Here is a 54,705-nt window from a genome sequence, read left to right as displayed (position 1 = left end):
CGGCACTGCTGGCGATCCTGCGGGCGAGGCAGGGCGGGTCACACAAATAAGGAGAGCCGGCGAGTTCTCAGTAGACTGGAACGGTGAGCATCCCTACGCCCTATGAAGACCTCCTGCGCGACGTCCTCGAGCACGGCACGCACAAATCGGACCGCACCGGCACCGGCACCCTGAGCGTTTTTGGCCGCCAGCTCCGCTTCGACCTGAGCAAGAGCTTCCCGCTGATCACCACCAAGCGGGTGCATTTCAAGTCCGTGGCGGTGGAGCTGCTCTGGTTCCTCCGCGGCGACACGAACGTCAAATGGATGCAGGACCAGGGCGTCACCATCTGGGACGAATGGGCCGACGCCGACGGCGAACTCGGTCCCGTTTACGGGGTCCAGTGGCGTTCCTGGCCCACGCCCGACGGCGGCCACATCGACCAGATCGCCGAACTCATCGAGAACCTGAAGTCCAACCCGGATTCGCGCCGGCACATCGTCTCGGCCTGGAACGTCTCCGAACTCAAGGACATGGCCCTGCCCCCATGCCACGCGTTCTTCCAGTTCTACGTGGCGGACGGCAAGCTTTCGTGCCAGCTGTACCAGCGGTCGGCGGACACCTTCCTGGGCGTGCCCTTCAACATCGCGTCCTACGCCTTGCTGACACGCATGATCGCGCAGCAGACCGGCCTGAAACCGGGCGAATTCGTCTGGACCGGCGGGGATGTCCACATCTACGACAACCACATGGACCAAGTCCTCAAGCAGCTCGCCCGCGAGCCCTACGACTACCCCCAGCTGAACATCACCCGCAAGCCGGACTCCATCTTCGACTTCACCCTCGAGGACTTCGAGGTGGTCGGCTACCAGCACCACCCGACGATTAAGGCCCCGATAGCCGTATGAGCAACGACAACACCGCGGGCGTGCAGCCCGGCGATTTCACGGAGCAACTCCGAGCGTCCACCACTGGCCTCGGGCTCGTCTGGGCCCAGACCAGCACCGGGGTGATCGGCAAGGCCGGCGACATGCCGTGGCACCTGCCCGAAGACATGTCGCACTTCAGCCGCCTCACCACCGGCCACCCGGTCATCATGGGACGCAAGACCTGGGAATCATTCCCGGACAAGTACCGTCCCCTGCCCGGCCGGACGAACATCGTCATCACCCGCCAGGCCGCCTGGCGGGACACCCAGGGCGCGGAAGGCGCCGTGGCGGTGGCGTCGCTCGATGACGCCTTGCTTGAATCCCAGTTCGTGGCCGGCCATGAGACCGTGTGGATCATCGGCGGCGGCGAAATCTTTGCCCAGTCCCTGGACCTTGCCGACGTCGCCGTCGTCACCACCATCGACACCAGCGCCGAAGGGGACACCTTCGCTCCGGAACTCGGCTACGACTGGACCGTCTCGGCCAGCCTCCCGGCCAACGGCTGGCTGACCTCCGCCAACGGCACCCGCTACCGGATCACGCTGTGGCGCCGGACGGAGGCCAAGTAATGCTGAGGAAGCCAGAAACACTCTTTGTCCTGGGGTACATGCTCCTGCCCCTGCTCGCACTGCTCTCCGCGGTCGTGGGGCTGACAATGATCCTGGGCGGCAACAAGATCCTCGGGGCGATCGTGCTGGTGGTGGTGACCCAGGTCTTCACGTTCGGGGCGGTTTTCGCGCTGCGCCGGCGCAAGGCGGCACTGTTGGAAGAGCCCCGCGGCGACTATAACGCGTGACGTAACCGACTGCGCCGGGCGGGCCGTGAAGTCTAAACTGGGCCCATGACTACAGCAGCTACCCCGTCCGTCGGCCTGGTTGGTTGGCGTGGCATGGTCGGTTCCGTCCTCATGCAGCGCATGCAGGATGAGGGCGACTTCGCCAACATCAACCCGGTCTTCTTCTCCACCTCGAACGCGGGCGGTGCCGCCCCGGCCCTGGCCGGTGCCGCTGCGGGCGCCGCCGGCAAGCTTGAGGACGCGTTCGACCTCGAGACGCTGGCGAAGCTGCCCATTATTGTCACCGCCCAGGGCGGGGACTACACCAAGCAGGTCCACGGCGAGCTCCGCAGCCGCGGCTGGGACGGCCTCTGGATCGATGCCGCCTCCACGCTGCGCATGAATGAGGATTCCATCATCGTGCTGGACCCCATCAACCGGGACGTCATCGACGCCGGCCTCTCCGGCGGGGTGAAGGACTTCGTCGGCGGCAACTGCACCGTGTCCTGCATGCTGATGGGCCTGGGCGGGCTCTTCAAGAACGACCTGGTCGAATGGGGCACGTCCATGACGTACCAGGCGGCCTCCGGCGGCGGGGCACGCCACATGCGTGAACTGCTGAACCAGTTCGGCAGCCTCAACGCCGAGGTCAGCTCCGAACTGGACGACCCGGCGTCGGCGATCCTCGAAATCGACCGCAAGGTCCTGGCACACCAGCGCGCCGGCATCGACGCCACACAGTTCGGCGTTCCGCTGGCCGGTTCGCTGATCCCCTGGATCGACGCGGACCTCGGCAACGGCCAGTCCAAGGAGGAATGGAAGGCCGGAGTGGAGACGAACAAGATCCTTGGCACCTCCGCCGCGAACCGCGTCGTCATGGACGGCCTGTGCATCCGGATCGGTGCGATGCGTTCCCACTCCCAGGCCCTGACACTGAAGCTGCGCGAGGACCTCCCGGTCGCCGAGATCGAGAAGCTCGTGGACGCGGACAACCAGTGGGCCCGCGTGGTGCCAAACACCAAGGAAGCCTCGATGGCCGAGCTCACGCCCGTGGCGGCCTCCGGCACCCTGGACATTCCGGTGGGCCGGATCCGCAAGCTCGAGATGGGTCCGCAGTACATCAGCGCGTTCACGGTGGGCGACCAGCTGCTGTGGGGCGCCGCGGAGCCGCTGCGGCGCATGCTCCGCATCGCCACCGGAAACCTCTAGGAGACCGTCCGGGACACGCATACAGGCGGACGTTCAGACACCCCTTCAGGCGGACGTTCAGGCACCTGATCCGGCACCTGTTCAGGCGCCAAGGAATCTGCGGTATTTCGCGGCCTGCAGCCCAAAAGACTTTTGGGCGGCAGGCCGCAGCCCGTTAACGGGGTCGAAGGGTTCGGGCACGACGCCGGCTCCCCTGCCGCCCGGCGGCCCGGCCCAGGTGCCGATCACGCCGCCGCCGGCCACGATGGTCTTCTTGAACACGCCGTTGCCGCCGGGGACGATCTTGTCGGCGTGCTCCGGCGGCAGCACGAGGGAGCGGTCCGCGTAGCCGAGCAGGAACTCATCGAACCCCGGCAGCGCCAGCACCGTGCGCTGACCGGGGACGCCGTCGTCGAGCAGCGCGGCTGTCTCTGCGGAGAGCCAGTAGCTGGTCCCCTCAAACTCCAGCTCCGCCAGCTGGTCCGACACCCGGGCCAGGGCCGCCCGGGTTTCCGTCAGCGGGATGCCGGCCCACCAGGCAAAATCACGTTCCGTGGCGGGGCCGTGACTGCGAAAGTAGCGCAGCAGCCACTCGGCGATGCCGTCGGAACGGTCCAGGGTCCGCGAATGGGTGATCCAGTCACCAAAGGCCACGACCAGCTGCTGGTTGCCGGCCAGCGGACCCTGCACCAGCAACCCCCGCTGGCACAGGATCCCGAGCAGATGGATGCCGCGCTGGCCCGCCGTTGACTGACCCGCCCGTTCGAAGGCCTGGAACAGCTCCGCCCGGCTGGCAGCTCCTCCGGAGACCAGCTGCAGGGCAGTTGCCGCGGCGGCGTCGACGTCCGCTGCCGTGATCTCGAGCTCCCGGTGGCGCCGGGCCAGGCCCTGGATCAGCCGGTCGGAGGTGATGGCCAGCATCCATTTCAAGTCCTCGGGTGCCAGCACGTGCAAGGTGCCGCGCATTGGCCAGGAACGGACGATCTCCGCCCGGTCCAGCGCCCCGCGGACGTCTTCGGCGCGGGAACCCGGCACGCGCTGGCCGACGGCCCAGAGCACGGCCTGCAGGTCCTGGGCCTGCATCGCCGTCATGCCGCGGACGGCGTCGGGGACGGACTGAAACCCCGGTCCCAGCAGTCCCTGGGCGGCCAGCCGCAGCCTGCCGATGATTCCGGGGCCAAGCCGGCGGATGCCCATCACTGCTGCCATGGAACCATGGTAAGCCGCCTGTGTTGCCTGTCGGGTTGTTGCCCGGCTGTTCCCAGCCGCCATCCAGCAGGCTTCCCTACCCTTGAATCATGACTATGAGTGAGGTGTGGCCGCTGCTGCGGCCCCTGTGCCGGAAGCTGGCCCTGCTGGGCTGGGCGTCCAGCGCCGCCGGCATGGCTGCCGGGCTCGCCGTCGCCATCGCCAGCGGTACCCGGCTCTCACCCATGATGAGCACCCTGCAGCTGGTGGCCGCCTTGTCCATGGCGGTGTCCGTGGCCAGCTTCGTCTTGGCCGCGGCGTTGCAGCCGCGGGCACGGTCTCAGGCACGGGTGCAGGCGGCCGTGAAGAGCGGCAGCATCGCCCCGCAGGGCCGGGAACTCCAGCTCGACTATGGCGGCGAATTTCCGGCCACCGTACAGGCCTTCCTGCTCGGCTCCCTGGCGTTCCTCGCCGGCGCCGTGGCGTTCGCGTGCGCCGGACTGGTGCTGCAAAGCGGGCCCAGCGTCCAGTCCGTGGCGTTCTGCCAGGTCTTCCTGCTCGGGGCCGCGGCCTCCGGTTTCACCTTCATGCTTTTCAGCAAGGTGGCACCCCGCCACACGGAACCGTAGCCGGGGAGCGGGGGCGCCCGGCCGGCGCTGTCCCGAGGAAAAGGGCCTTGCCCGGGCGGCGGCCCTTTTCCCGGGGCCGGACTTTCCCTAGAGATCGACGCCGATCAGCAGCGGCTCCGGGTGCAGTTCAATGCCGAAATGTTCGACGACGCCGTGGCGGACCTCGCGCGCGACGGCCAGCATGTCCGCCGCGCTCGCCCCTCCCCTGTTAGTGATGGCGAGGGTGTGCTTGGTGGACAGCGAGGCCCGGCCGCCCGAGACGCTGTCCGGGTCCAGGCCGAAGCCCTTGCCGAACCCGGCCTGGTCGATGAGCCACGCCGCCGAGAGCTTGGTCAGCCCGTCCGCACCGGCGGGGTACCGCGGGGCCTCCTGCGGCAGCCGTGCCGCGACGTCCTCGGTCACGATCGGGTTCGTGAAAAAGGATCCCGTGGAGTAGGTGTCACGGTCGTCCGCGTCCCAGACCATGCCCTTGGACGCCCGGAGCCGCAGCACCTCGCGCCGGACGTCGGTGGAGTAGGCCCGCTGGCCCTGTTCGACGCCGAGCACCCGGGCGAGTTCGGCGTAGCGGACCGGGGCGCTCTTCCGGCCGAGCGGGAGCTGGAATTCCACCGTGAGCACCACATAGCGCGGTGAGCCGTTGACGGTGGTCTGCTTCAGGATGGAGTCCCGGTAGCCGAACTTGAGTTCGGAATTCGTGAAGGTCTTCACCGCATTGCGTTCCCGGTCCCAGGTGCGCACGACGGCGATCGTCTGGGACACGTCGGCCCCGTAGGCGCCGACGTTCTGCACGGGGGTGGCGCCCGTGGCACCGGGGATCCCGGAGAGGGCTTCGACGCCGGACCAGGCATGCTTCACGGCGTGTTCAACGAAGGCGTCCCAGTTGTGGCCGGCCTGGACCACCACCGCCACGCCGCCGCAGGAGTCCTCGGCGTCGACGGTGAACCCCTCGGAGGCGATCTTCAGCACCGTGCCGGGGAACCCGGCGTCGGACACCAGCAGGTTGGAGCCGCCGCCGATGATCAGCAGGGACTGGCCGGCGGCGTCCGCGGTGCGAACGGCGTCGATGATCGCGGCTTCGGTGCGGGCCTCGATGTAGCTGCCGGCGGGGCCGCCGACGGCGGAGGTGGTCAGGGCGGAGAGCTGAATCTGGGTCACCTGACCAGCCTAGCCGGGATCATCAGCCCGCCTAAGCCGGTGCCGGCCGCACCTGGCTAGCTGTTCTGTCCCGGCAAGGGCACGGGCGCGGGGAGTTTGCCGGTCACCGGGGAGAGCAGGAAACTGACGATCAGCATCACCATGACGGCCAGCAGCGAGTGGAGAATGCCGACGTGCTCGGCCAGCAGACCCAGCAGCGGCGGCCCGCACAGGAACGCTCCGTAGCCGATCGTGGACACCACGGACACCCGCGCGGCGGCCTTGACGGGATTGTCGGCCGCGGCGGACATGCCGACCGGGAAGCCCAGGGACGCGCCGAGTCCCCAGATGGCCAGGGCCACGTAGGCCAGCCACGGTACCGGTGCGAAGACGAACAGGCCGAGGCCCAGAACCGCCAGCGCGGCGCACCAGCGCATCACCGGGACCCGGCCGAAGCGGTCCAGGACCAGGGTGCCGGCGAAGCGGCCGATGGTCATGAAGGTGACGAACAGCCCGTACCCGGCGGCTCCGGCGGCGTCGGTCTGGCCGTGGCCGTCGGCCAGCGCCAGCGCCACCCAGTCCCCCGCCGCTCCTTCGGCCAGGGCCAGCCCGAGGACCAGCACGCCCAGCAGCAGGGTGCGCCTGTCACGCCAGGCCTGGGCGATGAGGCGTTTGTTGTCCAAGGGCGGCTCCTGGACCGCGTCCGTCTGCCGGACGATCGGGATGGGCCCGGTGGAAGGATCCTCGAAGGTATCTGTCCCGGACGCTTTGAAGGGCTGCTCCGCCTCGAGGGGCGTGATGTCCGCCCGGAACCAGGCCGCCGCGGTGGTCACCGAGCCGGCCACCAGCAGGCCCACCACGGCCAGGTGCAGGAAGACGGGGATCCCGGCGGCGGCAGCCCAGGCGCCCAGCCCGGCGCCCGCCACAGTGCCCAGGCTGAAGGAGCCGTGCAGCCGGGGCATGATGTGCCGCCGGACGGCGCGTTCCACCGCCGCCCCTTCTACGTTGGACGCCGTGTTCCAGCTGGCGGTGCCCAGCCCGATGATTGCCAGACCCGCGGCAACCGCCACCGGGCTGGCGAGCACCGAGGTGCCGAAGCCTGCCAGCGCCAGCCCGAATCCGACCATGATGCTGCCGATCCGGATGGTGCGCTTGGAGCCAAGGCGAAGAACAATCAGGCCCGAGGCGGACACGGACACGAAGGATCCCGCCGTCATGCAGAGCAGGAGCAGCCCGATCGTGCCCGGGGTCAGGTCCAGGCCGTCGCGGATGGCCGGCAGCCGGGACACCCAGGTGGAAAAAGCGATTCCGCTCGCGGCGTAGGCCACCACCACGGCGTTTCGCCAGTGCGTGATCTCGGCGGGCGGGACGAAGACTTCCTTGGTCACAGCAGCCAGATTCACAGCAACGCCATGGGCTAGGCCACCCTGACGACGGCCTGGGCCTTGACGAGGACCTTCTGGGCGGCCGAGACGACCGTGAGGTCGACGCGGGCGGTGCCGGCGTCGGCGTCGAGGGCCCCGATGGCCCCGCTGACCTCGATCACGGCACCGGACTCCGGTGTCCCCGTCGTGTCGGCGACCGGAACCGGCTTGGTGAAGCGGGTCTGGAAGTCGACGACGGCGGCGGGATCGCCGGCCCAGTCGGTCACGAGCTGGACGGCCGCACCCATGGTGAACATGCCGTGGGCGATCACGCCCGGCAGGCCGACGCCGGTGGCGAAGGCCTCGTTCCAGTGGATCGGGTTGAAGTCACCGGATGCGCCGGCGTACTTGACGAGGTCGGTGCGGGTGACGGTAATGCTGCGGCTGCCAATGTCCTGGCCGACCGTGAGTGCTGCGATGTCGATGCTCATGGCTACTGTCCCTCTCCGCGGACCAGGATGGACGAGGTGGTGGTGGCGACCGGCTCCCGGACACCGGTGGCATCGCCGGGGGCCAGGGCGAAGATTTCCGAGCGGGTGGTGATCATGGCTCCGCCGCCCATGGCGCGGACGCCGTCGACGTGCAGTTCGGCGACCAACCGGTCCCCCGCGACGATCGGGCGGTGGTGCGTGAACCGCTGGTCGGCGTGGACCACGCGGGAGAAGTCGATCCCGGATTCCGGATCCTCGATCAGCTGCGCGTCGGCGCGCTGCGCGACGATAATGGCGAAGGTCGGCGGCGCCACGAGGTCGCTGTGACCCAGCGCCTCGGCGGCGGCAACATCGAAGTGGGCAGGGTGGGTGGCTTTGACCGCGCGCGCGAACTCGCGGATCTTCTCGCGGCCGACGTCATACACCTCTGCGGCAGGGTAGCTGCGCCCCTGCAGGTCCGGATTGATAGTCATGGTTCCAGCCTATCGCCACGCCCCGAGCCGTCCGGCTTCGTGACAGGGTGCGCGCCGGGGACCGGACGGGCACTGACGGGCGCCCCGCCGGGTCTTGACCGGCGCGGTATGATGAAAACATCAATCCATCAATCCGAATCACCGAGGCGCCGCCGGACCGCGCCGCGAACGGATGCGAGAAAGTGTTTCCCCGCCATGATCTCCGCCGCGCAGACCCCTTTGTATGAAATCAAGGCCAACCTTTTCAAAGCCCTGGCGCACCCGGCCCGAATCCGGATCCTCGAGCTTCTGGCGGCCGCGCCGGATAATACGGCGCCGGTCAGTTACCTGCTCGCCGAGACGGGGCTGGAGCCCTCGCACCTGTCCCAGCACCTGGGCACGCTGCGCCGGCACGGTGTGGTGACGTCGGTCCGGACGGCGAATGCCGTGACCTACCGGCTCGCTCATCCCAAGATCAAGGAGCTGCTCGCGATCGCCCGGGTCTTCCTGCTGGACACCCTGGCCGGTTCCAGCGAACAGCTCCGGCTAGCGCAGGAGCTGCCGGCAGGCCACCTCGACCGCGCGGGCGACGCCGACAGTACCGGCCACCTCGACGCCACGGCAACGTGAGCGCGGCCCAGGCAGCAGACCCGGCGACGACATCTGCCACGGCACGGGGACGCTTCGCCCGGTTTGTGCCGTCCCGCCGCGACTACGAGCTCTTGAGGTCCGCCTGGAAGACGGACCTGTTCGCCGGCATCACGGTGGGCATTGTGGCGCTCCCCCTGGCCCTGGCCTTCGGGGTCAGTTCCGGGGTCGGGGCGGAGGCCGGACTCATCACCGCGGTGGTGGCAGGACTTGTCGCCGCCGTCATGGGCGGATCCAACGTCCAGGTCTCCGGCCCGACCGGCGCCATGGTGGTGGTCCTGGCCCCGGTGGTCGCCGTCCACGGCGTCGGCAGCATTGCCCTGGTCTCTGTATTGGCCGGGCTGCTGGTCGTGGTCCTGGGCGCCAGCGGGCTGGGCCGGGCCGTCGCGTTCATCCCGTGGCCGGTCGTGGAGGGTTTCACACTCGGCATCGCCGCCATCATTTTCCTCCAGCAGGTTCCCTTGGCCACGGGCACCGAGGGAACGCCGGGCCACAACACCCTCCTGGCCGCCGTCGAGAGCGCGTCGCAGGCCACCATGCCGACCGTGCTGGAAACGCTCGCGGTGGTGGCCTGCGTCGCGGCCGTGATGTACCTGCTGCCCAGGCTGAACAAGGCCCTGCCCGCGAGCCTGATCGCGGTGCTGCTCACCACTGCGGCGTCGGAGATGCTGGCGCTGGACATACCGCGGATCGGCGCGCTTCCGCACTCCCTGCCGGCGCCCTCGATGCCCTCTGTCGATCCGGCCGCGCTGGGAGGCCTGCTGATGCCGGCCGTGTCCATCGCGACGCTCGCCGCCATCGAATCCCTGCTCTCGGCCCGGGTGGCCGCCGGCATGGTCGGCCCCGACGGCCGTCCGTCCGGCGCGTACAGCCCGGACCGGGAGCTCACCGGCCAGGGGCTGGCCTCGATCGCTGCCGGATTCTTCGGCGGCATGCCCGCCACGGGTGCGATCGCCCGGACCGCAGTGAACGTCCGTTCCGGGGCCAAGACCCGGCTCTCCGCGGTGGTGCACGCCCTGGTGCTGCTGGCCATCATTTACCTGGCGGCGGGGCTCGTCGGCAGGATCCCGCTGGCGGCGCTGGCCGGCATCCTCATGGTCACGGCCGTCCGCATGGTCTCGCGGCACACCGTGACGGCGATTTTGCGCTCCACCCGGGCCGACGCCGCGGTCTTCGTGGTCACCGCCCTCATTACCGTCGCCTTCGACCTCATTGTGGCCATCCAGATCGGACTCGCCGCGGCCGCCGTGTTCACGCTGCGGACATTCGCTTCCCTGAGCGGGGTCCGGCGCGAGGACATCCCGGGGCCGCCGGTTCCGGGCGACGAGCACATCGCCATCTTCCGGCTGGACGGGGCCATGTTTTTCGGTGCAGCGGAGCGGGTCCTGCAGGAGATCAGCCAGGTCCGGGACATCCAGGTGGCCGTCATCCGGCTGTCCCAGCTGCGGATGCTGGACGCCACGGGCGCCCACATGCTCGTTGAGGTGGTCTCCGCGCTGGAGCTGCGCGGGGTCACGGTCCTGCTGAAGGGGGTCCAGCCGCAGCATCTGGAGCTCGTGACCAATGTGGGGGTCATCCGCTCACTGCGGCATCACAAGCACCTGTTCACATCCCTCCCGGACGCGGTGGAGCATGCCCGGAGCCATGTGGCGCGGAACGCGGCCGCTAGCGCTTGAGGTTTTTCCGGATCGCCTGGCCGCGGACCACAAGCCCGGCAATGTGCAGGAGCAGGCCGAGCCCAATCACGGCCAGCGAGGCGAGGGCAAGGGGCTGGTTGCCGGTGCTGTTGCCCACCACGCTGAGGATGATACCGAGGGCGATCAGGCCCATGGCGCTGAAGACGAGCACCTTGTAGGTGGTTGACGCGGTGGCCCAGAATTCATTCAGCACCGTGCCAGTCTACCGGGGCGGCCGGACGACGCCGCGAGCCGCAAAATTCCTGGCGACACTCACAGCGCCTGCCGGCGAGCGAGTACGTGCGCGCCCGGTAATTTGCGCGTCGCGGGGCAATTCCAGCGTCAGAACAAGGCTTCCTGCACGGCCGGGACGTCCGAGCCGTGGTCACCGAGTTCGATCACCCGGGCCTTGAGCTGGCCCAGGTTCACCACGAATTCAAGTCCGCTGCCATCCAGCGCCGCGAGGGCAATGCTGCCGCTCAGCGCGTCGATCCGGAACCCGTGCGCTCCGGCCGCCAGGTCGTACGGATAGGCATGCCGGGCACCCGGGGCGCAGGCCTTCGCGGAGAGCTCCGGCCGGGCCCACCGTTCATCCACCACCGCGAAGCCCTCCCCGCCGGCACCGGCGATCAGGGTCCGGGCCTCCCCTGCCAGCCGTCCGTTCAGGGCGTCGAGGTCGACGGCGGCTGCCGGGGCGAGCAGCGCAGCGGCCTTGGCGGCAGCGCGGACCTGCTGCGGCAGCCCGGCCTCGCGCGTGATCATGTCCTCGAGGAGGCGGACCACGCGGCCGTCCTCGGCACGGGCGACGTACCGGGCGACGACGGCGCCCTGTTCGGCGAGCCGGTTCCATTTGCGCGGGTGGGACGCGGTGCCGACCTTGCTGGCCCCGTTGGCGAAGGTGGCGACGTAGAGCCAGTGCGGCTGCATCAGGTACGCGCGCAGGCCCGGCGGGACCCGGCCGCCGCGGTGGAAGTCATGGATCAGCCGGGAGTCGTCCAGAACGAAGCACCGCTCGCACTGGCTGCCCCTGGCGGCGGGAGCCCGGTCCGGGCACAGGACGTGGTCCCGGTCCGCGGGTCCGTGCACCAGGTGGTGCCCGAGGCACTGCTTGCCCGCGGCGGCGAACCGGAAACCGAGGCGGGTGCCGGGGTCGAGCGTCAGTGCGGTGAGGGCGCCGCCAGGGTCCTGCAGGCGCATCGCCGGTGGCCTGCCGCCGAACGCTGCGGCGGGTCCCGGCGCCGGACCATCCCAAAAGACCCCGTGCACCAGATAGCGGGTATCGGTCACGGGGTCTCCTGCGGTGGTGATGTGGCTACAGGGCCGGCTGCACGCCAAAGGCGATGGCGAGCTTCATGATCTTCTCGGCCCGGCCCAGGCGCGGCAGGTCGGAGCCGTCCCGGATGACGCGGCCGCTGGCTTCGAAGTCGGCCATGAAGTCCGTGGCCCAGGCGACGTCGGACGGCGTGGGGCTGATGACTTCGTTGATCACCGGGGTCTGGTCGATGGCGAGGCAGAGCTTCCCGGTCATCCCCATCATCACCGTGATGCCGGTCTGTTCGCGCAGAATCGGGTGGTTCGTGCCGACGGTGGGGCCGTCGATGGGGCCGGGCAGGTTGCCCACGCGGCTGGCCACAACGAGCTTGGCACGGGGGTAGGCCATGGCTTCCGCGGTGGCCGCCATGCCGGTGTCGCGGCGGAAGTCGCCCGAGCCGAAGGCCAGGCGGAAGGCGCCCTGGGCCTTGGCGATGTTGTTGGCTTCCTCGATGCCGACGGCGGACTCGACCAGAGGGATCACCGGGGTCTTGCCGTCCATCCGGTGAAAGCTCTCCGTGACCTGGTCGGCCGATTCGGTTTTGGCCAGCATGATGCCCAGCAGTCCGGGGGTGCCGCGCAGGCCCGCGAGGTCGTCGGCCCAGAACGGGCTGGTGGCGTCGTTGATCCGGACCCAGGCGCTGCCGCCGGCGGTCAGCCAGTTCACGACGTTGGCGCGGGCGGCGTCCTTCTGCGAGGGGTCCACCGCGTCTTCGATGTCGAGGATGATCGCATCGGCCCGGGAGACGGCGGACTGGTCGAAGAGGTCGGTCTTCATCGCGTTGACCAGCAGCCAGGAGCGGGCGATGTCGGCCGGAATGTTGCGTTGGGGCCGAAGTGATTCGGCGGTGGTGGTAGAGGTCATGCATCTACGCTAGTCGCCCGGGGGCACTTGCCGCTAAGCGATCCGGCCTTCAGCGGCGACCATTACGACCAAAATCACATCCCTGCCCAGCTGGCCGGCAGCAGAAGCCGTTTCCAGGCTCAAAACGGCCAGGCGGCCGGCCAGTTGGGAGGGGCGGGACCGGCTAGGGGATGTTGCTTCCCCGGGCCGCGACCCAGAGCCCGTACCACTCGGCGCGGGTCATCGCCGCGGCGGCCTCGGGGGCGCCGGCGCAGGCGAGGATCCGGTCCGGGTTCGCGGTGCCGATCACGGGCGCAATCCCGGCAGGGTGCCTCATGAGCCAGCCGAGCACGATCGCTTCCCCCGTGGTGCCCTTCCCGGCGGCCAGGGCGGCCACGAGGGAAGTGGCGGCCTCCTCGGCCGGCGTCCGCACGGCCGCCGGCGCCCCGGTGTAGAGGCCGCGGGCCAGCGACCCGTAGGCCTGCAGCCGGATGCCGTTCCGGACGCAGTGCTCGACAGTCCCGTGCGGGAAGCTGTAGTCCGTGCCCTCGGCATGGTTGACCAGCACCGTGCTTTCCAGCCATGCCCGTTTCAGCAGGCTCATTTCGAGCTGGTTGCCCACCACGGGAACCTCGAGCCGGTCCTGCAGCATCTCGATCTGCGGGCCCGACATGTTGGACACGCCCACGGCCCGCACCTTGCCTTCGGCCATGAGCTGCCCGACGGCGGAGGCCACCTCCGCCGGATCCATCAGGGGATCCGGGCGGTGCAGCATGAGCACGTCGACGTAGTCCGTCCGGAGCCGGGCCAGGCTGTCGCTGACCCGCGCCAGGATGCCGTCCCGGCTGAGGTCGTAGTAGGCCTCCAGGCCCTGCTCATTGAGCCGGATGCCGCACTTGGTCTGCAGCCGGATTTTCTCCCGCAGCCCGGGGGTGCGGGCCAGGACCTCGCCGAAGACGGCTTCGGCCTTGCCGTTGGTATAGATGTCTGCGTGGTCGAACAGTGTGATGCCCGCGTTCAGGGCGGCCTCGACCGCCGCGGCCGCCTCGTCCACGTGTGCGGACGAGTACGGCTCGGCCGACCAGTCGCCGCCCAGGCCCATGCAGCCGTAGACGAGTTCCTGGGGGAGGTTCCCGGCGCCGGCGGGCGTGCCGGGCGAAACCTGCGGTGCGGGACTCACCGCAGCCAGACGGTGGTGTTGGCCGGCAGCTGCCCGCCATCCAGCGGGCCGCTGCTGACCAGCACCTCGCCGGCCGGCAGGTCAACCGGCGCGTCGCCGAAGTTGGTCACCGTCTGCCAGCCGCCGGGACGGCTGAAGCGCAGGACGTCGGCGCTGCCGGATTCCTGCCACTGCAGTTCCTCCGAGGTCTGCAGTTCGCGGCGCAGCTTCAGGGCCTTGCGGTAGAGCTCGAGGGTGGAACCTTCCACGCCGTCCTGGGCTGCCACCGCGTAGCGGCTGAACCAGGCCGGCTGCGGCAGGTGTGCCCCGCCGGGGCCAAAGCCGAACGAGGCGCCCTCCGGGGCCCAGGGCAGGGGCACGCGGCAGCCGTCGCGGCCGATCTCCACGCCCTTGTTCCGGAAGAAGGTGGGGTCCTGGCGCTCGGCGTCGGGAATCTCCGCGACTTCCTGCAGGCCCAGTTCCTCGCCCTGGTACAGGTAGGCCGAACCCGGCAGGGCCAGCATCAGCAGGGTCGCGGCGCGGGCCCGGCGCAGGCCGAGTTCGACGTCGAGTTCCTCGACGGGGGCGCCGGCCAGCAGCCAGCCCTTGCCGTCCTGGCCCTGGGCGTGCTTGCCGCCGCCCTGGGGCAGGCCGTAGCGGGTGGCGTGGCGGACGACATCGTGGTTGGAGAAAACCCAGGTGGAGGAGGCACCGGACTCGGTGGCCTCGGCGAGGTTCCGGGCGATGATTTCGCGGAACTCGCCGGCGTCGAAGTCGGCCTGCAGGAGGTCGAAGTTGAACGCCTGGCCCAGGCCCTCCGGGCTGGCGTAACGGGCGCGGCGGGTGGCGTGCACCCAGGCCTCGGCCACGGCAGTGCGCGGCGGGTTGTATTCCTTGAACACCTCGCGCCATTCGGCGTAGATCTCGTGGACTTCGTCGCGGTCCCAGAACGGGTGCGAGCCGTCCGGGAAGCCGTCCGTTCCGGTGTTGGCGGCGCTGAGCTCCACCTTGGAGATCAGCGGCTCGGTGAGGTCCTTGGTCAGCGCGTGGGCGACGTCGACGCGGAAGCCGTCCACGCCGCGGTCGGACCAGAAGCGGAGCGTCTTGAGGAAGTCGTCGCGGATTTCCCGGTTGGCCCAGTTCAGGTCCGGCTGTTCCTTGGCGAAGATGTGCATGTACCACTGGCCGGGCGTGCCGTCGGGCTCGGTGATGCGCTCCCAGGCCGGGCCGCCGAAGACGGATTCCCAGTCCGACGGCGCGAGCTCGCCGTTTTCGCCGAGACCGTCGCGGAAGATGTAGCGTTCGCGGGCCGCGGAGCCGCGCGGGGAGGCCAGGGCCTCCCGGAACCACTCGTGCCGGTTCGAGGAGTGGTTGGGGACAATGTCGGCGATGAGCTTGATGCCCGCGGCGTGCAGCGCGGCGGACATCTCGTCGAAGTCCGCCAGGGTGCCGAGCTTGGGGTCCACGTCGCGGTAGTCGTCGACGTCGTAGCCTCCGTCGGCGAGGGCCGAGGGGTAGAACGGGGAGAGCCAGACGGCGTCGATCCCGAGCTCCTTCAGGTACGGGACCTTGGCGGTGATGCCCTTGATGTCGCCCAGGCCGTCACCATTGGAGTCTGAAAAGCTCCGCGGGTAGATCTGGTACACCGATGCCTGGCGCCACCAGTTGGGGTCGGCGGCGAGATCGGAACCGGACAGGGTTGCCAGCGTGGCGGTGTTGGTCAAAGGAGATTCCTTCGGGTCTGGGAGGGCTTCTGGTAATTTAGATACAAGCTAAATATATTGCCTGAACAATTATGGGTCCGGGGACAGAAGAGGTCAAGAAGTGATGCCGCACGCAGCCGCCGCCACGCCGCAGCTGCTGCGCCGCGTCAACGCCCAGGCCGTGCTGCGCCACATCCGCGGCGCCGATGTTGCCACCGGAACCGAGTTGATGGCCCTGACCGGGCTGACCCGGGCCTCGGTGATTGCCGTCTGCGAGGACCTGATCGGCCGGGGCTGGATCGTGGAGCAGGACCAGCCCGCAGACCCGGCAAGTCCGCGGAAGGGCCGGCCGGCCCGGCGCTTCGCCTTCAACCGGGAAGCGGGTTTCGTGCTGGGCCTGGACATTGGTGCCGCAACCACGACCGCCGCCGTGGCCGACCTCCGCGGCACGGTGATCGGCCGTTCCAGCGGGAGCTTCCGCGCGGCGGACATCCCCGCGCAGGAGCGGATCGGCGTCGTCGATTTCGCCTGCCGCGAGGCGCTGGAAGCCGCGGGAGCGGACCCGGGCAGGGTCCTGGCCGTCGGCGCCGGGATCGCAGCGCCGGTGGACCGCGACGGCAACGTGCTGGTGACGCAGCGGTTTTGGAGCCTGTTCGACGTCGGGCTCCGCTCCGCGCTGAAGGAACTGCACGGCTGGACCGTGCTCCTGGAGAACGACGCCAACCTGGCTGCGCTGGGTGAGCGCTGGCGCGGGTCCGGCGTGGGCGTGGATGATCTGGTGGTGCTCCTGGCCGGCGAACGCCTGGGCGCCGGGGTGATGGAATCCGGACGCCTGCTCCACGGCCGCGGCGGGGCCGCCGGCGAGATGGGCTATCTGGACATGGTGGAGGGGGTTGGCTCCAGCGACGGCATCGCCGCCCTGGTGCGGCAGTGGTCGGCGGCCGGCGGCGGACCCTCCGCGGGCGGCCCTGCCAGTGCGCCGCGCGTCTTCGCGGACGCGGCCGCGGGAGACCCCGCGGCCCTGGCCATCCTGGACCGGATTTCGGAGCGCATGGCCCGGGTCATCGCCTCGATCGCGAGCCTGATCAACCCCGAGCAGGTGGTGATCGGCGGCGCCGTCGCCGAGTCCGCCGGGGCGCTCCTGCCGGGCATCACAGCGCTGCTTCCCCGCTTCACCGCGACTCCCCCGCGGGTGACGGTCTCACCCCTAGGCGACGCGATCGTCACGGCGGGCGCGGTCCGGCACGCCCTGGACTACGTCGAGGCGAATGCCTTGGAGCTGGAACTGGCCGGCTGAAGCCTTGCCGGGCAGCTAGTTCTTTCACCGGAGCGGTTGCTCAAGATTCGGCAACGATTGGATACCCACGCCGAAAGTTTGGCGCAAGTTTCCCGGTATTGCGGCCTGTCATCCGTAGACTGACCTCACTTTGGTCTCTTGCGGCCGTTTAGCTGACCTGTCGGCTGGACGGCGGTCTCATGAAAGATAAACGTGAACTCTCTACGGATGAAGACTGCGTTGTTTGCCGCGCTTGTCCTTGCTTTGGCGTCAGTCCCGGCTACCGGCACGGCGCCAGCCTACGCTGAGCAGTCGCCGACGCCCGTCTCGACCGGTACCGCAACAGCTCCGGCGGCGACGCCGACGCCGGCACCTACTGCTGCCCCGGCTCCCAGCGCGGGGACGGTCCGGCCGACGCCCAGTTCCTCAGCCACTGCCAGCGTCACCCCGTCGCTCACGACGGTTGAGTCGCTCCCGGTGGAAGGCCCCAACCAGCCGTTTATTGCGCACACGTTCGAAAACCCGCCCCCGGTCGGCAAAAAGGGCGCACTGGCCACCGCCGCCGGGACGGCACGGACCACGGAGTCCTACTCGCTTACCCGCTCCGGCGACATCAAAGTACGCCTTGTTCTGGTCCAGTTGGCCGACAGAAAAGCAACCATCCCGCAAGCAGCGGCACAGGCCGGCATCACCACGAGCAGTAACTATTGGAAGAGAATGTCCACTGGCCGGTTGTCGATGACCGTAACCAAGATGGAAAGCCGTAACAGCAAAGCCACCTCGACCCAGCGTTACCCGGACATGATGAACACTATTGCCGGCGAACTCGGCTGGACTCCCAGTCCCAACACCGCCCTCGTGGTCTTCGTCTCCACGCCCACACTCTCCGACGGCGCCTACGGTGCCGGCTGGAGTTACCAGGGCACCAGCGGGCGGGTCATTATGCCGCTCCCGGCGACGTTGACCAACAGCGTCCTGACGCACGAATTCGGGCACGTGCTCGGCCTCATGCACGCAAACAGCCTTCAGTGCGGAAGCGGCGCCCAGGATGTGGCCACGAACTCGGACGGGACATTCGCCGATTCCAGCTGCAGTATCCGTGAATACGGCGACAGCCTGGATCTGATGGGCGTATCCCAGACCACCCAGCCCGCCATCAGCTCAACCCTTTGGACCTATGGCGGGTTTGGCCGCGGCGACGAGATCGTTGACGCGGGGACCATCGGCGATTTGAAGAAATTCACCCTGAAAGCATGGGCGGGCACCGACGCGAACCGGGCAGTGAAGTTCTCGGATCCCGTGAGCGGCGAAACCTATTTCCTCGAATTGCGACTGCCGGTCAGCTACGACACCACCGAGGCCGTGGATCTAAATCGTGGCGTAAAAATTGTCCAGCAGCTGGGAGCTGGCTCGCTGATTCTCCTGCCGGATTCCCGACCGTTCGCCGGCTATTACAATCCCCGCCAGACCTGGCAAGCGGGGCAGACCTTCACAACCCATGCCGGCACCCGGGTCAGCATTGATTGGATCACTACCGCCGCCGCAGGCGTGACGGTCGAATCGATACTCTCAATGGCCGGCAAAGCTATCGCCCCTGTCGCTGCAGCCACACCCGCCCTTGGAAGCCCGACATCCGCCGTCGTGTGCGGGCTAACGGCCGGTGGGTGCTATCGAAGTTTTCAGGGCGGCGCGGTCAACTGGACACCAGGCACCGGTGCAGTCGCAACTCTCGGTGCGATCCGGGCCGCCTGGGGAGCCGTGGGCTACGAAAAGGGCAAACTTGGCTACCCGACCGGCCGTCAGCTCTGCGGCCTGGCGGGGGGCGGCTGTTACCAGACGTTCCAAGGGGGCACCATCCACTGGTCGGCCGCCACCGGCGCTTTCGCCACTTGGGGTCCCATTCGCGCCACCTGGGCAAGCCTGAACTACGAAAAAGGCAAACTCGGCTATCCATCCGGCAAGGAAACCTGCGGCCTGATCAACGGCGGCTGCTACCAGACGTTCCAGGGCGGCACCATCCACTGGTCGCCCGCCACCGGCGCCTTCGCCACGTGGGGTCCCATTCGCGCCACCTGGGCAAGCCTGAACTACGAAAAAGGCAAACTCGGCTATCCAACCGGCAAGGAAACCTGCGGCCTGATCAACGGCGGCTGCTATCAGCGATTCCAGGGCGGCGCCATTAACTGGTCGCCCGCCACCGGCGCGGCTGCCACCTTGGGCGCAATCCGCGGTACTTGGGGAAACCTTGCCTACGAAAAAGGAAAGCTCGGCTACCCTACTGCCAATGAGGTCTGCGGCCTGGTTAAGGGAGGCTGCTCCCAGGCGTTCCAGGGAGGGGCAATCCACTACGCTCCGGGAGTCGGAGCGTTCGCCACGTGGGGCCCGATCCGCAAAGCGTGGGGGGCCCAAGGCTACGAAAAGGGAAAGCTCGGTTACCCAACCAGCAATGAATTATGCGGAACGGTCGGCAGCTGTGATCAGTCTTTCCAGACAGGCCTCATCCACTGGACTGCTGCGGCGGGCGCTGTCCCTACCTCGGGGCCGATCTGGGCCGCCTGGGCGAGCCTGGGTTCGTCCCGAGGAAAACTCGGCTATCCCGTTGCGCGCGAGGTTTGCGGCCTGGTCAACGGCGGCTGCTCCCAATCGTTCCAGGGCGGCACGATCCACTGGTCGCCCACCACGGGCGCCTTTGCCACCTGGGGCGGCATCCGTGCCACCTGGGCAAGCCTGGGCCTCGAAAAAGGCAAACTAGGCTATCCCACGGGCAAGGAAACCTGCGGCCTGGTCAACGGCGGCTGTTACCAGACGTTCCAGGGCGGCACCATCCACTGGTCACCCGCCACCGCCGCCTTCGCCACCTGGGGCGGCATCCGTGCCACCTGGGCAAGCCTGGGCTACGAGAAAGGCAAACTCGGCTACCCGTCCGGCAAGGAAACCTGCGGCCTGGTCAACGGCGGCTGTTACCAGACGTTCCAGGGCGGCACGATCCACTGGTCGCCCGCCACCGGCGCCTTCGCCACCTGGGGCGGCATCCGTGCCACCTGGGCAAGCCTGGGCCTCGAAAAAGGCAAACTGGGCTATCCCACGGGCAAGGAAACCTGCGGCCTGGTCAACGGCGGCTGTTACCAGACGTTCCAGGGCGGCACCATCCACTGGTCACCCGCCACCGGCGCCTTCGCCACCTCGGGACCCATCCGCGCAACCTGGGGCAGCTTAGGTTATGAAAGGGGACGACTTGGCTACCCGGCTTCGCCGGAGGACTGCGGCCTGGTCAACGGTGCATGCAGCCAGCGGTTCCAATACGGAACAATCACTTGGTCTGCCGTGCAAGGCAGTGTAGTACTCCCTTAGCCGGCTGATCCGCGGCGGTTCAGGTCGCGGGCTAAGGCCTCTGGGCTAACGGTGCTCCGGCTCAAGTTGCAGCGCTGCCGCGAGCGGAAGCGTGCCGTCCCGGAACTCGATGGTACGCCCGATCGTGGCCGGCAGCCCGAGGACCGCCGCTGCCACCAGTGCGACGTTGGCCCGGGCGGTTTCGGTGCCGTCGGAGGTGTCGGCGGGGTCGACGTCGATCATCCCGTTGCCGGGTCCCGCTGTCAGCGTTCCGGGGCCCAGGACGGTCCAGTCAAGGCCTGAACCGCGCAGGTACTCATCCGCCGCGGCCTTGGCCTCGGCGTAGGCGAAGAAGCCGTTGTCCGCGGGGACTCCGTGGTCCGGCCCTGCCCCGAAATAGGACACCATGACGTACCTGGTGACGCCCGCTTCCGCCGCGGCGTCCATGGAACGGATCGCGGCGTCGCGGTCCACGGCGTAGGTCCGTTCGGGGCTGCCGCCGCCGGCTCCGGCCGACCACACCAGGGCGTCGTGTCCGTGGAGGGCTCCGGCGATCTGCGCCGTCGTCGCGTTCTCCACATCCAGCAGCGCCGGCGTGGCGCCCGTGTCCGCGACGTCGGCCGCATGGTCCGGGTTGCGGATAAAGGAGGTGACCCCGTGCCCTTCCGCCGCGAGGATCCTGGACAGTTCCAAAGCCACCTTGCCGTGGCCGCCGATAATTGCGATGCGCGTCATGGTCCCATTCTGTCCCACCGGACAGCGAACTGCTGCCCCATGGTCCACAGGTTGGTGGTGGTCCAGTAGATCAGGACGCCGATGGGGAACACGATCCCGCCCACACCGAAGACGACCGGCAGGCTGTACAGCAGCACCTTTTGCGGGCCCATGAGCGGAGTCGCCACGGCCTCGCCGGACAAGCTCCTGGCCATGATTTGCCGCTGCGTGATGAACTGCGAGGCCGTCATGGCCAGGATCATCGCAACGCAGAGGATCCACACCGAGAGCTGACTGCCGCCGCCGCCGTGCAGCAGCGAAGCCGAGAGCGGGGCGCCGAAAATCGTGGACTCGTCGAACTGCGTGACCTGTTCGGGGCTCATGGCCCCGACGGCTTCGCCCTGGCCGGCCGCGGCGCTGATGCCGGACAGCATCTGGAACAGCGCGAAGAAGAAGGGCATCTGGATCAGCAGGGGCAGGCAGGCGGAGAACGGGTTGGTGCCGTGCGCCTTGTAGAGGGCCATCTGTTCCTGCGCCATGGCCTGGCGGGAGAGCGGATCGGTCTTGCCCTTGTATTTGTCCTGGAGCTTCTTCAGGTCCGGCTGCAGCCGGCTCATGCGCTGCTGGACGTTGACCTGTTTGAGGAACACCGGGATCAGGGCGGCGCGGATCACCAGCACCAGCCCGATGATGGACAGCGTCCACGTCCAGCCGCTGGCCGCCGGCATGCCGATGGCGCTGAGTCCGTCATGGAAGCCCGCCATCATGGCTGAGACCAGCCATTTGAACGGCGCCATGATGGTGCCAAGAAGGTCCACTGATATCCCCAACCGTCAGTTGCTGCAAAGCTACGGTGAGGCTACACCTTGGCGGGCTTGAAGTGATCTTCCCGCTTCGCGGATGAACGACGAACTTGCACCCTTGGCTAGGCACGATCCTCCAGGAAAGGAATGCGAGGCCGCTTCGCCAGGATCATGTCGGCAAGCGCCAAACCAGTTTCCGTGTTCTGCCTCCCGGAAGGCACCAAACGAATGACTGCGACATAAGGGGTACCCCACGATTCAACCTCGATGACCACCAGGGGACGGCGGCTCAGCGGCCTCCGCAGGGTTTCCATTCTCACGGAGACAACCTGTTCCCAGGGCACCAATCCGAAATAGACGGGCCGCCGTCGTTGCCTGACCAACTGGAGGCCGCGGTCGTCCGCGACCAGGTCCAGGACGAACCCTATCCCTTTCGTCTTTGATGTCAGCGGCCCCTTCTTGAGGAATCTCCCGAGTTCTTGCCCGGTCCAGAAGGTGTCGACGACGAGGGCTCCAGGATGGTCCAGCTGCAGCCGCCTCTTGAATGTTCTCGCCTTGTGGAACAACCACGCCAGCCAAGGCGGTATGACAACCGCCAGGATGAGCAGGGCCACCCCAAGAACCTTGAGACCGTCCGGATAGCTCATGGCTTCGTGGAACTTGACTAAGAGTCTGACCAGAAGAACCGCAACCCCGATGGCCCCCAGTGCCGTGCCCAGCCGACGCTTGGTACCCATCAGGCCTCCCCCAAAAGGCTGGCCATGCTGGCCGCGTTACTGATTGCCGTACCTATTGTGTACTGCCTGCTTGCTGATGCCTAGGCACAGCTCGATGGTCTCCCGCGTTGACCCCATCAGGCGGTCTGCTGCTTCTAAGGATTGAACCCCGATACCCGTCCGGGCTTGGAGACAGAAAAACCCCCGGATTCTCAAGGATTCCGGGGGTCTTGCCTGTAGCGGTGGGGAGGCTCGATCTCCCGACCTCACGATTATGAGTCGTGCGCTCTAACCAACTGAGCTACACCGCCGTAAATGAGGAAAACCTGCGCTAAGCCGGTCAAAAACCGCCTTGACACAGGCCCTCATTCAGAGCCCCCCACCGGAATCGATCCGGTGACCTCGTTCTTACCAAGAACGCGCTCTACCACTGAGCTAGGGGGGCAACGAGTAAATACTCTACCGGAAGATTCGCCCACCAACAAATCGGCGGCCGTACGACGCCGGACCGGCCGGAAACAGCGGAAATCCGGGCTCCCGGGGCGGTCCTGGGGGGCCGAACCGGCTCCCGGGACCACTCGGCGGCCGCCGCTGTGACGAAGCGAACACGGGGCCGGAATGCTTAAACAAGAACGGACCGGCTCAGGGAGCCGGCCCGTTCTCAGAGGGTGCTAGTGGTTACCACTTGTTGCGGGGCTTGAAGCCGCCTTCGGTGCGGGGCTTGCGGGTGTCCGCGCCGAAGGTGCGCTGCTCGGAACGCTCGCTGTAGGAGCGGCCGCCACGGTCAGCGGAGGACCGCTCGCCGTCGCCCTTGCGGAATTCGCGCTTGAAGCCGCCGTTGCCCTTGAAGTTGCCGCTGCCGCCGGAGTAGCCGCCACGGTCTCCACCGCGGTCGCCGCCGCGGTTGCCCTGGTAGGAACCGCGGTCCCCGGCCGGCTTACGGCCGTTGTCGAGCTCCAGGTGGATCAGCTCGCCGCCGATCCGGGTGCGGGACAGTGCCTTGAGCTGATCGGCGCTCAGGTCCGCCGGGAGCTCCACGAGGGAGTGGTCCGAGCGGATGTCGATGCCGCCGATCTGGGCCGAGGAGATGCCGCCTTCGTTGGCAATGGCGCCAACGATGGAACCCGGCATGACGCGCTGGCGGCGTCCGACGGCGATCCGGTAGGTGGCGTTGCCCTCGGTCAGGGTGCGGGTCGGGCCGCGGGAGCCGAAGCCGTCCTTGGAGCGCTCGCGCTTCTGGAACTCGGGCGCTGCCGGCAGTTCCTTGACCAGCAGCGGCTGTCCGCCCTGGGCCATGACGGCCAGTGCGGCGGCGATTTCCGAGGCCGGCACGTTGTGCTCTTCCTCGTAGGAGGAGATCAGGTCGCGGAACGCTGCAACGTCCTCGGACGCGAGGGTCTCCGTGATGCGCTCGGCGAACTTGCCCAGGCGCAGCGTGTTGACGGTCTCGGCCGTGGGCAGGTGCATCTGCTCCACCGGCTGGCGGGTTGCCTTCTCGATGGAACGCAGCAGGTACTTCTCGCGCGGGGTCATGAACAGGATCGCGTCGCCGGAACGGCCTGCACGGCCGGTGCGGCCGATGCGGTGGACGTAGGACTCGGTGTCGTGCGGGATGTCGTAGTTGACCACATGGCTGACACGCTCGACGTCCAGGCCGCGGGCGGCGACGTCGGTGGCGACCAGGATGTCGATCTTGCCGTCGCGCAGGGCCTCGACCGTGCGCTCACGCTGCTGCTGCGGGATGTCGCCGTTGATGGCGGCAGCCTGGAAGCCGCGCGAGCGCAGCTTGTCGGCGAGGTCCTCGGTGGCCATCTTGGTGCGGACGAAGGCGATGACGCCCTCGAACTCTTCGACCTCGAGGATGCGGGTCAGCGCATCGAGCTTGTGCGGGCCCATGACCTGCAGGTAGCGCTGGCGGGTGTTGGCGCCCGTGGTGGTCTTGGACTTGACCTGCACCTCGGCCGGGTTGTTCAGGTACTGCTTGGAGAGCCGGCGGATCTGGCTCGGCATCGTGGCGGAGAACAGCGCAACCTGGCGGCCCGCGGGGGTCTGCTGGAAGATCTGCTCAACGTCTTCGGCGAAGCCCATGCGGAGCATCTCGTCGGCCTCATCCAGCACGAGGTACTGGAGTTCGGACAGGTCCAGGGAACCCTTGGCGATGTGGTCGATGACGCGGCCGGGGGTACCGACAACAACCTGGGCGCCGCGGCGCAGGCCGGCGAGCTGGGGGCCGTAGGCGGAGCCGCCGTACACCGGCAGGACGGTGAAGTCGTCGATGTGCTTGGCGTAGGAGGTGAAGGCCTCGGCAACCTGGAGCGCGAGCTCACGGGTGGGGGCCAGCACCAGGGCCTGGGTCTTGCGGGACGGGCCGTTGAGGTCGTGGAGCTCGGCCAGGCGGGACAGTGCCGGTACTGCGAATGCTGCAGTCTTACCGGTACCCGTCTGGGCCAGGCCCACGACGTCGCGGCCTTCGAGCAGCAGCGGGATGGTTGCTGCCTGGATCGGGGACGGCTTCTCGTAGCCGACGTCCTGCAGGGCGGCCAGGACACGGCCATCGATGCCGAGGTCTACGAACTTGACGCCTTCTTCCTCGGCGTCCTCGTCCTTGGCCGGGGCGGAAATGGGCTCGGTCTTGGTGTCAGCCTGCGGGGCAGCTTCGGCCGCCGGTGCTACAACGTTCGCAGGAGCCTCGGTGAATTCCGGGGCGGAGCCGGCTGCGGGGGCAGCCGTTTCAGAAGTCTCGACGTCGGCCTGGGTGTTCTCGGTGGCGAGTTCGGTGTCGACGGAGTTGTTCTGATTTTCGGGCATAGGTGAAATTTCCTCATCCATAGGGGCCAAGCGGCACAACCCGAGGTGAGCGGAGCCGCAGTACGCGTGACACGAATTGCCGGGCGTACGGTTGACCGGCGGGTCACATAGAAGTCCGGCGCTTTCGCAATCCCGTGGCAGGACTTCCCGCTGCATCTCTTGGCTGCTATCCCAGCAGTCTGTACAGCGTTTTCTTTTGCCGGCTCTCCCTATGAAAATGCCCGCATCACATTTGCGGGCCCCAACACTTGCCAGTCCTGCCTCAAGAATTGGGCAGGAATAAGGGATTTCCGGAGTGGGGGATATTTCAAGTGTAGGGCATGGAGCGGAACAGTGGTAATTGAGGGGCCGACGGGGGCTGGTGAGCTTGCGCACACCGGCTCCCCACGCCTAGACCCCGAGCCTCCGCTGCAGTTGCTCGAACCTCTGGTGGTACTCGGGCTGCAGGCGGATCTGGCCGTCGGCGTCGGCGTCGCGCAGGGCCTCCATGTCCTCCAGGGTGGGATCGGTGAACCACTTGGCGATTGTCACGCCGTGGGCAGGGACAAAGAGCCGGTGGATGTGGTCTCCGGCCTCGATGCTGCCGGTCCGGACCACGCGGAGGTAGGTGCCCACCCTGCCGGCCTCGGTGAACCGCTGGACCCAGTGCGGCTCGCCCATCCGCCGCTGGAAGGTGGCGCAGGGGATGCGCGGGGAGGTGACTTCCACCTCGACGTCCAGTCCGACCTTCCACCGTTCGCCGATCACGGCGTTGGAGGCGTTGAGGCCCGTGATCCGCAGGTTTTCGCCGAAGATGCCCGCTGGCATGTCCCGGCCGAGCTCGCCGGCCCAGTAGTCGGCGTCGTCCTGCGAGTACGCGTAGAGTGCCTGGTCCTCGCCGCCGTGATGGATCCTGCTCGCCTGGATATCACCGCGCAGGCCAAGTTTGTGGACTTTCACCGGTCCGTCCACGGGGCGCTTGTCGATCGCGGTGACCCCGACGCTGCCGGGATCATCGAGCAGCTGGTGAACCCTGCAGACAGCAAGCACGGATGCGGTTTCCATGGCACCAGTGTAGGCCTGCGGCGTGCCCGCGGCCCGGACTCAGCGCCGGCACGCTTCCCACGCGCCCGCCGCAGACACGGCACGCCCTTTCCATCGCCCGGGATCCGGAGGCCGGTTAGGCTGGCGTCGGGAAAAGCACGCAAGCCTTCCGCGGGATACCCTGCGGCCAGACGTGAGGGGACACATTTGGGCCGAAACGACGAGCACCCGGACAGTCCACGGCAGGACCGGAAGCAGCCTCCGTGGCAGATTCCACAGCCGGAGCTCCGGCCCGAGCTGCAGAACCAGCCCGGCCAGCCCGCGCCGCCGGGACTTCCGGCTGACGCCACTGCCCCCGCCGTGGTTGACCCCTTCGCCCTGGAACGCGAGCGCGGCCTGGCGGCCGCGGCGGCGCGGAAGAAGCGTTCGCAGCGCCGTACCGTCGTCGTCGGGCTGGGCGTCACGGCGCTCCTGGCCGGCACGATCACCGCCATGGTGGCCAGCAACGAGGACGAGGCCGACTACGCCCAGGTGTGCTTCAACGACGGCACCGGCGAGCGGGTCGATGATGCCCAGTGCAACAACAGCAGCACGGACGGCCGCAGCTCCGGCATCTACGCCTGGTACTTCTACTCCCGCGGCGCCAGCGTGCCCGGGTTGGGCCAGAACCGGTCGGGCTACCCCAGCTACAGCAGGACAGTTCCCACCGGGGCCAAGGCGTCCACGGGGTACAGCGCCAAGGGCGGCACGGTCAGCAGGGGCGGCTTCGGCGGCAGCGCCAAGGGCGGAAGCACGGGGGGCTAGGGATGAAACGACTGGGATCCGCGCCGCGGCCGGACTGGAAACAGCGGATTGAAGCACAAGGCCTCGTCTTCTCCACCACGACCCTGCCCGACGGCACGAACGTCGAGTACTGGCACGAAGGCGCCTACTACGAATTCACCATGGACGAAGTGGAGACCCTCGAAAAGGCCGCCGAGGACATGCACCGCATGTGCCTCGAGGCCGCGAAGTTCCTCGCCACCGGGGCCATGGGCAACATCGGGATCGGGCCGCAGGCCATGGAACTGGCGGCTGCATCGCTGCAGGCCGGCGATGTGGACGTCTACGGCCGCTTCGACTTCGTCTACGACGGCCGGGGCGGCCCGGCCAAGATGCTGGAGTACAACGCGGACACCCCTACCGGACTCATTGAGGCCGCCGTCGCCCAGTGGTTCTGGCTGCAGGACGTCCTTCCCGAAAAGGACCAGTGGAACGGCATCCATGAAGCCCTCATCCGGCAGTGGAAGAGGCTGCAGTACCGCACCGGCATGAGCACCCTCCACGTCGTCCACTCCGAGGCGGAAGAATCCGGCGAGGACTGGATGACGGCGGCCTACATGCGGGACGTCGCGAGCCAGGCCGGCTGGACCACCATCGGCATCAACATGTCCGACATCGGCTGGGATCCGGACCTCAACCGCTTCGTGGACCTCGACAACTTCATGATCAGCACCATGTTCAAGCTCTACCCCTGGGAACTGATGATGAAGGAGCCGTTCGGGCAGCGGCTGCTGCAGCGCGCCCACAATCCGCGCTGGGTGGAGCCGGCCTGGAAGATGCTCCTGTCCAACAAGGCCCTGCTCGCGGCGCTCTGGCACCTCTACCCGGACCACCCCAACCTGCTTCCGGCCTATCTTGACGGTCCCGGGCCGCTCACGGAGTGGGTGGCCAAGCCGCTGCACGGCCGGGAAGGGGACAACATCAGGATCCACGCCGCCGGCATCGACCTCGAACAGCCCGGCGACTATGGCCGGGAAGGCTGGTGTTACCAGCAGTTCCATGCCCTTCCCGATTTCGACGGCAACCGCCCCGTGCTCGGCCTCTGGGTGGTCGACGGCGAATCGGTCGGCTGCGGCATCCGCGAGTCGGACGGGCCCATCACCGACTACTTCTGCCGCTTCGTGCCCAACACGATTGACGCGCCCGCCCCGGCCTCGAACCAGGCCCACTCCAGCAAGGCAGGTATTGCCCTATGAGCACCGGAACCACGACGATGACCACGGCCGGCGGCCCCGGGGGTCCCGCGGCAGTTCCGGCCAAGGGACTGCGCGCCGGGATCCTGGATCTCGGAGACTCCGTCATGTTGGGGCTGGCTTCCACCGCGCCGGTCTATTCGCTCGCGGCGACCCTGGGACTGATCGTGGCGGTGAACGGCAACTACACCCCGTTGATCCTGCTGCTGGGCTTCGTGCCCGTGCTCTTCATCGCCTTCGCTTTCCGTGAGCTCAACAGCGCCATGCCGGACTGCGGGACCACTTTCATCTGGGCCCGCCGGGCGTTCGGTCCCTGGGCCGGCTGGCTGGGCGGGTGGGGCGTGGCCCTGGCCGGCGTCGTGGTCCTGGCCAACCTCGCCCAGGTCGCCGGGCAGTACCTGTGGCTGCTGATCGGCGACGGTTCGCTGGCCGGGAACAGCCTCGTGGTCACCGCCACCGGTGTGCTGTTCATCGTGTTCATGACCTTCGTGAACTACCGCGGCATCCGCCTCGGGGAACATGTCCAGCGGGTCCTGACCTACGTGCAGTACCTCTCGCTGGGCATCTTCGCGATGGCAATCATCTTCCGGATCGCGGGCGCGGTGCCCGGCGCGGCCCCTGGCCAAGCCTTCGACCTTGAGTGGTTCAACCCCGCCGGTGCGTTCGCCGATCCCGGCGCGGTGGTGCACGGAGCCCTGCTGGCCCTGTTCATCTACTGGGGCTGGGACACCTGCCTCGCGGTGAACGAGGAGACCGAAAACCCTGCCACCACGCCCGGCCGAGGCGCCGTCATTTCCGCGCTTGTCCTTGTGGCGATCTACGTCTCTGTGGCCCTGCTGGTGATGATGTATGCCACGGTGGGCACGGAAGGGATTGGGCTGGGCAACGAGGCCAACCAGAACGATGTCTTCCTGGCCATGAAGGACGTGGTGCTGGGCCCCTGGGGCTGGCTGATCGTCGTCGCCGTCCTGGCGTCGGTGCTGTCCTCGACCCAGACCACCATCCTTCCCACGGCCCGCGGCACCTTGTCCATGGGCGTGCACGGAGCCGTGCCGCGCAGGTTCGGCGAGGTCCACCCGCGCAACCAGACGCCGGGGTATTCCACCCAGGTCATGGGGGCCGCGGCCGTCGCCTATTACGTCCTGATGAGTCTCCTGAGCGAGAACCTGCTCTCCGATTCCATCACGTCGATCAGCTTGTTCATCGCGTTCTACTACGCCCTGACCGGCTTTGCGTGCGTCTGGTACTTCCGCGCGACCCTGCGCGGCTCGGCGCGGAACTTCTGGTTCCGCGGCGTCATGCCCCTGCTCGGCGCCCTTATGCTGACTGCGGCATTCTTCGTCTCGGCGGTGCAGATGTGGGATCCGGACTACGGTGATACGCAGATCTTCGGCGTCGGCGGGGCCTTCATCAGCGGCGTGCTGCTCCTGGGGCTGGGCGTTGCGCTGGCCGCCGTCTGCCGTTTCGCGCCGTCCACGCGTGGCTACTTCCTGCAGCACCACCCCGCCGCCGGCGCGCCCCTGCAGGTGCGGCCGTAGGATGCTGGCATGAGCAACGAAGCTGGCATGAACAATGACCTTTCCGACGTCTCCGATGTCCTGGCCATCGATTCCCTGCTGAGCGCGGAGGAGCGCACCGTGCGCGAGCGCGTCCGCGATTTCACGAACCAGCGGATCCGGCCGGGCATCGCCGGCTGGTACGAGGACGCCGTGTTCCCCCTCGAGCTCGCCCCGGAACTTGGCGAGCTCGGCGTGCTCGGCATGCACCTGGAGGGCTACGGCTGCCCCGGCCGCTCCGCCGTCGAATATGGCCTGGCGGCGATGGAACTCGAGGCCGGCGATTCGGGCGTCCGCACGTTCGTCTCCGTGCAGGGCTCCCTCGCCATGACGGCCATCCACAAGTGGGGCTCCGAGGACCAAAAGCAGGAGTGGCTCCCCCGGATGGCCGCCGGCGAACTGATCGGCGCGTTTGCCCTGACCGAGCCCACGGCCGGCTCGGATCCTGCCTCGATGAAGACCTTCGCCCGCCGCGACGGCTCCGGCGAGGACGCGGGCTGGATCCTGGACGGCGCGAAACGCTGGATCGGGCTCGCCTCGGTGGCGGGCGTGCTGGTGGTGTGGGCCATGACCGACGACGGCGTGCGCGGCTTCCTCGTCCCCGCCGGCACCGCGGGCGTCACCGCGACGCCGATCGGGCAGAAGCTCTCGATGCGCGCCTCCATCCAGTGCGACATCACGTTCGACGCCGTCCGGCTGGGCCCCGAGGCGCTGCTGCCCGCGGCGCGCGGATTGAGGGGTCCCTTCTCCTGCCTCAACGAGGCCAGGTACGGGATCGCGTGGGGAGCTATGGGCGCCGCGCGGGATTCCTATGAGGCCGCGCTGGCCTACTCCCAGGAGCGGCTGCAGTTCGGCAAGCCGCTGGCCGGGTACCAGCTGACGCAGGAAAAGCTGGTGAACATGGTCCTGGAGATCCAGAAGGGCACGCTCCTGGCCCTGCACCTGGGCCGGCTCAAGGACGCCGGCAGGCTGCGTCCGGAGCAGATCTCGCTCGGCAAGCTGAACAACGTGCGGGAGGCGCTGAGCATTGCCCGGGAGGCGCGCACGATTCTGGGCGGCAACGGCATCACGCTGGACCATTCCCCGCTGCGGCACGCCGCCAACCTGGAATCCGTCCGGACCTACGAGGGCACTGACGAGGTCCACACCCTGATCCTGGGCCAGCACATCACGGGCCTCCCCGCGTTCCGCTGAGAGCCGCGGGGTATTTCGCGGCAGTGCTTCCGTGTCCGCTCCTCACGCGATACGGATGAGGCCAGTGATGCAAGTGGTGACTGCTGGGTTTTCGGGTAGCCAACACCCGTGTTCTCCCGGGGGCGCATTCGTACAGTGGTGCCATCGCCACCGGAGCAGAGGCAGCCAAATAGCCCACGGCACTTCTTCTCTGGCCGGTCGAACCGATGTCGTCCCGCCCGTCCCAGACACAGGAGCTGAACACCCTGCGTGCCCGACGGGCGGAACGGGCTGCCAAGTAAAGGGGGACATCATGAGTCTCAACGCAAAGCCAGCCGCGTGGACACTTCGTTTCTTTCCGGCACGTCACGCCACTGCCGGCGCGGGCGGGGACGGCCAGGACAGTTCCGCTTCCGACCAGGGACCCCACCGGCACCGGGCCCGCATCAGCGCGGCACTCGTCCTGGACCGCGACCGGCTTCAGGAGAGCATGGGGACGGTCCAATCGTGGAAGTTCCACGACTTCGTCAGCACATTCCAGCTCATGCTTCCCCACCGGGTCGAAAAGATTCACCAGGCCCTGGCCGTCGGGGACTGGGAGGGCGCGCGCCTGGCCGCCCAAAGCCTGTCCTGGTCCGCATCCAAGGCCGGTGCGTGCCGGCTCGAACTCATCGCCGGCCTCATTGATGCCGACCTCCAGTCCGGACGCAAGACCCGGGCACGGGAGACGGCCCGCCTCCTCCACGGCGCCGCCACTGAACTGGCAACCGCCCTCGCCCTGCTGACCGCCGGCTGAGCGCCGGCGGACCGGGTCCGGCCGCCACCGGACGCTGCCCAAAGACCACACACGATCCATGAATCAGAGCGTCACCGGGGTCCCAGCGGCTCAGGCGGAGAATCCGCCGTCGGCCTTGACCAGCTGCCCGGACATCCAGCGGCCCTCGGGCGAGAGCAGGAACGCGACGGTGCCGGCCACGTCCGCCGGTGTGCCCAGCCGGCCGCCGGGGTGCCGGCGGGCCAGTTCGTCACGGAGCGGCACATCCATCCACCCGGTATCCACCGGCCCCGGGTTCAGGACGTTGGCGCTGATCCCGAGCGGGGCGAGTTCGCGGGCGGCGGCGATCACGATCCGGTCCAGGGCGCCCTTTGATGCCCCATAGGGCAGGTTGAAAGCGGTATGGTCGCTGGTCAGGGCCACGATGGCGCCGCCGTCGGGACCGGCCTGCCGGGCGAAAGCGGCAATCAACTGCCAGCTGGCCCGGGTGTTGACCGCAAAGTGCCTCTCGAAGCTCTCCAGGGACGTGTCCAGGATGGAGGAGTCCACGGATTCTGCGTGGCTGAGCACCAGGCCCTGCAGGGTTCCGGCCTCCGCCGCGGCGGCGGACATCAGCCGGTCCACGGCGTCCGGGTCCTGGAAATCCGCCGGCAGCGCCACAACGGCAGCGCCGATCGCCTGGAGCTCGGCGGTGAGGCGTTCGACGTCGTCCGATTGGACTCCCCACGGCATCCGGGCGTCGTAGTCCTGCCAGTACGTCAGCACGAGGTCCCAGCCGTCCGCGGCGAGGCGGCGGGCGATGCCTGCGCCGATTCCGGCGAGCCGGCCGACCCCGGTGACAAGGGCCGTCTTACGTCCGTCGGGTGAGCTCATGCCGAACAGCCTAGCGGTGGCGGCCGCCGCGGCGCCTGCTAAGTGCGGGGCCCGCTAAGTGCGGTGCCTACAAGGAGGCTGTGGAAGTGGAGACGGCGGCCCGGACGTCCCGCTCGGCAACCGCCTCGGGGGCAAGGTCCGGCTCCGGCCCCAGCGGATCCCGCCGCAGGGCCACGAGCCAGCACACCAGCAGGGCCAGGGCGCAGAAGACGCCGGCGCTGGAGGCCATGATCCACACCCCTGGCGTCTGGATGTCGAGGTTTTCGGCGCCGAGGGCCGTACCGATGGTCTTGGGCGAGAACAGGAATACGAGGATCGACAGGCCCAGCACGCCGCCCATGGTCCAGCGCATCCCGACGTACCGGCGCGGAGCTTCCCGCAGGGTCCAGGCGAAAGCCGGAAAGACCGCCGCGACCCACACCCAGTGGTGGGACCACGAGACCGGGCTGATCAGCAGCATGGTGAGCGCGGTCGCCGATACGGCCACGACGCGGGCACCCTGATCGCTGGCTGCCTTGATCACTGCGGCGCCCACGGCCACAACCGCCAGGCTCAGCAGCAGCCACGGCACGGTGACGTGCGCTTCCGGGACCCCGAAGTGCAGCAGGGCGCCCTTAATGGACAGGTTGTCCACATAGCCTGCTCCCCCCATCCGGGAGGTGTCGGGCAGCATCTGGAGCCAGAACTGCAGGGATTCGGCGGGCCGGAGCAGCCAGCCGGCCGCCACGGTGGCGGTGAAGCCGGCGGCCATGTTGCCCAGTCCGCGCCAGTCCTTGCGGACCAGAAAGTAGAGCCCGAACACCAGGGGCGTCAGCTTGATGCCGGCGGCGACGCCCACCAGGAAGCCGCTGCCGGGGAAACCGCGGGACCAGCGCCGGTTGCGGGCCAACAGGTCCACGGCGATCAGGCCCATCAGCAGGGCGTTGATTTGGCCGAACACCAGGGTCTCGCGCCAGGGACCCAGGTTCAGCACCGCCAGGACCAGGACGGCGGCGGCCCAGCCGTTGCCGGGTGCCCGGAAGGTGTCGCGCCAGGAGGTCTTCGCGTTCCAGTACCGGACCGTTCGGACCGCGGCCAGGATCGCCACCCCGGCGCCGGCGGCGTTGAACAGGGTCAGCGCCGCCGGCAGGGGCAGCCTGGCCAAGAGGCCGAAGACGATGGCGGCGAACGGCGGGTAGGTAAACATCAGCGCCGGTCCGCCGGCCCAGTCCACGTTGCCCGCATACAGCGCTGAGGGTGCCGCGCCGGCGTCGTTGAGGATTTTGCCGCCGTACCAGTAGACGCTGAAGTCCAGGCCGTGCTTGCCCCAAACTCCGAGCGAGATCCAGATGAAGTAGGCCACCGCAGCGATGGCCGGGATGACGGAGAGCCGGAACAGGTGCGGGAAGGGTGAATACCGCACCGGGCTGCGGTCTGAAACGGGCACTGACATGTACTCCCCCATCGGGCTGCTGATGTAGGCGCTGGCCGTTTGGTCGGTTCCGTCCAGGGCGGCGCAAACGCGCCCTCGCTGTCGGGTCAGTCTACAGAACAGCTACGCCGGGACCGGGACGGACTCCGGCTTCCGGGCGTCCTTGCGGATGGTGGCGCTGATGACGGCGGCGATGGTGCACATGGCAGCGGCGGCGAACCAGGCGTAGGTGTACTGGCCGGTGGCGTCCCGGACCGCCCCGGCAGCCAGGGCCGCGGCGGCCGCGCCGARCTGGTGGGCCGCGAACACCCAGCCGAACACGACGCTCCCGTCGGCACCGAACACCTGGCGGCAGATCGCGGCGGTCGGCGGCACCGTGGCGACCCAGTCCAGGCCGTAGATGACCACGAACACGATCATGCTGGGCTGGACGGTGGCGCTGAGCAGCAGCGGCAGGACCAGCAGCCCGATCCCGCGGAACTGGTAGTACACGGCGAGCAGGATCCGGGGGTTGAAGCGATCCGTGAGCCACCCGGAGGCGATGGTGCCGATGATGTCGAAGAGGCCGACGACGGCGAGCAGGCCCGCCGCGGTGGTTTCGGGCATGCCGTGGTCGTGGGCGGAGGGGATGAAGTGGGTGCCGATCAGCCCGTTGGTGGTCGCGCCGCAGATCGCGAAGCCGGCCACCAGGGCCCAGAAGGTACGCACTTTGCTGGCCCGCTTGAGGACCTGCAGGGCACGGACCGCGGCGTTCCGGCGGGGCTCCTGCTCTTCCTGCCCGGCGGCCGGTCCTGTCGGTTCGGGCCCGCTGGATTCCGTGCCGGCGTTCGGGCCGGCGGCCGGCGGCGTCGTTCCGTAGGGCAGCACGCCGACGTCGGCCGGTGAGTTCTTCAGGAACATCAGCACGAGCGGCACCACGGCCAGCGCGCCGGCACCGATCAGGAGCGAGGCCTGCCGCCAGCCCGGGTCCTGGGCAAGGGCGGCGATGAAGGGCAGGAACACGAGCTGTCCGGCGGCGCTGCCGGCGGTGAGGATGCCCATGACCAGGCCGCGGCTCTTGGCGAACCAGGTGTTGGCGATGGTCGCGGCGAAGACCAGCGCCATGGACCCGGTGCCGAGCCCGATCAGCAGCCCCCAGGTCAGCAGGATCTGCCAGGACTGGGTCACGAGGACCGTCAGTGCGCTGCCGGCGCCGATCAGCATCAGGGCCACGGCCGTGACTGCGCGGATGCCGAAGCGTTCCATGAGCGCTGCCGCGAACGGTGCCGTGAGCCCGAAAAGCACGAGGTTGATGCTGACCGCCGCGGAGAGCACGGTGGTGGACCAGCCGAACTCGTTCTGCAGCGGCACCATCAGCACACCCGGGGCCGCCCGGAACCCGGCCGCGCCGACCAGCGCGAGGAAAGCCACAGCGGCGACGGTCCACGCCGGGTGGATGCGGCGGCGGACCGGCGCCGGGGTCACGGTGGTTTCGGGGGCATTCATGCGGCGGTTCCGTTCTGGACAGGGGTCCCGGTGCCGGCCGAGGCCAGCGGCACGGGGTCCGCAGTGCGGGAGAGGCTGTGCCAGCTCGTGTTGGCGGCCGTCAGCGGTTCCCCGCAGGCCGTGCACGTGTCAGCCGAGGAGGTCCTCTCCCCGCAGCCGCTGTGGATGACGAACATGTGTGCCTGCCCGGACGGCGCCGGGAGATGCTTTTCGGCCCAGATCACGACGGCGTTGAGCACCGGGAGGGCGTCTTCGCCCATGGCGGTGAGGACGTATTCCTGGCGGGTGCGGCCGCCGTCGTCGTAGGGCCTCCGGGCCAGGAGCCCGGCGGCGACGAGCCCGGCGAGCCGCTTGGTGAGCACGGAATCGGCCGCTCCCAGCCGCTGTTTCATGGCATCGAAGCGGCCGTTGCCGAAGAACACCTCGCGCAGGACGAGCACGCTCCAGGGATCGCCCAGGATGTCGAGGCCGCGGGCCATGCTGCAGGTCCGTTGGGACCAGTCGGATCGAAGTGCCATGCGGCCACCCTAGCTGACTCTCTTAGAGAAAGCTAGGGTGGCCCGACGGAATGGCGCGGTCGCCGGGGTTGGCTGCCGGCGCAGCTAGTCGTCGGCGGCCAGGGAGGAAATCGCGGCGTCGAGGTCGGCGATCAGGTCCTCCACGTCCTCGATGCCGCACGAGAGCCGGATCAGGTTGACCGGGACCGCCAGTTCCGTGCCCTTGACCGAGGCGTGCGTCATTTCGGACGGGTAGTTCATGAGCGATTCGATCCCGCCCAGGGACTCCGCCAGGGTGAACACTGAGGTCGATTCGGCCACCTTGCGGGCCGCGGCCTCGCCGCCCTTGAACTGCACGGAGATCATGCCGCCGAACTTCTTCATCTGCTTTTTGGCCAGCTCGTGGCCGGGGTGGGTGGGCAGGCCCGGGTAGAGCACGGCCTCCACTTCGGGGCGCTCCAGCAGCCATTCGGCCACGGCCTGGGCGTTGTCGCTGTGCCGGTCCATGCGCACCCCGAGGGTCTTGAGCCCGCGGGTGGTGAGGAAAGCGTCCATCGGCCCGGACACGGCGCCGACGGCGAACTGCACGAAGCCGATCTTCTCGGCGAGGTCCGGGTCGTTGACCACGATCGCGCCGCCGACGACGTCGGAGTGCCCGCCGATGTACTTGGTGGTGGAATGCACCACCACGTCGGCGCCGAGGGCCAGCGGGGTCTGCAGGTACGGCGAGGCGAAGGTGTTGTCCACCACGAGGAGCGCGCCGGCGTCGTGCGCCACCTTCGCGAGCGCCTCGATGTCAGTGATCTTCATCATCGGGTTCGACGGCGTCTCCACCCACACCAGGCGGGTCTTGCCGCCACCGTCGGCCGCGCCGCCTGCTGCGACGGCGGCCGCGACGGCGTCGAGGTCGGACATGTCCACCGGGGTGTTGCCGATGCCCCACTCCCCCAGGACCCGGCTGATGAGCCGGTACGTGCCGCCGTAGGCATCGTTGCCGAGCACAATGTGGTCACCGGGGCGGGTGAGGGCGCGGATCATCGAGTCCTCGGCGGCCAGGCCGGAGCCAAAGGAGAAAGCGGCGCTCCCGCCTTCCAGGGCCGCCAGCTGCTCCTGCAGCGAGTCACGGGTGGGGTTGGTGCCCCGGCCGTATTCGTAACCGGCCCGCAGCCCGCCGATGCCGTCCTGGGCATAGGTCGAGGAGAAGTGCACGGGGGGCACCACCGCCCCGGTGCGGGGCTCAAACGCCTGGCCGGCGTGGATGGCGCGGGTGTTGAAACCCTGGTTTTTCGAGGACGGGTTTTCAGGCACAGACATGGGACTCCTTGAACTGGTCAGTTGCTGAGGTACGCGAGGAGGTCGTGGCGGGTCAGGATCCCTACCGGGGCGCCGACAAACGTCACCATGAGGGTGTCGGCGTCGGAGAGGAGTTCGCGGGCGGTCGAGATCGATTCGAGCGAGCCGATCACGGGAAGCCGGGCCTCCATGTGTTCGGAGATTTTGTCCGAGAGCTTGGCCTCGCCGCGGAAGAGCTTGGCCGTGAGGGTGCGTTCGTCCACGGCGCCCAGCACCTCGCCCATGACGACGGGCGGCTCCTGGGACAGGACGGGGATGTGCGAGACGCCGTACTCGTTCATGATGTTGATGACGTCGCGGACGGATTCGTTCGGGTGGATGTGGACGAGGTCCGGGAGTTCACCGGTCTTGGCCTTGAGGATCTCGCCAACCGATGCCTCGTCCCCGCCGGCCATGAAGCCGTAGGAGCGCATCCACTGGTCGTTGAAGATCTTGGCCAGGTAGCCGCGGCCGGAGTCCGGCAGGATGACCACGACGACGGCGTCGGCCGGGAGGTCCTTGGCGACTTCCATGGCGGCCACGACGGCCATGCCCGAGGACCCGCCCACCAGCAGGCCTTCCTCGCGAGCCAGCCGGCGCGTCATTGCGAAGGAGTCGGCGTCGCTGACGGCAATGACGTCGTCCGGGACCGACTTGTCGTAGTTGGCCGGCCACATGTCCTCGCCGACGCCCTCGACAAAGTACGGGCGTCCCGTGCCGCCGGAGTACACCGAGCCGGCGGGATCCGCGCCGATGATTTTCACGACGCCGCCCTCGGCCCCGGGGCGCCCGGCGGAGACTTCCTTGAGGTACCGGCCGGTGCCGGTGATCGTGCCGCCGGTCCCGGCGCCGATCACGCAGTGGGTGATGCGTCCGTCGGTGTCGTGCCAGATCTCGGGGCCCGTGGTCTCATAGTGGCTGGCCGGGGCGGCGGGGTTGGAGAACTGGTCCGGCTTGTAGGCGCCGGGGATTTCGGTGACGAGCCGGTCGGAGACGCCGTAGTAGCTTTGCGGGCTGTCCGGCGGGACGGCGGTGGGCGTGACCACCACTTCCGCGCCGTAGGCCTGGAGCACGGCCCGCTTGTCCTCACCGACCTTGTCCGGCACGACGAAGATGCAGCGGTAGCCCTTCTGCTGCGCCACAAGCGCCAAACCGACGCCGGTGTTGCCCGAGGTGGGCTCCACGATCGTGCCGCCGGGCAGGAGCTGGCCCGTTCGTTCGGCCTCCTCGATCATCTTGACCGCAATGCGGTCCTTGATCGAACCGCCGGGGTTCAGGTATTCGAGCTTCACCAGGACCGTGGCTGCGATGCCATCGGTCACGTGGTTGAGTTTGACGAGCGGCGTATGGCCAATGAGGTCCAGGACGGACGGGGCGTACTTCATAGGTACAAAGTTACCGTCTCCGGCGCGGCGGGCACGTCGGCGCGGCCACGGCGCTGCCACGGCACTGCCACTGCTCTGAAAGGTGCGAGGATATGGCGGTGAAGAGGATCGCCCGGCTGAAGAAGTTCAGGAGCTATGCGCTGCCCGCGGGCATGCTGCTGGCCGGGTGCGCGGCGCTGGTGTCCGGGCTCCTGCCGGTCCCCGCCTTCCAGGCGCTGGCAGCACGCACCGTGCCGATACTGGCGTTCGTGGTCGCGATGTCCCTTGTCACCGAACTGGTGGATGAGGCCGGGCTCTTCCGCGTCGTCACCGAGCGGCTGGCCTCCCTGGGCCGCGGCCGGGTCATCTTGCTGTGGTTCCTCGCCATCGCCCTCGCCACCGTTTCCACGGTGTTCCTGTCGCTGGATACGACGGCCGTGCTGGTGACTCCCGTCGTCGTGCTGCTGGCCATTCACGCCCGTATTCCGCCGCTGCCGTTCGCGCTGACCACCGTATGGCTGGCGAACACGGCCTCGCTGCTGCTGCCGGTCTCCAACCTGACCAACCTGCTCGCGCAGGAGCGGCTCAACCTCAGCCCCGCCGCGTTCGCTTCGCTCGTGTGGGCCCCGGCCCTGGTGGGCATCCTCGTGCCGCTGGTGCTCCTGTGGCTGGCGTTCCGGAAGGACCTGCGCGGCACCTACGGCCCCCAGCCCGTCCATAAGGTCCGGGACCGGGTGCTGCTGTACTCGGCGTCGGGGGTCATGGTGGTCCTGCTCCCGGCGCTTGTCTCCGGGGTTCCGGTGCAGATCCCGGCGCTCGCGGCGGCGGCGGCGCTGCTCCTGCTTTTCCTCTGGCGGCGGCGCTCCGTCCTGCGCTGGTCCATGATTCCCTGGCGCCCGCTGATGCTCACGTCCGGGCTGTTCATGGTGGTGGAGACCCTGCACGCCAACGGGCTCACCCAGTTCCTGACCGGGATCGCCGGCACGGGCGAGAGCCTGCCGGCGCTCCTGCAGCTCGCCGGCCTGGGCGCCGGGGCAGCCAACGCGGTCAACAACCTCCCCGCCTACCTGGCCCTGGAACCGGTGGGCGGCTCCCCGGCCCGGCTGGCGGCCCTGCTGATCGGCGTGAACCTGGGCCCGCTGGTGACCCCCTGGGCGTCCCTGGCCACGCTGCTGTGGCACGAGCGGCTCCGCTCCCTGAACGTGGAGATCCGCTGGGGAGGCTTCGCCCTCGCCGGCGTGGCCGCCGTCGTCCTCACCGTCCCGTTGGCGGTCGTGGCGCTGTGGCTCACCACCGGGATGCAGTGAGGTGGATGCACTGCGGGCCGGCGTGCCCGGCGCGTCAGGCGCCGATGTCATTCCCGGCGTTCGCTGCCCCGGCGCCGCCCTCACGCGGGGCGTTCTGCCAGAGGCCGACCACATTGCCCTCAGTGTCCCGGAAGTAGGCGGCCCAACCCATGGTGCCGATTGCCTCGCGCGGTAAGACGGTGCTGCCGCCCAGGGCATTGATCTTCTCCAACGCCGCGTCGATGTCGTCGACGTCCACCGTGACCACCGGGGATGTGAGGTCGCCTTCGCGGCGGAACATGCCACCGTTGATGGAACCCGGTACGGAGGGCATGCCGTTGGCATCCGTCGGCGTCGTCTTGATCATGGTGTAGCTCATCTCCGGCACCTGGCTTACCTCCCAGCCGAACGCCGAACTGTAGAACTCCCGTGCGCGGCCCTCGTCGTCTGCGGGGATTTCGAAATGTACCACTCCACCAGCCATCACACTCTCCTAAGAACAAGGATTCGGGGCCAAGAGGCGGGCGCGGACACACCACGCCACAGCCGGATTTTAGCCCCGGCAGCGCGGGAGGTTAAGGGCCCTACGGCCCCTGCGTCGTTGCCGCCGATGCCGCTGCTGTCAGCGGGCCGTGGGAACATGTTCGAATGAGCCTTGCAGACGCCCCCGCAGGCATTGCCGCCGCGGCGGACGCCTCATTGCGGTGGCACCCAGGCGGCCCGTTCGACTTGATGCAAACCATCGGCACGCTGCTGCGCGGCCACGGCGACCCGTCCATCCGCACCGCCCCGGACGGGATCTGGTTCGCGTTCACGACGCCCCGCGGTCCGGCCACGCTGCGCCTGGCAACGGCCGGGACGCGGGCTGACCCTGCCGTGGACGCGCAGGCCTGGGGTCCCGGAGCGGGGGACGCCGTCGATTCCGTCCCGCGCATGCTCGGGAGCGACGACGACTGGTCCGGCTTCGACGAGCCCGCATTCCACGCCACCCTCCCGCGCATGGTGGTTGAAGCCCGACGCCGGAACCTCGCGATCCGGCTGCCTGCAACCGGCAGGATGATCGATTCACTGGTGCCGACGATCCTGGAGCAGAAGGTCACCGTTATCGAGGCCCGCCGCGGATACCGCTATCTGATGTACCGCTTCGGGACGGCGGCGCCGGGCGCCGGCACCGTCGCGCCGGCCAATCTGCTGGTCCAGCCGACGGCCGCGCAGTGGCTGCACATCCCGTCCTGGGAATGGCACAAGGCCGGCGTGGGCCCGCAGCGGTCGGGAACCGTCATGCGGGCGCTGCGTTCGGCCGCCGCGCTGGAACGGCTCGCCGCCCTCCCCGCCGCGGAGGCGGCGGCCAAGCTGCAGACCCTGCCCGGAATCGGGGTCTGGACGGCGGCGGAGGTGGTGCAGCGCACGCACGGCTGCCCGGATTCGATCTCGGTCGGCGACTACCACCTTGCGGCCTACGTGGGCGCCGCCCTGACCGGCCGCCGGACAGACGACGCCGGCATGCTCAGGCTGCTGGCTCCATGGGCGGGGCACCGGCAGCGGGTGGTCCGGATGATCGGGCTCAGCGGCTTCCGGAAACCGACATTTGGCCCGCGCATGACCATCCAGGACCACCGCGGCCACTGACCTCAGGAGCAACGCCGGGCCGTCAGCCGCCGGTCTGGAGGCCCAGCCGGGCCGCGGCCTCCTGGCGCATGTCAACCTTGCGGATCTTGCCGGAGACGGTCATCGGGAAGCTCTCCCGGACATCCAGGTAGCGCGGGATCTTGTAATGTGCCAGCTTGCCGCGGCAGAACTCGGCCAGGCTGGCGGCGTCCATCGGCGCGGCCCCCGGCTTCAAAATGACGCAGGCCATCAGTTCCTCGCCGTACTTCGTGTCCGGGACACCGATCACCTGCACGTCCTGGATGTCCGGGTGGGTGTAGAGGAATTCCTCGATTTCGCGCGGATAGACGTTCTCGCCGCCGCGGATCACCATGTCCTTGATCCGCCCCTCGATCACGATGTACCCGTCCGCGTCCATCCGGGCGAGGTCCCCGGTGTGCATCCAGGCGTCGGCGTCGATCGCCTCGGCGGTCTTGTCAGGCTGGTTCCAGTACCCGCGCATCACCGCGTAGCCGCGCGTGCAGAGTTCGCCGATCCCGCCACGCTCCAGCACCTCTCCCGTGACCGGGTCCACGATCCGGCTCTCCAGGTTCGGCATGGTCCGGCCCACGGTCTCGGTGCGCTGGGCCATGGTGTCCACGCTCCGGGTCATCGTGGACACCGGCGAGGTCTCCGTCATGCCGTAGCAAATGGCGACGTCTTTCATGTTCATTTCCGTGATGACCCGGTTCATCACCTCGATGGGACACAGCGAGCCGGCCATGACGCCCGTGCGCAGTGTCGAAAGGTCGTAGGAGGCGAAGTCCGGCAAGGCGAGCTCGGCGATGAACATGGTCGGCACGCCGTACAGCGAGGTTCCGCCGAAGTCCTGCACAGCTTCCAGCGCCGCGGCCGGCGAGAATGATCGGCCGGGGATGATGGTGGCGGCCCCGTGGCTGAGCGCCGCAAGGTTCCCGATCACCATGCCGAAGCAGTGATAGAAGGGCACCGGGATCACCACGCGGTCGTGTTCCGTGTAGCCCAGCTGCTCGCCGATCGAAAAGCCGTTGTTAAGGATGTTGTGGTGCGTCAGTGTGGCGCCCTTCGGGAACCCCGTGGTGCCGGAGGTGTACTGCAGATTGACGGGGTCCTGCGCGTCCAGTGCCGCCATGCGCGCTTTCAGCTCGGAGTGTCCGACGTCGTCGGCCCGCTTGAGCAGCTCGGCATAGGTGCGCTCCGCCTCGGTGCCGGGTTCGCCGGCGGTCAGCCCGTCCAGGCCGGCGTCCGGGAGGAAGACCAGCTCGCGCAGGTCCGGGCACGCCGCCAGCGCCTGTCGCGCCATCGCTGTGTAGTCGCTGTTCCGGTCCGACGGCGCGCTGACCAGCATGCGCATGCCGTTCTGGGTGACCACAAACTCGAGCTCATGGCTGCGGTAGGCGGGGTTGACGTTGACCAGGATCGCCCCGACCTTCGCGGTGGCGTACTGCAGGATGGTCCACTCGGCGCAGTTGGGGCTCCAGATGCCGATCCGCTCGCCCTTCGCGACGCCCAGGGCGAGGAGCGCACGGGCCAGCCGGTCGACGTCGTCGTTCAACTTGGTGTAACTCCACCGCCGCGCCTCTTCTCCGGGTACCGCGGCCGCCTCGATCAGGGCATCGTGGTACGGAAACCGCGCCGCGATCCGTTCGAAGTTCGCGCCAATGGTTTCCTCGAGCAGCGGGACGTCAGTGTCCCCGGCTGTGTAAGCAAGCATGGTGTGACGCTACCAACAGTGCGGAGGCAAAAGAAGAGCAAAGCTTGGAAGTCCTATGAAATCTTGGGTCATGTTCCGGCGCCTGCGCGGCAGCCCGGTAGGGTGATTGCCATGAGTGAACCCGTTGACCTTCAGGCCATTTTCATCCCCAACGACGGCGAATTCTTCCGCGTGAAGCTCGCTCTGGACATCGCGATCGACGAGGTGGTCAACGAGCCCGGCTGCATCCGCTACGAGCTCACCGAGGCCAGCGAGGACAAGCTCGTCCTGACCGAACGGTGGGCCAGCCAGGCGGACCTGGACACGCACTCCAAGGGCACCGCCGTCCAGGACCTCAACGAATCCCTCAGCGCGCTGCTGGCCGAGCCGGTCAAGCTCGAAAGGCTCTAACCCACGCTTCCAACCACAACGCGGGGCCACTCCGCGCCCATCCCTGAGGGATGTTATGGGCGCGGAGTGGCCCCGCGTTGTTTTAAAGCCTGGGATTAAGCCGTGGAGGTTCAGGCCTCCGGGATCTGGGTGCCGTCCTGCTTGGCCGCAACTGCGGCGGCCTCGGCCTGGGACCGGGCCACGTGGGCGTGGACTTCTTCCATGTCCAGGGCCTTGACGGCGTCGACCACCTGCTCGAGCTGCTGCGCGTTCAGGGCGCCAGGCTGCGAGAACACCAGGACCTTTTCGCGGAAGGCCATCAGCGTGGGAATCGACGTGATGCCGGCCTCGGCGGCGAGCTGCTGCTCGGCTTCGGTGTCGACCTTGGAGAAGACAACATCGGGGTGCTTCTCGGAGATCGCCGAGTACGTGGGGCCGAACTGCTTGCACGGGCCGCACCATTCGGCCCAGAAATCGACGAGGACAATGTCGTTATCCTCGACTGTCGATGCGAACTGTTCACCTGTGATGTCTACGGTAGCCATGAGTCAACGGTACGGGAGCGGGCGCGGATTGTCCCCGGCATTTCGCTGTTGGCACATCCGGGCGGGGCTGCAGGCAGGTCACGCCCAGGCGTGCGGGGCCGGACGCCTGGCGCCGGGCAGGGCGTTGGTTTCGCGCCATTCGTGGATCCACCCGGGCAGCTCCAGATCCGACGGCGGGGCGCCGAACTCGCGGATGATCTCCTCCTGGCTGACGGGTTTGCCCTTGCTCAGAAGCCGGGTGGCGATATAGGCGCGCGCGTACACTTCGCCGTCCACCACCATCCGCTGTTCGAAGTAGATGGCTTTCGAGTCCAGGCCCATGATCCTGGACTCGATCGTGTACTGCTGCCAGAGCTGCAGCGAACGGCGGAACGCGATGGTCTCCCCCGCCGCGACCGGGGTCCAGCCCCGGCGGCGCATCTTCTTCCAGGTGCCGCTGCGGGCCATGAGATCGAAGCGCCCGAGGTCCATGAGTGAGAAGTACATGCCGTTGTTGACGTGCAGGGCGATGTCGATGTCCGTGGGCAGGACCCGCAGCGGCAGCGAGGAGTTGTCCCAGATGCTCAGCGGTGAGCGGCGTGAGGACGTGAACAGCAGCAGGAGAGTCCGGAACAGGAGATGCATGAGTCATATGTTACCCGCGGGTAACAAGTGTGCCAAGGGGTGGGTGCCGGAACCTAGCTGTGCGCCGACAGAACCGAGACGGTGGCCTTGGTGCCAACGCCGCGAATCGTCCAGCAGTTCCCGGTGCCGATCACGTCCAGCTCCTCCAGGTCCGCGTGGTGCAGGACCAGGGCAGTATTCTCATCCACGGCGACCGCGCGGTCCACAAGGCCTTTTGCCACCGCCCCAACGGCCCGGCCGAGGGTTCCCGCCTGGGCGGCGTGCACGTCGACGGCGAAAGGCACTAGGCCCAGCCCGTCGCGGATCTCCACTTCTTCCAGACCCTCCGACCAATCCGCCGGGCAGACCTCGGTGCCGCGGATCCGGTAGCCGCCCACGATCGCCCGCACCGGCGCCACCATCGCGCCGGCTGAGAATCCCATATACGGCACACCGTCGGAGACCAGTCTGCGGATGGGCTGCGCGGACGGCAGCAAGCCTTCCAGATAGCCCGGCGTCGGCCCGCCCCCGACGACGATGCCGTCGACGTCGTCGAACGCGGCAGGGTCCGCGCCCCGGTTGAAGCCGAGGAGGACCGGGACGACCTCGCAGGCTGTCCGGGACTGCAGCGGATCCACATAGGCAGGCAGGAAATATTCCGAGCTGCCCTCATGGTCAAAGAGAACCACAGCGACGCGCGGAACCCTGCCGGAGGCCCGGTGCCGGACTTCCCTGACGAAGCGGTCGAAGACGGCAGCTGTGGTTACGGTGTCCGGGCCGCCGCCAACAAGCAGGATGGTCATGGTTCAACGTACCCGGATCCACGGCAATCGCAATGAGCCCGGCGCGGGCGGCTCCGAGGACCTGTAGCGATTGACCGGCCCGGACTGCGAGGAACATAATCGGAATCGGTACTAGCTTCACCCCACGACTGCGCCGACCATGAGGCCGACGGCAGAGCATTCAACGGAAAGCGGTCGACACTATGAGTACTGCCCATCACCCTGTCACTGCGACCGGCTGGACCGGTTGGGTCCGTTTCGCCGGAGTCATTCTGATCATCAACGGCGTTTTCAGCGGCCTTCAAGGCCTCGTCGCGCTCACCGGACCCGACACCTATTATTTGTCGACCCCGGGAACCCTGTTCCTCTTCGATGCGAAGGGGTGGGGCTGGTGGAATGTCGCCCTCGGGGTGCTCTTGATCCTCACCGCCGTCGCGCTCTTCGCCGGCGCAACGTGGGCTCGAGTCGTTGGCGTCGTCGTTGCCGGCTTCAGTGCGGTCGTTCAACTGATGCTCATTCCGCAGCAGCCGTGGTGGTCCGTCATCGTCATCGCCATGGACGTGCTGATCATCTACGCGATCATCGCGCACGGCGAGGAACTGAAGGCCGAGCAGGCACCTCCGACAACCAATCCGTAGGGCACCGGCGCCATCAGCCTGCAGCAATCAGCTCCACTTCGTAGCCGTCCGCATTCACGAGGTAGGCGGCGAAGTGGGCGGGGCCGCCTGCGTGCGGATACTTGTCCGGAAATAATTCCGCCCAGCCGTGGCTCAGTCCCTCCGCCGCTATGGCGTCCACGTCGGCCCGGGTCCCCGCACTGAAGGCGAGGTGGTTCAGGCCCGGGGCTTTGCGGTCGTGCGCGGTTCCGGTCAGCGCCGGGGACTGCTCGACGACGATGTACGTCGGCCCGCGGCGCCAGCTGCATCCGTGGGCCCAGTCCTGGTAGGACTCGTAGCCCAGCCGGCCCAGCAGCCAGCCCCACTGGGCCCTGGCCCGCTGCAGGTCCGGCACCCAGAGTTCTACATGGTGCAGGGCACCAAAGTCCGCCGGTGCAATGGGAACTGGTGCATCGGGACCTGGTGCAACCGGACCTTGTGCAAACGGACCTGGTGCAACCGGAACATCAGCCATCAGAACAGTATCCGCTGGAACAGGATGTGGTCCTGCCAGGATCCGGCAATCCGAAGGTACTGGGCTGCCAGGCCGATCTCCTCAAAGCCGGCGCGCTTCAGGATCCGCTGGGACGCGGCGTTGTGCGGGAGGGTTGAGGCCTGCAGCCGGTGCAGCCCCAGTTCGTTGCGCGCGGTCTGGAGGGCGAACTCCACCGCGGCCGAGCCAATTCCCCGCCCCGTCAGGTCCTTGTCCACCCAGTAGCCGAGGTGGGCGCTGAGGAATGGCCCCCGGACAATCCCGCTGAGGTTGATCACCCCGATGATGCGGGAGCCTTCCACGAGGACCCAGGGCACGTCCGTTCCCGCGATGAACAACCCGAGCTTGGATTCAATGCTGGCGGCTTGTCCCTCTGCGGTGAAGAATTCCTCAAACCGCTGCGGTTCCCAGGGCGCCAGGTGCTCCCGGTTCCGCCGGTAGGCGTCGGCCAGGGGCCCGGCGTCGGACCTGCGCAGCACCCGCACGCACACGGTATCCGTCAAAGCGACGCTGTTCTCGGTCATCCGCAGACTCTAACGGTCATCCGGAACGGCTTCAATCAGCGTGCGCCAGTCACGGGAGTCTCGGTGGTGTGCTTGATGGGGTCCTCAGGCGCTGGGATCGTCGTCGTCTTCGTTCGGATCGGTGCCGCGAACGGTCACGCTCTGCACGCCGGGCACATCCAGGAGGTAGGGGACGAGTTCCCGCAGCGGAAGATGACCATGGAAGCGGATGTCCATAAGGACTATCGGCTTTTGTTCATCGCCCGCCTTATTGATGCTCAGGATCGACGAGCTGAACCCCATATTCGTGGCGATCTCCAACACCTGCCGCAGCACGCCCCGGTTGTCGGCATAGCCCAGGTGCAGGACCCGGTGGGCGTCGGGGGTCGGGATCTTCCTGATCACGGGAGAAACGACATACAACGTGATGAGGTGGAAAGCGGTCAGCGAAACAGCCAGGGACAGCATTCCGGCACCGCATGCCATGCCGACGGCGGCAGAAACCCAAATGCTGGCGGCCGTCGTCAGGCCGCGGACCACGTTCCGTCCCTTGAAAATCACCCCGGCACCGAGGAAGCCGATGCCGCTGACGATTTGGGCTGCAATACGGGACGGGTCCATGGTGGCCCCGGGGGCCAGCGCGGCGGCGAAGCCGTAGGCGGAGATCAGGGTGAACGTGCACGATCCAAGCCCGACCAGGACGTGGGTGCGGTAGCCAGCGACCTTTTGCCGGACCTGCCGCTCAGTGCCAATCAGGGAGCAGAGGATAAATGTCGCCAGCAGAAGCCCGATTTCCACCAGCGTGGTCGGGGTATATAGCCCGTATGCGTCCTGCATCCCGCCCTCCGACCCGGCCCGAGAGTGGCGTCCCGTCAGTGCCGGAATGCGCCAAGAACTCTCGAATCTGATATTACCGCTGCCCCCTATTGGCGAGTAGTGGCTGTTCTGGCCCGCTCACGGGGCCAGATCCCGGCGGCGCCAGCCGGCGTACCCCAGCGCGGCGAGCGCCGCGGCAGTCACCGTAAGTCCGAGCAACGGCCCGAAGGCGCCGGAATCCAGGGGCAGCAGCGGCGAGTGCCGGAACGGGGAGAGCTCCATCAGCCATTCCGGGGCGTTCCACAGCACGCCAAACTCACCAAGCGCGACGAAGAGCAGCAGCAGGGCCCAGACCGTCCCGGTGAGCCGGGGCGCCCAGCCGAACACCGCCAGCACCGCCGCGGTCATGACCCAGGCCGCGGGGATCTGGGCGGCAGCGGCCAGTGTGACGCGGCCGAGTTGGTTGGCATCGGCCAGGACGGTGGCTGCGCCGGCCCCGACCGACACTCCGGCCAGCAGCATAAGCACGGCGACGCCGGCCAGCGCCAGGGCGAAATGGCTGGTCGCCCACCGCGGCCGGGTGGTGGCGGTGCCCAGCAGTGCTTCGACGTGGCCGTCGGTCTCCTCGTCTCGGAGCCGGCTGGCCGCGGACAGTCCGTAGGCAGCGGCCAGCAGTCCCATGATGCTGATCTCCGCTGCAATGAAGGCATCCGTCATGGCCTGGGTTCCGCCCAGCATCATGATCAGGTCCTGCGCGTTGGGCGAACTCAACAAGTCCGTGACGTTGCCGGCCAGCGATCCGATCACCACGCCGAACACCACGAAGGCGACCGCCCAGGCCGCCAGCAGCCGGAACTGGAGCCGCACGGCGAGGTCCCCGACCCCGCGGAGCGAGCCGCGAGCCGGGCCGGGGCGCTCCTGGCGCAGGCCGGAGCCAAGGTCCCGACGGGCGCGGAGTGCCAGGGCCACGGGCACGAGTAAGGCGCACAGCGCCAGTGGCAGGGCGAGCACCCACCACTGGTCCCCGGCGAAGGCCCGGATCTGCTGGTTCCAGCCGATCGGCGAAAGCCAGGACAGGGCGGAGGGCCCCGGTTCGGCGAGGTCCCCCACCGCCCGCAGCGCATAGGTCACGGCAACGACGCCGAGGCTCATTCCCGTGGCCGCCCGCGCGCTGGCCGTCAGCTGGGCGGTGACCCCGGCCACGGCGCTGAATGCCATGCCGGTGGCGGCCCAGCCCAATCCGAACGCGATCGAGCCGGCGGCCGGAAGTCCGCCGGCGGCCAAAGAGACCGCCGTGACCAGCCCCAGGACAATGCTGGCCCCGAAGCTTATGGTGAGGGCGGCCGCGAGCGGCGCGTCGCGGCCCATGCGGCCGCCGCCCAGGAGCTCGAGCCGCCCGGACTCTTCGTCGCTGCGGGTATGGCGGACGGTGATGAACACCATCAGGACGGCGAGGATGGCAGCCATGAACGCCGTGTACTTGATCAGGGACAGGGCACCGAGGGACGTGGGGTCATAGACCCTGCCGAAGAGGGCCACGAGCGAGGCCGTGGCATTCAGGGCCGTCGCGGCCTCGACCCGGCTCCCCACATCGGGGTAGAGCTCGGCGCCGGCCACCGCGGTTGAATACGTTGTCGCGGCGAATCCGGCGATCCACGCCGGCAACAGCCATCGGTCGCGGCGGAGCCCGAGCCTGATCAGGACTCCGGTCCCCGCCAACGTTTCACGCATCGGCGGTGCGTCCGCTGCTCGACCCGGCCGCGGCCACGGGCACCGCCGCGCCGTAGTGGCGAAGGAAGAGATCCTCCAGAGTGGGCGGCTGGCTGGTCAGCGCGACGAGTCCCGCGTCGGTCAGCGCCCGCATGAGCGGGGCCAGGCCGGACGGTTCCACTTGGGCGCTGACGCGGTGGTTCGTGACGACGACGTCGTGGACGCCTGGCAGGGCATCCAAGCCCGCCGGTATCACCGCGACATCGGCAGTGACGGAGGTACGGGTCAGGTGCCTGAGTTCATCAAGCCGCCCCGTCTCCACCACCCGGCCTTCACGGATGATGCTCACGCGGTCCGAAAGTGCCTCGGCCTCGCTGAGGATATGGCTGCTGAGCAGAACCGTGCGGCCCTGGTTCCGCAGTTCCCGGATACAGCCGCGGAAGGCCTCCTCCATCAGGGGGTCCAATCCGCTGGTGGGCTCGTCCAGCAGGAACAGCTCAGCGTCGGTGGCCAGGGCAGCGACCAGGGCCACTTTCTGCCGGTTGCCTTTGGAATAGGCCCGGGACTTCTTGGTCGGATCGAGGTCGAAGAGCTCCAACAGCTGGGCCCGCCGGGCCAGGTCCTGGCCGCCCTGGAGCCGGCCGAGGAGGTCGATCACTTCTCCGCCGGTCAGGTTGGGCCACAACGCCACATCCCCGGGGACGTAGGCCAGGCGCCGGTGGAGGCTCGCGACGTCGCGCCACGGGTCAAGGCCCAGCACCCGGATGGAGCCGGCATTGGCACGAAGCATGCCCAGCAGCAGGCGAATCGTGGTCGATTTGCCGGAGCCGTTCGGTCCGAGGAAGCCGTGGACCTCGCCCGCCTCGACTGAAAAATCCAAACCGTTCAAGGCAACCACGGGCCCGAACCGCTTCACAACGCCGACCATCTCCAAGACATTCGCCATGGGGGACACGATACGCCCGGGACCGGCAATCCAGCCCCGGGCGAATGACCCCTTCGCCCGCGGGCGGCCTGTCGCCGTGCTGTCACTCCGGCACCGGGGGACGTAGCCTAGCGGGCATGGAAGACCTTTACGATCTTGAACGGTTCGTGGCGGCCCAGGACGCCGGCGGAACCTACGGGCACGCCCTGGCGGAGTTGCGGTCAGGCATGAAGAGGAGTCACTGGATGTGGTTCGTTTTCCCCCAGCTCGCGGGCCTGGGCCGCAGCGAAACCGCCCGGAAGTACGCCATCTCCTCCCTGGCCGAGGCCCGTGCTTACTGCCGGCATGGCGTCCTTGGCCCGCGGCTGCGGGAGGCTGCCGCCGCAGTGGCCGAACTTCAGGGGCGGTCCGCGGTGCAAATTTTCGGCGGTATCGACACCCGGAAGCTGCACTCCTCCATGACGCTGTTCCAGCGGGCCGCGCCCGGCGAACCCGTGTTTCGCGTCGTCCTGGACCGCTATTTCGATGGCCTGTCCGATCCCGTCACGGACCAGCTGCTGGGAGGCCAATTGCGGGAAGGCCAACGCGGCGGCCCGGACCCGGCGGACGATTAGCTGTCCGCGGCCAGCGCCGTGATCATCCGCTCCATGCGGGCGACGCCGGCAAAGCGGCCGGCAGTGGCCGCCGGATGCTGTTGGCTGCCACAGGCTGTCCACTAGCGGCCTGTACTCGCGGCCGTACTAACGGCCTGCCGCCCCTGCTTCGGCAGCGACGGCGGCCGCCTCGATGCGGGCCCGGTGCACGGCCCATTCCTCGGCGGTGCGCGGCGAAAGGTTCGGATCCCCCGGCCGCTGGCCTGCGCTGCCGTCGAGGAGTTCGCGCAGGATGTCGGCGTGTCCGAGGTGATGGGCGGTCTCCACGCACATGTGCACGAGGATCTGCTGCAGGGTCACGTGCTTGCGCTCGTCCGGCCACCAGGGCACCACACCGGGCGCGTCGATCGGGAGTTCATCGATGGTTGCATCGCTGTGGGCCGCCGAGAGCCGGTGCAGCTCGGTGACCTGCTCGCGCGTCTCGCCCGGGGCTACCCACATGTCCGCGTCCGGCTCCGCGTCGTCGGCAAACCACGCCAGCTTCAGCTCGCTGGGACGGCCAAAGACCTCGCCAAAGTAGCCGAGTTCGACGCTGGCCACGTGCTTGACCAGTCCCAGCAGGTTGGTTCCCGTGGGCGTGAGGGGCCGGCGCACGTCATACTCGCTGAGGCCTTCGAGCTTCCCGAGGAGGTCCTGCCGCCGGGTGCGCAGGTAGGTGTGCAAGATCGCCTTGTCGTCCATGACCCGCACTATACCGAATGCACGGGCGCTGCCTGGCGGAACTGCCTGGCAGAACAGAGTTTCATAAAACGTATGGAATAATTGGCGTCAGCGGGCCTCGGGGGGAGGCCCCGATCGACAGGACACCCAGGGTGAATCTCGATTCCGGTGCACATCGGGTCCGGCCCGCCGCCGCAGTTCTCCTGGCCGCGGTTCTCGCGGCGGCTCTCGCCTGTCTGTTGGCAGTCTGTTCTTCCGGCGCGGAGGCCCCGGGCGGAGTTCCGGCGGGCCGGCCTGCGGCGTCCGTCCCCGCAACGTCCCCGGCGTCCGGAGGCCTGCGGGGGACGACCGAAGTGAACGGGTTCCTCCTGCCGATGCGCTACGCGGCCGTCGACGGCGACACCTGGGAGGGCATCGCCGCCCACTTCCGGATGACTCCGGAGATCCTCAGGAGCTTCAACGAAGCGGAGTCCGTTGCCGCAGGAGAGATTATCGACCTCAGGGGCGTGGACGTGCCCCAGCTAGGGGCCGGCGGCAGCGTGACCGGGCAGGACGGGCAGGGACGGCTCCTGTACAGGGTGGGTGCCGGAGACACTCCCTCGGGCATCGCGAGCCGCTACGGCGTCCCGCTCTATGCCTTGCGGATAGCCAACCTGAACCTGTTGACCGGAGGCGAATGGATTCCGCCCGCCGGCACCACGGTAACCATTCCGAATCCCCAGGCCGACTGAGCCGGGCCTTTGAGACAGGCCTTGCACTGTGGAGCCGGGCCGTTGGGCCGTGGACAAAGAAAAAGCCTCCGGAACCTAGTGGTTCCGGAGGCTTTTCCAAGGGTGGCAGATGAGGGATTCGAACCCCCGTAGGCGTTGCCAGCTGATTTACAGTCAGCCCCCTTTGGCCGCTCGGGTAATCTGCCGAACTTCAAAAGAAGATCACTCGCGGTTTCCAGTCCCGGAACGCCTGTTTCCAGTTCGTTCCGCTTCCAGCACCCGCGGGCAAGACAACTTTACAGAACTTCCGTCGAAGAATCGAATCGGCGCCTCAGCAGATCAAAAAAGGGCCAAAAAAGGGCCAAAATCCGCGGAATTTCAGGCCTCGCCGAGAATCCGCCCCGCCAGCCTTGCCTCGAATCGTGCCGCCTGCTCGGCGGTGACCTGGTTCAGTTCGACGGCACGGGCCAGGTCCGTGTGGACCCCGTCCATGCGGACTGATGCGTCGGCGGCCGGGCTCAGGATGATGGACGCCGCCAGCGCGGCGGCGGCTACGGAGCTCGCCGTCGCGGCCAGGGTGCTGGCAGCGGCGGCGGTGGTGCGGTTGACGTAGCGGACGGCCTTTTGGTGCATGTTCTTGCCTTTCAGCAGCGGTTCCAACTCTTGCAACTCTGGCCAGCCCGGCTTCGTTCCCGCCGTGATTGAGCTATGAGCGGACTGTGAAACCCGGGACGCAAGGCCGGCCGCCACATCGGGGGCATCCGTACTAGTCTGGAATGCAGACATCCCGGCCTCACGCAGGCACCCGGCAACCATCAGGAGGAAAGTCATGGCAGGCGAATCCACGTTCGACGTCGTCAGCAAGGTAGACAAGCAGGAAGTCGCCAACGCGCTGAACCAGGCGCAGAAGGAAATTGCCCAGCGCTACGACTTCAAGGGCGTCGGCGCCGAGGTCGATTTCAGCGGCGAGAAGATCCTGATGAAGGCCAACTCCGAGGAGCGGGTGCTCGCTGTGCTCGATGTGCTGCAGTCCAAGCTCATCCGCCGCGGCATTTCGCTGAAGTCCCTCGACACCGGCGAGCCCTACGCCTCCGGCAAGGAATTCCGGCTCGAGGCCTCCATCAAGGAGGGCATCGCCCAGGACCTCGCCAAGAAGATCAACAAGCTGATCCGGGACGAGGCCCCCAAGTCCGTCAAGTCACAGATCCAGGGCGACGAGCTCCGGGTGACCTCGAAGTCCCGCGATGATCTCCAGGAGACCATGAACCTGCTGAAGGGCTTCGACGAGGCCGACCTGCAGTTCGTGAACTTCCGCAGCTAGCGGCCCGTCCGCGGCGCAAATTTCCGCACGACGCGCAAAAGGGCTGGCGACACTGGTATTCCGGGGTCGCCAGCCCTTTTGCGTGTCACGGAACTATTCGCGCGTCGCCAGACCCGCAACCTGCTTCAGCTGCGCGGCTGCCCGGCCATCCGCTCCAGCCGGCCGATCCGCTCGGCCATCGGCGGGTGAGTGGAGAACATCTTGGCCACGCCTCCGCCTTTGAACGGGTTGGCGATCATCATGTGCGAGGCGTTGACCAGCCGCTGGTCCTGCGGCAACGGCGCCAGCTGCACGCCCTGCTCGATCTTGCGCAGGGCGGAGGCGAGCGCCAGCGGATCTCCGGTCAGCGACGAGCCGTCCTCGTCGGCGTCGTACTCCCGTGTACGGGAGATGGCCATCTGGATCAGGGATGCGGCGAACGGGGCCAGCAGGGCCATGGCGATCGCGGCGAACGGGTTCGCATTGCGGCGGTCCCCGCCGCCGAACAGCAACATCATCTGCGCCACCGAAGTGATGACGCCGGCGACGGCGGCCGCCACCGACGCCGTCAGGATGTCCCGGTTGTAGACGTGCATCAGTTCATGCCCCAGGACGCCGCGCAGTTCGCGGGCGTCCAGCATCCGCATGATGCCCTCGGTGCAGCACACTGCCGCGTTCTGCGGGTTCCGGCCGGTGGCGAAGGCATTTGGCGCCATGGTGGGCGAGACGTAGA

Annotated in this window: 56 protein-coding genes and 3 tRNA genes (2 of these 59 running past the window's edge); 22 read left to right on the top strand and 37 right to left on the bottom strand. The window is 68.1% G+C overall.

Translation table 11 applies throughout. From position 1 onward, the window contains the following. The 5 genes in view from AC1DZV_RS05240 to asd are tightly spaced (at most 45 nt apart) and all read left to right on the top strand, a layout consistent with a single transcriptional unit that may run on beyond the window. Nucleotides 1-50 carry the 3' portion of a GntR family transcriptional regulator gene (locus AC1DZV_RS05240; RefSeq protein WP_476953170.1) on the top strand. The gene continues 352 nt to the left of window position 1, outside the view, so the window shows 50 of its 402 coding nt (coding positions 353-402); its start codon lies off the left edge, out of view; it ends in the stop codon at nt 48-50. Nucleotides 51-83: 33 nt separating this feature from the next. Next, on the top strand, nt 84-887 hold the full coding sequence (locus AC1DZV_RS05235; RefSeq protein ID WP_476953169.1) for a thymidylate synthase: 804 nt from the start codon (nt 84-86) through the stop codon (nt 885-887). Then, nucleotides 884-1,477 carry a dihydrofolate reductase gene (locus tag AC1DZV_RS05230; RefSeq protein ID WP_476950123.1) on the top strand — a complete coding sequence of 198 codons (594 nt, stop codon included), beginning with the start codon at nt 884-886 and terminating at the stop codon, nt 1,475-1,477. Before AC1DZV_RS05235 ends, AC1DZV_RS05230 begins: the two co-directional genes overlap by 4 nt. Further along, nucleotides 1,477-1,704, top strand: coding sequence for an NF038396 family protein (locus tag AC1DZV_RS05225; RefSeq protein WP_028276519.1), 228 nt, complete (start codon nt 1,477-1,479; stop codon nt 1,702-1,704). The genes AC1DZV_RS05230 and AC1DZV_RS05225 overlap by 1 nt, the downstream gene beginning before the upstream one ends. 45 nt (nt 1,705-1,749) lie before the next feature. Next, nucleotides 1,750-2,892, top strand: a complete 1,143-nt coding sequence (gene asd / locus AC1DZV_RS05220) for an aspartate-semialdehyde dehydrogenase (RefSeq protein WP_476944033.1) — start codon at nt 1,750-1,752, stop codon at nt 2,890-2,892. Between the two features lie 81 nt (nt 2,893-2,973). On the opposite strand, the gene AC1DZV_RS05215 is transcribed toward asd, so the two are convergent. Continuing rightward, a complete protein-coding gene (locus AC1DZV_RS05215) occupies nt 2,974-4,080 on the bottom strand; it encodes a winged helix DNA-binding domain-containing protein (protein WP_476953168.1) in 1,107 nt (368 codons plus the stop codon). A gap of 89 nt (nt 4,081-4,169) precedes the next feature. Here AC1DZV_RS05215 and AC1DZV_RS05210 point away from each other — a divergent pair, with 89 nt between their 5' ends. Continuing rightward, nucleotides 4,170-4,688: a hypothetical protein gene (locus AC1DZV_RS05210; RefSeq protein WP_476950124.1), complete on the top strand. Its 519-nt coding sequence runs from the start codon at nt 4,170-4,172 to the stop codon at nt 4,686-4,688. An 87-nt stretch (nt 4,689-4,775) separates the two neighbouring features. Here AC1DZV_RS05210 and AC1DZV_RS05205 read toward each other — a convergent pair whose 3' ends face one another. The 4 genes from AC1DZV_RS05205 to AC1DZV_RS05190 are packed head-to-tail and all read right to left on the bottom strand — an operon-like array spanning nt 4,776 to nt 8,150. Further along, nucleotides 4,776-5,843, bottom strand: coding sequence for a UDP-N-acetylmuramate dehydrogenase (locus AC1DZV_RS05205; RefSeq protein WP_476950125.1), 1,068 nt, complete (start codon nt 5,841-5,843; stop codon nt 4,776-4,778). A gap of 56 nt (nt 5,844-5,899) precedes the next feature. Next, nucleotides 5,900-7,225: an MFS transporter gene (locus AC1DZV_RS05200; protein WP_476950126.1), complete on the bottom strand. Its 1,326-nt coding sequence runs from the start codon at nt 7,223-7,225 to the stop codon at nt 5,900-5,902. A 14-nt stretch (nt 7,226-7,239) separates the two neighbouring features. After that, complete coding sequence (locus AC1DZV_RS05195) at nt 7,240-7,677, bottom strand: MaoC family dehydratase (protein ID WP_028276514.1); 438 nt, start codon at nt 7,675-7,677, stop codon at nt 7,240-7,242. Nucleotides 7,678-7,679: 2 nt separating this feature from the next. After that, a complete protein-coding gene (locus tag AC1DZV_RS05190; RefSeq protein WP_476950127.1) occupies nt 7,680-8,150 on the bottom strand; it encodes an FAS1-like dehydratase domain-containing protein in 471 nt (156 codons plus the stop codon). Nucleotides 8,151-8,345: 195 nt separating this feature from the next. Here AC1DZV_RS05190 and AC1DZV_RS05185 point away from each other — a divergent pair, with 195 nt between their 5' ends. Together AC1DZV_RS05185 and AC1DZV_RS05180 are read left to right on the top strand one after the other, a co-directional pair. Next, nucleotides 8,346-8,759 (top strand): ArsR/SmtB family transcription factor, encoded by a 414-nt coding sequence (locus AC1DZV_RS05185; protein WP_476950128.1) that lies wholly within the window; start codon nt 8,346-8,348, stop codon nt 8,757-8,759. Beyond that, nucleotides 8,756-10,453: a SulP family inorganic anion transporter gene (locus AC1DZV_RS05180; protein ID WP_476950129.1), complete on the top strand. Its 1,698-nt coding sequence runs from the start codon at nt 8,756-8,758 to the stop codon at nt 10,451-10,453. Before AC1DZV_RS05185 ends, AC1DZV_RS05180 begins: the two co-directional genes overlap by 4 nt. On the opposite strand, the gene AC1DZV_RS05175 is transcribed toward AC1DZV_RS05180, so the two are convergent. From AC1DZV_RS05175 to AC1DZV_RS05155, 5 genes are all read right to left on the bottom strand, one after another. After that, complete coding sequence (locus AC1DZV_RS05175) at nt 10,443-10,667, bottom strand: DUF3188 domain-containing protein (protein ID WP_476953167.1); 225 nt, start codon at nt 10,665-10,667, stop codon at nt 10,443-10,445. The two genes, AC1DZV_RS05180 and AC1DZV_RS05175, sit on opposite strands and share 11 nt — an antisense overlap. A 128-nt stretch (nt 10,668-10,795) precedes the next feature. Then, nucleotides 10,796-11,740, bottom strand: coding sequence for a DUF2797 domain-containing protein (locus AC1DZV_RS05170; protein ID WP_476953166.1), 945 nt, complete (start codon nt 11,738-11,740; stop codon nt 10,796-10,798). A gap of 25 nt (nt 11,741-11,765) precedes the next feature. Next, nucleotides 11,766-12,629 carry an HpcH/HpaI aldolase/citrate lyase family protein gene (locus AC1DZV_RS05165; protein ID WP_476950131.1) on the bottom strand — a complete coding sequence of 288 codons (864 nt, stop codon included), beginning with the start codon at nt 12,627-12,629 and terminating at the stop codon, nt 11,766-11,768. A gap of 163 nt (nt 12,630-12,792) precedes the next feature. Further along, nucleotides 12,793-13,788, bottom strand: coding sequence for an aldo/keto reductase (locus AC1DZV_RS05160; protein ID WP_476953165.1), 996 nt, complete (start codon nt 13,786-13,788; stop codon nt 12,793-12,795). Beyond that, the gene (locus AC1DZV_RS05155; protein ID WP_476953164.1) at nt 13,785-15,491 is read right to left on the bottom strand and encodes a glycoside hydrolase family 13 protein; all 1,707 of its coding nucleotides are present in this window, start codon (nt 15,489-15,491) and stop codon (nt 13,785-13,787) included. The genes AC1DZV_RS05160 and AC1DZV_RS05155 overlap by 4 nt, the downstream gene beginning before the upstream one ends. A 103-nt stretch (nt 15,492-15,594) precedes the next feature. On the opposite strand from AC1DZV_RS05155, the gene AC1DZV_RS05150 reads away from it, so the two are divergent. Then, on the top strand, nt 15,595-16,767 hold the full coding sequence (locus AC1DZV_RS05150) for an ROK family transcriptional regulator (RefSeq protein ID WP_476953163.1): 1,173 nt from the start codon (nt 15,595-15,597) through the stop codon (nt 16,765-16,767). 207 nt (nt 16,768-16,974) lie between these two features. Further along, on the top strand, nt 16,975-20,097 hold the full coding sequence (locus AC1DZV_RS05145; protein WP_476953162.1) for a M43 family zinc metalloprotease: 3,123 nt from the start codon (nt 16,975-16,977) through the stop codon (nt 20,095-20,097). 45 nt (nt 20,098-20,142) lie between these two features. On the opposite strand, the gene AC1DZV_RS05140 is transcribed toward AC1DZV_RS05145, so the two are convergent. The 7 genes from AC1DZV_RS05140 to AC1DZV_RS05110 all read right to left on the bottom strand — a co-directional run bounded on the left by AC1DZV_RS05140 (nt 20,143) and on the right by AC1DZV_RS05110 (nt 26,161). Then, nucleotides 20,143-20,811: an NAD(P)H-binding protein gene (locus tag AC1DZV_RS05140; RefSeq protein ID WP_476950136.1), complete on the bottom strand. Its 669-nt coding sequence runs from the start codon at nt 20,809-20,811 to the stop codon at nt 20,143-20,145. Then, nucleotides 20,808-21,608 carry a membrane protein insertase YidC gene (gene yidC, locus AC1DZV_RS05135; RefSeq protein WP_476953161.1) on the bottom strand — a complete coding sequence of 267 codons (801 nt, stop codon included), beginning with the start codon at nt 21,606-21,608 and terminating at the stop codon, nt 20,808-20,810. The genes AC1DZV_RS05140 and yidC overlap by 4 nt, the downstream gene beginning before the upstream one ends. A gap of 107 nt (nt 21,609-21,715) precedes the next feature. After that, nucleotides 21,716-22,330, bottom strand: a complete 615-nt coding sequence (locus AC1DZV_RS05130; protein WP_476953160.1) for a hypothetical protein — start codon at nt 22,328-22,330, stop codon at nt 21,716-21,718. Nucleotides 22,331-22,546: 216 nt separating this feature from the next. Beyond that, nucleotides 22,547-22,620, bottom strand: a tRNA-Met gene (locus AC1DZV_RS05125). 62 nt (nt 22,621-22,682) lie between these two features. Then, nucleotides 22,683-22,754 (bottom strand) — tRNA-Thr (locus AC1DZV_RS05120). 233 nt (nt 22,755-22,987) lie between these two features. Then, nucleotides 22,988-25,117 (bottom strand): DEAD/DEAH box helicase, encoded by a 2,130-nt coding sequence (locus tag AC1DZV_RS05115; protein WP_476953159.1) that lies wholly within the window; start codon nt 25,115-25,117, stop codon nt 22,988-22,990. Between the two features lie 390 nt (nt 25,118-25,507). Beyond that, the gene (locus AC1DZV_RS05110) at nt 25,508-26,161 is read right to left on the bottom strand and encodes an MOSC domain-containing protein (RefSeq protein ID WP_459385436.1); all 654 of its coding nucleotides are present in this window, start codon (nt 26,159-26,161) and stop codon (nt 25,508-25,510) included. 186 nt (nt 26,162-26,347) lie between these two features. Between AC1DZV_RS05110 and AC1DZV_RS05105 the strand changes: the two genes are divergently transcribed. The 5 genes from AC1DZV_RS05105 to AC1DZV_RS05085 all read left to right on the top strand — a co-directional run bounded on the left by AC1DZV_RS05105 (nt 26,348) and on the right by AC1DZV_RS05085 (nt 31,680). Beyond that, nucleotides 26,348-26,944 (top strand): Tat pathway signal protein, encoded by a 597-nt coding sequence (locus AC1DZV_RS05105; protein ID WP_476953158.1) that lies wholly within the window; start codon nt 26,348-26,350, stop codon nt 26,942-26,944. A gap of 2 nt (nt 26,945-26,946) precedes the next feature. After that, on the top strand, nt 26,947-28,158 hold the full coding sequence (locus AC1DZV_RS05100; protein ID WP_476953157.1) for a glutathionylspermidine synthase family protein: 1,212 nt from the start codon (nt 26,947-26,949) through the stop codon (nt 28,156-28,158). Beyond that, nucleotides 28,155-29,693, top strand: coding sequence for an APC family permease (locus tag AC1DZV_RS05095; protein WP_476953156.1), 1,539 nt, complete (start codon nt 28,155-28,157; stop codon nt 29,691-29,693). Before AC1DZV_RS05100 ends, AC1DZV_RS05095 begins: the two co-directional genes overlap by 4 nt. A gap of 9 nt (nt 29,694-29,702) precedes the next feature. Beyond that, a complete protein-coding gene (locus tag AC1DZV_RS05090) occupies nt 29,703-30,905 on the top strand; it encodes an acyl-CoA dehydrogenase family protein (RefSeq protein ID WP_476953155.1) in 1,203 nt (400 codons plus the stop codon). Nucleotides 30,906-31,197: 292 nt separating this feature from the next. After that, nucleotides 31,198-31,680, top strand: a complete 483-nt coding sequence (locus tag AC1DZV_RS05085) for a hypothetical protein (RefSeq protein ID WP_476950144.1) — start codon at nt 31,198-31,200, stop codon at nt 31,678-31,680. A 90-nt stretch (nt 31,681-31,770) separates the two neighbouring features. Here AC1DZV_RS05085 and AC1DZV_RS05080 read toward each other — a convergent pair whose 3' ends face one another. The 6 genes from AC1DZV_RS05080 to AC1DZV_RS05055 form a co-directional block, all read right to left on the bottom strand. Next, entirely contained in the window at nt 31,771-32,532 is a 762-nt protein-coding gene (locus tag AC1DZV_RS05080; protein ID WP_476953154.1) for an SDR family oxidoreductase, read from the bottom strand. A gap of 67 nt (nt 32,533-32,599) precedes the next feature. Next, nucleotides 32,600-33,958, bottom strand: a complete 1,359-nt coding sequence (locus AC1DZV_RS05075; protein WP_476950146.1) for a glycosyltransferase 87 family protein — start codon at nt 33,956-33,958, stop codon at nt 32,600-32,602. A 108-nt stretch (nt 33,959-34,066) separates the two neighbouring features. Beyond that, nucleotides 34,067-35,428 (bottom strand): MFS transporter, encoded by a 1,362-nt coding sequence (locus tag AC1DZV_RS05070; RefSeq protein ID WP_476953153.1) that lies wholly within the window; start codon nt 35,426-35,428, stop codon nt 34,067-34,069. After that, on the bottom strand, nt 35,425-35,946 hold the full coding sequence (locus AC1DZV_RS05065) for a winged helix-turn-helix transcriptional regulator (RefSeq protein ID WP_243181135.1): 522 nt from the start codon (nt 35,944-35,946) through the stop codon (nt 35,425-35,427). Before AC1DZV_RS05065 ends, AC1DZV_RS05070 begins: the two co-directional genes overlap by 4 nt. Nucleotides 35,947-36,030: 84 nt before the next feature. Then, the gene (locus AC1DZV_RS05060; protein ID WP_476953152.1) at nt 36,031-37,239 is read right to left on the bottom strand and encodes a cystathionine gamma-synthase; all 1,209 of its coding nucleotides are present in this window, start codon (nt 37,237-37,239) and stop codon (nt 36,031-36,033) included. Nucleotides 37,240-37,256: 17 nt separating this feature from the next. Next, the gene (locus tag AC1DZV_RS05055; RefSeq protein ID WP_476950150.1) at nt 37,257-38,642 is read right to left on the bottom strand and encodes a cystathionine beta-synthase; all 1,386 of its coding nucleotides are present in this window, start codon (nt 38,640-38,642) and stop codon (nt 37,257-37,259) included. 92 nt (nt 38,643-38,734) lie between these two features. Here AC1DZV_RS05055 and AC1DZV_RS05050 point away from each other — a divergent pair, with 92 nt between their 5' ends. Beyond that, entirely contained in the window at nt 38,735-39,928 is a 1,194-nt protein-coding gene (locus AC1DZV_RS05050) for an ArsB/NhaD family transporter (protein ID WP_476950151.1), read from the top strand. A 34-nt stretch (nt 39,929-39,962) separates the two neighbouring features. Here the strand turns inward: AC1DZV_RS05050 and AC1DZV_RS05045 are convergent, their stop codons facing one another. After that, nucleotides 39,963-40,391, bottom strand: a complete 429-nt coding sequence (locus tag AC1DZV_RS05045) for a VOC family protein (RefSeq protein WP_476950152.1) — start codon at nt 40,389-40,391, stop codon at nt 39,963-39,965. A gap of 164 nt (nt 40,392-40,555) precedes the next feature. Here AC1DZV_RS05045 and AC1DZV_RS05040 point away from each other — a divergent pair, with 164 nt between their 5' ends. Beyond that, nucleotides 40,556-41,536 (top strand): DNA-3-methyladenine glycosylase family protein, encoded by a 981-nt coding sequence (locus AC1DZV_RS05040; RefSeq protein WP_028276982.1) that lies wholly within the window; start codon nt 40,556-40,558, stop codon nt 41,534-41,536. Nucleotides 41,537-41,558: 22 nt separating this feature from the next. Here the strand turns inward: AC1DZV_RS05040 and AC1DZV_RS05035 are convergent, their stop codons facing one another. Beyond that, entirely contained in the window at nt 41,559-43,247 is a 1,689-nt protein-coding gene (locus AC1DZV_RS05035) for an AMP-binding protein (RefSeq protein WP_476950154.1), read from the bottom strand. Nucleotides 43,248-43,358: 111 nt separating this feature from the next. Between AC1DZV_RS05035 and AC1DZV_RS05030 the strand changes: the two genes are divergently transcribed. Beyond that, nucleotides 43,359-43,637 (top strand): putative quinol monooxygenase, encoded by a 279-nt coding sequence (locus tag AC1DZV_RS05030; RefSeq protein ID WP_476953151.1) that lies wholly within the window; start codon nt 43,359-43,361, stop codon nt 43,635-43,637. 110 nt (nt 43,638-43,747) lie between these two features. On the opposite strand, the gene trxA is transcribed toward AC1DZV_RS05030, so the two are convergent. The 3 genes from trxA to AC1DZV_RS05015 form a co-directional block, all read right to left on the bottom strand. Further along, nucleotides 43,748-44,161, bottom strand: coding sequence for a thioredoxin (gene trxA, locus AC1DZV_RS05025; RefSeq protein WP_476953150.1), 414 nt, complete (start codon nt 44,159-44,161; stop codon nt 43,748-43,750). A 78-nt stretch (nt 44,162-44,239) separates the two neighbouring features. Continuing rightward, nucleotides 44,240-44,785, bottom strand: a complete 546-nt coding sequence (locus tag AC1DZV_RS05020) for an acyl-CoA thioesterase (protein ID WP_476950155.1) — start codon at nt 44,783-44,785, stop codon at nt 44,240-44,242. Nucleotides 44,786-44,838: 53 nt separating this feature from the next. Continuing rightward, nucleotides 44,839-45,567, bottom strand: a complete 729-nt coding sequence (locus AC1DZV_RS05015; protein WP_476953149.1) for a Type 1 glutamine amidotransferase-like domain-containing protein — start codon at nt 45,565-45,567, stop codon at nt 44,839-44,841. Nucleotides 45,568-45,749: 182 nt separating this feature from the next. On the opposite strand from AC1DZV_RS05015, the gene AC1DZV_RS05010 reads away from it, so the two are divergent. Beyond that, on the top strand, nt 45,750-46,184 hold the full coding sequence (locus tag AC1DZV_RS05010) for a DUF7144 family membrane protein (protein ID WP_043436157.1): 435 nt from the start codon (nt 45,750-45,752) through the stop codon (nt 46,182-46,184). Between the two features lie 13 nt (nt 46,185-46,197). Here AC1DZV_RS05010 and AC1DZV_RS05005 read toward each other — a convergent pair whose 3' ends face one another. From AC1DZV_RS05005 to AC1DZV_RS04985, 5 genes are all read right to left on the bottom strand, one after another. After that, nucleotides 46,198-46,602 carry a VOC family protein gene (locus tag AC1DZV_RS05005; protein WP_476952287.1) on the bottom strand — a complete coding sequence of 135 codons (405 nt, stop codon included), beginning with the start codon at nt 46,600-46,602 and terminating at the stop codon, nt 46,198-46,200. 74 nt (nt 46,603-46,676) lie between these two features. Next, nucleotides 46,677-47,219, bottom strand: coding sequence for a GNAT family N-acetyltransferase (locus AC1DZV_RS05000; RefSeq protein ID WP_476953148.1), 543 nt, complete (start codon nt 47,217-47,219; stop codon nt 46,677-46,679). Nucleotides 47,220-47,303: 84 nt separating this feature from the next. Next, a complete protein-coding gene (locus AC1DZV_RS04995; protein WP_476952283.1) occupies nt 47,304-48,035 on the bottom strand; it encodes an MgtC/SapB family protein in 732 nt (243 codons plus the stop codon). A 117-nt stretch (nt 48,036-48,152) separates the two neighbouring features. Further along, on the bottom strand, nt 48,153-49,745 hold the full coding sequence (locus AC1DZV_RS04990) for an ABC transporter permease (protein ID WP_476953147.1): 1,593 nt from the start codon (nt 49,743-49,745) through the stop codon (nt 48,153-48,155). Continuing rightward, nucleotides 49,738-50,670 (bottom strand): ABC transporter ATP-binding protein, encoded by a 933-nt coding sequence (locus tag AC1DZV_RS04985; RefSeq protein WP_476953146.1) that lies wholly within the window; start codon nt 50,668-50,670, stop codon nt 49,738-49,740. The genes AC1DZV_RS04990 and AC1DZV_RS04985 overlap by 8 nt, the downstream gene beginning before the upstream one ends. Before the next feature lie 116 nt (nt 50,671-50,786). Here AC1DZV_RS04985 and AC1DZV_RS04980 point away from each other — a divergent pair, with 116 nt between their 5' ends. After that, entirely contained in the window at nt 50,787-51,263 is a 477-nt protein-coding gene (locus AC1DZV_RS04980; protein WP_476953145.1) for a DUF1810 domain-containing protein, read from the top strand. Nucleotides 51,264-51,389: 126 nt separating this feature from the next. Here the strand turns inward: AC1DZV_RS04980 and AC1DZV_RS04975 are convergent, their stop codons facing one another. Continuing rightward, nucleotides 51,390-51,983 (bottom strand): DinB family protein, encoded by a 594-nt coding sequence (locus AC1DZV_RS04975; RefSeq protein WP_476953144.1) that lies wholly within the window; start codon nt 51,981-51,983, stop codon nt 51,390-51,392. Nucleotides 51,984-52,315: 332 nt separating this feature from the next. Between AC1DZV_RS04975 and AC1DZV_RS04970 the strand changes: the two genes are divergently transcribed. Continuing rightward, the gene (locus tag AC1DZV_RS04970) at nt 52,316-52,693 is read left to right on the top strand and encodes a LysM peptidoglycan-binding domain-containing protein (RefSeq protein WP_476952278.1); all 378 of its coding nucleotides are present in this window, start codon (nt 52,316-52,318) and stop codon (nt 52,691-52,693) included. A 103-nt stretch (nt 52,694-52,796) separates the two neighbouring features. Here the strand turns inward: AC1DZV_RS04970 and AC1DZV_RS04965 are convergent. Both AC1DZV_RS04965 and AC1DZV_RS04960 read right to left on the bottom strand, forming a co-directional pair. Then, nucleotides 52,797-52,878: transfer RNA gene (locus AC1DZV_RS04965), tRNA-Tyr, on the bottom strand. A gap of 172 nt (nt 52,879-53,050) precedes the next feature. After that, the gene (locus tag AC1DZV_RS04960) at nt 53,051-53,305 is read right to left on the bottom strand and encodes a hypothetical protein (protein WP_028276970.1); all 255 of its coding nucleotides are present in this window, start codon (nt 53,303-53,305) and stop codon (nt 53,051-53,053) included. Between the two features lie 196 nt (nt 53,306-53,501). Between AC1DZV_RS04960 and AC1DZV_RS04955 the strand changes: the two genes are divergently transcribed. Then, complete coding sequence (locus AC1DZV_RS04955) at nt 53,502-53,993, top strand: YajQ family cyclic di-GMP-binding protein (protein ID WP_018773569.1); 492 nt, start codon at nt 53,502-53,504, stop codon at nt 53,991-53,993. Nucleotides 53,994-54,118: 125 nt separating this feature from the next. Here AC1DZV_RS04955 and htpX read toward each other — a convergent pair whose 3' ends face one another. Beyond that, nucleotides 54,119-54,705: the 3' portion of a zinc metalloprotease HtpX gene (htpX, locus tag AC1DZV_RS04950; RefSeq protein WP_476953143.1), read on the bottom strand. It continues 283 nt past the right edge of the window; only the last 587 of its 870 coding nucleotides appear in the window; its start codon lies off the right edge, out of view; its stop codon occupies nt 54,119-54,121.

The organism is Arthrobacter sp. P1_D12 (assembly GCF_056406175.1).
Note: the sequence above shows the minus strand (reverse complement) of the source record. Positions and strands in the feature narration are given on the sequence as shown.

What these genes read in the sequence shown, in the direction of transcription:
- AC1DZV_RS05015 (WP_476953149.1), bottom strand. Translation starts at nt 45,567, where the DNA reads ATGACCATCCTGCTTGTTGGCGGCGGCCCGGACACCGTAACCACAGCT.
- AC1DZV_RS04995 (WP_476952283.1), bottom strand. Translation starts at nt 48,035, where the DNA reads ATGCAGGACGCATACGGGCTATATACCCCGACCACGCTGGTGGAAATC.
- AC1DZV_RS05130 (WP_476953160.1), bottom strand. Translation starts at nt 22,330, where the DNA reads ATGGGTACCAAGCGTCGGCTGGGCACGGCACTGGGGGCCATCGGGGTT.
- AC1DZV_RS05090 (WP_476953155.1), top strand. Translation starts at nt 29,703, where the DNA reads ATGAGCAACGAAGCTGGCATGAACAATGACCTTTCCGACGTCTCCGAT.
- AC1DZV_RS05020 (WP_476950155.1), bottom strand. Translation starts at nt 44,785, where the DNA reads ATGCATCTCCTGTTCCGGACTCTCCTGCTGCTGTTCACGTCCTCACGC.
- AC1DZV_RS05195 (WP_028276514.1), bottom strand. Translation starts at nt 7,677, where the DNA reads ATGAGCATCGACATCGCAGCACTCACGGTCGGCCAGGACATTGGCAGC.
- AC1DZV_RS05145 (WP_476953162.1), top strand. Translation starts at nt 16,975, where the DNA reads ATGAAGACTGCGTTGTTTGCCGCGCTTGTCCTTGCTTTGGCGTCAGTC.
- AC1DZV_RS05065 (WP_243181135.1), bottom strand. Translation starts at nt 35,946, where the DNA reads ATGGCACTTCGATCCGACTGGTCCCAACGGACCTGCAGCATGGCCCGC.
- AC1DZV_RS04955 (WP_018773569.1), top strand. Translation starts at nt 53,502, where the DNA reads ATGGCAGGCGAATCCACGTTCGACGTCGTCAGCAAGGTAGACAAGCAG.
- AC1DZV_RS04975 (WP_476953144.1), bottom strand. Translation starts at nt 51,983, where the DNA reads ATGGACGACAAGGCGATCTTGCACACCTACCTGCGCACCCGGCGGCAG.
- AC1DZV_RS05035 (WP_476950154.1), bottom strand. Translation starts at nt 43,247, where the DNA reads ATGCTTGCTTACACAGCCGGGGACACTGACGTCCCGCTGCTCGAGGAA.
- AC1DZV_RS05140 (WP_476950136.1), bottom strand. Translation starts at nt 20,811, where the DNA reads ATGACGCGCATCGCAATTATCGGCGGCCACGGCAAGGTGGCTTTGGAA.
- AC1DZV_RS05085 (WP_476950144.1), top strand. Translation starts at nt 31,198, where the DNA reads ATGAGTCTCAACGCAAAGCCAGCCGCGTGGACACTTCGTTTCTTTCCG.
- AC1DZV_RS05165 (WP_476950131.1), bottom strand. Translation starts at nt 12,629, where the DNA reads ATGACCTCTACCACCACCGCCGAATCACTTCGGCCCCAACGCAACATT.
- AC1DZV_RS05000 (WP_476953148.1), bottom strand. Translation starts at nt 47,219, where the DNA reads ATGACCGAGAACAGCGTCGCTTTGACGGATACCGTGTGCGTGCGGGTG.
- AC1DZV_RS05110 (WP_459385436.1), bottom strand. Translation starts at nt 26,161, where the DNA reads ATGGAAACCGCATCCGTGCTTGCTGTCTGCAGGGTTCACCAGCTGCTC.
- trxA (WP_476953150.1), bottom strand. Translation starts at nt 44,161, where the DNA reads ATGGCTACCGTAGACATCACAGGTGAACAGTTCGCATCGACAGTCGAG.
- AC1DZV_RS05115 (WP_476953159.1), bottom strand. Translation starts at nt 25,117, where the DNA reads ATGCCCGAAAATCAGAACAACTCCGTCGACACCGAACTCGCCACCGAG.
- AC1DZV_RS05190 (WP_476950127.1), bottom strand. Translation starts at nt 8,150, where the DNA reads ATGACTATCAATCCGGACCTGCAGGGGCGCAGCTACCCTGCCGCAGAG.
- AC1DZV_RS05210 (WP_476950124.1), top strand. Translation starts at nt 4,170, where the DNA reads ATGACTATGAGTGAGGTGTGGCCGCTGCTGCGGCCCCTGTGCCGGAAG.
- AC1DZV_RS05055 (WP_476950150.1), bottom strand. Translation starts at nt 38,642, where the DNA reads ATGAAGTACGCCCCGTCCGTCCTGGACCTCATTGGCCATACGCCGCTC.
- AC1DZV_RS05215 (WP_476953168.1), bottom strand. Translation starts at nt 4,080, where the DNA reads ATGGCAGCAGTGATGGGCATCCGCCGGCTTGGCCCCGGAATCATCGGC.
- AC1DZV_RS05045 (WP_476950152.1), bottom strand. Translation starts at nt 40,391, where the DNA reads ATGGCTGGTGGAGTGGTACATTTCGAAATCCCCGCAGACGACGAGGGC.
- AC1DZV_RS05050 (WP_476950151.1), top strand. Translation starts at nt 38,735, where the DNA reads ATGGCGGTGAAGAGGATCGCCCGGCTGAAGAAGTTCAGGAGCTATGCG.
- AC1DZV_RS04980 (WP_476953145.1), top strand. Translation starts at nt 50,787, where the DNA reads ATGGAAGACCTTTACGATCTTGAACGGTTCGTGGCGGCCCAGGACGCC.
- AC1DZV_RS05225 (WP_028276519.1), top strand. Translation starts at nt 1,477, where the DNA reads ATGCTGAGGAAGCCAGAAACACTCTTTGTCCTGGGGTACATGCTCCTG.
- asd (WP_476944033.1), top strand. Translation starts at nt 1,750, where the DNA reads ATGACTACAGCAGCTACCCCGTCCGTCGGCCTGGTTGGTTGGCGTGGC.
- AC1DZV_RS04960 (WP_028276970.1), bottom strand. Translation starts at nt 53,305, where the DNA reads ATGCACCAAAAGGCCGTCCGCTACGTCAACCGCACCACCGCCGCCGCT.
- AC1DZV_RS05185 (WP_476950128.1), top strand. Translation starts at nt 8,346, where the DNA reads ATGATCTCCGCCGCGCAGACCCCTTTGTATGAAATCAAGGCCAACCTT.
- AC1DZV_RS05150 (WP_476953163.1), top strand. Translation starts at nt 15,595, where the DNA reads ATGCCGCACGCAGCCGCCGCCACGCCGCAGCTGCTGCGCCGCGTCAAC.
- AC1DZV_RS05100 (WP_476953157.1), top strand. Translation starts at nt 26,947, where the DNA reads ATGAAACGACTGGGATCCGCGCCGCGGCCGGACTGGAAACAGCGGATT.
- AC1DZV_RS04990 (WP_476953147.1), bottom strand. Translation starts at nt 49,745, where the DNA reads ATGCGTGAAACGTTGGCGGGGACCGGAGTCCTGATCAGGCTCGGGCTC.
- AC1DZV_RS04985 (WP_476953146.1), bottom strand. Translation starts at nt 50,670, where the DNA reads ATGGCGAATGTCTTGGAGATGGTCGGCGTTGTGAAGCGGTTCGGGCCC.
- AC1DZV_RS05060 (WP_476953152.1), bottom strand. Translation starts at nt 37,239, where the DNA reads ATGTCTGTGCCTGAAAACCCGTCCTCGAAAAACCAGGGTTTCAACACC.
- AC1DZV_RS05010 (WP_043436157.1), top strand. Translation starts at nt 45,750, where the DNA reads ATGAGTACTGCCCATCACCCTGTCACTGCGACCGGCTGGACCGGTTGG.
- AC1DZV_RS05030 (WP_476953151.1), top strand. Translation starts at nt 43,359, where the DNA reads ATGAGTGAACCCGTTGACCTTCAGGCCATTTTCATCCCCAACGACGGC.
- AC1DZV_RS05040 (WP_028276982.1), top strand. Translation starts at nt 40,556, where the DNA reads ATGAGCCTTGCAGACGCCCCCGCAGGCATTGCCGCCGCGGCGGACGCC.
- AC1DZV_RS05080 (WP_476953154.1), bottom strand. Translation starts at nt 32,532, where the DNA reads ATGAGCTCACCCGACGGACGTAAGACGGCCCTTGTCACCGGGGTCGGC.
- AC1DZV_RS05095 (WP_476953156.1), top strand. Translation starts at nt 28,155, where the DNA reads ATGAGCACCGGAACCACGACGATGACCACGGCCGGCGGCCCCGGGGGT.
- AC1DZV_RS05230 (WP_476950123.1), top strand. Translation starts at nt 884, where the DNA reads ATGAGCAACGACAACACCGCGGGCGTGCAGCCCGGCGATTTCACGGAG.